The sequence below is a fragment of the Streptomyces sp. NPDC090088 genome, assembly GCF_044747345.1.
Lineage (GTDB): Bacteria > Actinomycetota > Actinomycetes > Streptomycetales > Streptomycetaceae > Streptomyces.
On the sequence record NZ_JBIVDZ010000016.1, the window covers coordinates 54338 to 109447 of the forward strand.

The window sequence follows — 55110 nt, forward strand, 5'->3', positions numbered from 1 at the left end:
GCCGCGGCGATCTCGTCCACGACCTTCTGCGCGGGACCGGTGTCCGAGCCGTCCCCCTCCATGGAGCCGCCCAGGTCGTTGACGACGACCTTCGCTCCGCGCGCCGCCAGGAGACGGGCATGGGCCCGGCCGATGCCACGACCCGCGCCGGTGACCACGGCGACGCGTCCTTCGAAGCTCAACTTGCTCATGCCTGACTCCTGTTGTGCGGCGGTTGCGTGCGGGATACGGAACGCCGGTCCCGTCCGGGCGGGCCGGAACCGGCGGTTGGTGCGAGGCCTTGCGGGCGCTCCGGCTACCAGGTGACCGGCAGCTCGCTGATGCCGAAGGCGAGCGCGTCGGACGGCCGGAAGACGAGGTCGTCCCGGTCGACGGCGAGGCGCAGGGTCGGGACGCGCCGGTACAACGTGCCGTAGACGACCTGGAGTTCGATCCGGGCGAGCTGCTGGCCGAGGCACTGGTGGATGCCCCAGCCGAAGGCGTGGTGGTGGCGCGAGTCCCGGGTGAGGTCGAGCTTCTCCGGGTCGGGGAACGCCTGCGGGTCCCAGTTGCCGGCGGGCAGCGGGACGACGATGCCGTCCCCGGCGCTGATCTCGGCGCCCTCGAACGCGAAGTCCTCGGCGGCGATCCGGCGCTGCCCGAACTGGGCGACGGTCAGATAGCGCAGGATCTCCTCGACGGCGGGCGCCGCGTCCTTGGTGTCCTCGATCTCGCGCAGCCTGGCCAGCTGTTCGGGGTTGTCCATGAGGAGGGCCGTGCCCACCGTGATCATGGTCGCACTGGTCTCGTGACCGGCGATCAGCAGGATCATGGAGAGCAGGGTCGCCTCGGGGAGCGTGAGGTCGCCGTCCTTGATGCGCGCGGCGAAGTCCGAGAGCACGTCCTCGCCGGGCTCCGCCATCTTCTTCTGGAGGAGCGCCGCCAGGTAGCCGCCCAGCGCCTCGTTGGCGTGGTTCTGCTCCTCGGTGGTCTTGTCGCTGCGGGTGGCGAAGGAGGCGTGCTCGTGGAAGAACTCGTGGTCGGAGTACGGCACTCCGAGCAGCGCGCAGATCATCAGCGAGGGGAGCGGGAGCGCGATCGCGTGGACCAGGTCGACCGGCTTGGGGCCGGCCAGCATCTTGTCGATGAGGTCGTCGGTGATCCGCTGGATCTCCGGGCGCAGCGCCTCCATCCGGGGGCGGGTGAAGGGCCGGGTCATCATGCGGCGGATCCGGGTGTGGTCGGCGCCGTCCGCGTTGAAGATGGTGAGCGGGTGCAGGTGCGCGGTCTCCGCCATGGCCCGGTTCGGGTAGGGGAACCCGGCCTGCTTGTCGTCCGAGCTGACCCGGGGGTCGGACAGGATGGCGCGCTGTGCGGCGTGGCCCGTGACGAGCCAGGGAGTGCTGCCGTCCCAGATCCGGCCCCGGCTCACCGGGCCCGTCTCGTTCAGGGCGCGCAGCCCGGGCGGCGGGGCGAAGGGGCACTTCGCGTCCCGGTCGTCCTGGTAGTGGTAGACCTGCTCGTCGGGGGCGGTTCGGGCCTCTGCCTCGGCCATGGGTTCTCCTACGGTGATGGGGTGGGGGGAAGGAGCGAGCCCGGGAGGGGCTATTCCTCGATGCGGATGGCGAGCGCCGGGCAGACCGCGGCCGCGTTGCGGACCTCGTCGGCCAGTTCCGCCGGCGGGTTCTCGTTGAGAACGACGACGATGCCGTCGTCCTCGCGCTGGTCGAACACGTCCATGGCGGCGGCCACGCACTGTCCGGCCGCGACGCACTTCTCCTCGTCGACGACAACCTTCATGGGATCTCTCCAGCTCGTTCAGGGGGTGGGGGTGGGGGTACGGAAGGCGTCGACGATCTCCTGTCGGCGCATCCGGGCCTGCTTGGGCATGTTCCAGCCGAGGACGCCGGTGACGACGCCGTCCAGCCGGTAGCGGGCGACGAAGCGACGGGCCGTCAGATCGCCCTCGACGACGTCGACTTCGGCCTCGGGCGGCAGGAAGCCGTGCACCTGGAGCTTGGCGTCGAACTGATCCGTCCAGAAGTACGGGACCGGCGCGTAGGGCCGGTCGTCGCCGAGGATCGCCGCGGCCACCGCCATGGCCTGTTCGGTGGCGTTCGTACGGTTCTCCAGGCGGACCGGGCGGCCGAGCCACTCGTGGTGCCAGCGGGCGACGTCCCCGACCGCGTAGATTCCGTCCGCGGCCCGGCAGGTGGCGTCGCAGAGCACGCCGTTGTCCAGCCGCAGTCCGCTGTCCGCGAGCCAGTCCGTGGCCGGGACGGCGCCGATCGCGACGACCACCACGTCGGCCGGCAGCGTCTCGCCGCTGCCGAGCCGGACGCCCGCCACCCGGCCCGCGCCGTCGTCGGTGAGCCCGGTGACGCCGTTGCCCAGGCGCAGCCGGACACCGCGTTCGGTGTGCAGTTCGGCGAGGACGCCGGAGACCAGGGGGCCCACCTGCAGGGCCATGGGCGCGTCGAGGGGGCCGGTCAGGGTGACGTCCAGGCCGAGCTTGCGTCCGGTGGCCGCGATCTCGGAGCCGAGGACGCCTTCGCCGACGACCACGAGCCGCCGGCCGGCCAGCAGGTCCTTGCGCAGGGCCAGGGCGTCGTCGAGGGTGCGCAGCACGTGCACCCCGGCGAGCGCGTCCTGGCCGGGCAGCCGCCGTGCCCGCACGCCGGTGGCGATCACGACCGCGTCGGCCGTCAGCTCCCGGCCGGACTCGGTGCGCACGGTGCGGGTCGCCGGGTCCAGCGCGACGGCCGGGTCACCGAGCACGAACTCGGCGTCCAGCGCCGACAGGACGTCCTCGGTGCGCAGGGCCGCCCGATCGGGTTCCCACTCCCCGGCGAGCACCTGCTTGGACAGCGGGGGCCGGTCGTACGGTACGTGCGGCTCGTCGCCGAGCACCGTGAGGGCGCCCGTGTACCCCTTGCGCCGCAGCGCCTCCGCGGTGGTCAGTCCGGACGCGGAGGCGCCCACCACCAGCACGCGGTCGGGGGCCGTCATGCGAGCACCTCGCCGGCCGTGTTCCCCCTGGTGATGTGGTCGATCGTCATGCGTGACTCCGTTTGGGTCCGTGGTGCGGTGTCCGTCTCTGAAAAATAGACCGACCGGTCGGCAGAATCAATTCGATCCGCATAAAGGTGCATATAAAGGTCCGCATGGAGGTCCGCATACGGACGCGGCCCGGCCTCCGGTCGGGCCTCGCGCGAAGGGCGGCGCCCGTCCCGCGAGGCCCGGCGAACACGGCGAGCGTGCCGGTCGTACGGCCGGCGGGGCTCAGACGAGGTAGCGCCCGCCGTTGGCGCTGAGGCTCTGGCCGGTCACGTAACCGGCCTCCTCGGAGGCGAGGTAGGCCACCGCGTGGGCGATGTCCTCGGGCTGCCCGGCCCGCTTCATGGGCATGGTGGCCGCCGCCGCCTCGACGTCGACCGGCCCCTCGCGCACCAGCGGGGTGTCGATGAAGCCCGGCGGCACGTGGTTGACGGTGATGCCCTTGTCGGCGTACTCGATCGCGAGGGCCCGGGTGAGGCCGATGACGCCGCCCTTGGAGGCCGCGTAGTGGGCCATCGCGGGGGCGCCGGTCTGCGCGGACGAGGACGAGATGTTGACGATCCGGCCCCAGCCGGCCGCCAGCATGTCCGGCACCAGTTCCTTGGTGACCAGGAACGGCCCCTTGAGGTTGATGCCGATCATGCGGTCCCAGGCGGCCTCGCTGATGCCGGTGAACGGCACATAGGCGGTGGTGCCGGCGTTGTTCACGAGGATCGTGACGGCGCCCAGTTCCTCACGGGTCCGGGCCGCCGCGGCGGCGACGGCCGTGGCGTCGGCGGCGTCACCGGCCACGGCGATCGCGGTGCCGCCCGCCTCCTGGATCTCGGCCACGGTCTTCTCCGCGCCTTCGGCGTTCAGGTCCCAGACGGCGACCGCCGCGCCGTGCGAGGCGAGGACGATCGCGATCGCCCGTCCGATTCCGCGGGCGCCGCCGGTGACGACCGCGACCTTTCCCTGCAGTGTCATGCGTGCTCCTTGTGTGCCTGATGCGTGCGGTGTGCCGGGTACGGGTGGTGCCGTACGGCGCCCGTCACTCGCCCAGCGCCTCGCGCGCCGCGGTGCGGGCGCCCACCGCGCGGGGGAAGCCCGCGTAGCCGGCGGAGTGGTAGATGACCTCGGCGATCTCGTCCTTGGTCAGTCCGTTGGTCAGCGCGACCCGGACATGTGTCTTCAGTTCGGTCTCGGCGCCCAGCGCGATCAGGAGGCCGAGCGTGACCAGGCTGCGGTCCCGGGGCGCGAGTCCCTCACGGCCCCAGATCGCACCCCAGACGCTGGTCAGGCCGATGTCGACCAGTTCCTCCCCGAGACGGCCGTCGCGGAGGTCGACCTCCCCCTCCGGGAAGACCCCGGGCAGGGCCGCGCGCATGGCCTTCCAGCCGGCGGCTCGCAGATCGGCGGTGGCCCCGGGCCCCGTTGCGGTGGGTTCCTGGACGTCCTCGGTCGTCATGTGCGACTCCTCTGCCACGACATTGTGCGGTTCGCCTGAGCGAAAGTTAATTCAAACGGTCGGTACAATCAATCCATCGCGCCGATCCGGCCGTCCGCACCGCGGACCGAGCCCGCCGTGCGGCGAGATCTCCGGGGGAACCCCAAAACCCGCGCCCCCGGACCATTGATCGGGCCCACCCCCTCCCCTACGCTCGGCCTGAATATTCGACCGACTGGTCGAAACATCATTCAAGGCGCACGCGGGAGCAGCGGCCCCTGTCACGTTGGAGGGCAGATGAGCGAATCGACGAAGGTGCCGGAGGCAGCGACCGGCGCCCAGGCGCAGGCACCGGAGCAGGGCGTGGTCGACGTACTCGTGATCGGTGCCGGTGTCACCGGCATCTACCAGCTCTACCGGGCCCGCGAGGCCGGTTTCTCGGCACACCTGATCGAGGCCGGCACCGGTGTGGGCGGCACCTGGTACTGGAACCGCTACCCTCAGGCCCGCTTCGACTCCGAGAGCTACACCTACGGCTACCTGTTCTCCAAGGAGCTGTGGGAGGAGTGGGAGTGGTCGGAGCACTTCGCCGGCCAGCCGGAGATCGAGCGGTACTTCAACCACGTGGTCGACCGGTTCGACCTGCGCCGCCACATCTCCTTCGGCACCAAGGTGACCTCGGCCGTCTGGGACGAGCCCTCGGGCACCTGGACCGTCCGGACGGAGGACGGCACGGAGCGCCGGGCGCGGTTCGTGGTGGCGGCGACCGGCATCCTCTCGGTGCCGTTCGTCCCGGAGATCCCCGGCCGCGCGGACTTCCGCGGTGAGCAGCACCACACCGGCCGGTGGCCGAAGGAGCCGGTGGACTTCGCCGGCAAGCGGGTGGCCCAGATCGGCACCGGCTCCAGCGGGGTCCAGATCGTCCCGGCGATCGCCGACGAGGTGGCCTCCGTCACGGTGTACCAGAAGGTCGCCGACTGGCTCACGCCGCTGAACAACCGGCCGATCACGGCCGAGGAGCAGGCGGACCTGAAGGCGAACTTCGAGTCCATCCGCGACACGCTGAACACCTCGGTGAGCGGGTTCCTGCACCAGATCACCATGCGCTCGGGCCTGGAGGACACCCCGGAGCAGCGGCAGGAGTTCTACGAGCAGAAGTGGAACAGCCCCGGCTTCACCAAGCTCTCCGAGCACTACTACGACATGACCACGAACCCCACGGTCAACGAGGAGTTCTGCGACTTCATCGCCGCCAAGATCCGCTCCATCGTCAAGGACCCCGCGACGGCGGAGAAGCTGATCCCCAAGGGGCACGGCTACGGCGGCCGGCGGCCCCCGTTCGGCACCGGGTACTACGAGGCGTACAACAAGCCGAACGTCCATCTCGTCGACATCAACGAGACGCCGATCATCCGGATCACGGAGAGCGGCATCGAGACCGCGGAGGGCGTGCACGAGGTCGACATCATCATCTGGGCCACCGGCTACGACTTCGGCACCGGCGCCCTGAACCGGCTGGGCGTGCGGGGCCGTGACGGGCTCGCGCTCAAGGACTACTGGGGGGACGGTCCGTCGACGTACCTGGGCGTCGCGACCGCCGGCTTCCCGAACTTCTTCTTCCCCGGCGGACCGCACGGCGCGCTCGGCAACAACCCGCGCTACTCCGGCGACCAGGTCGACTACGTGATGGACGTGCTCGCGCACGCCCGCGACCACGGCCACGACGTCGTCGCGGTCACCGCGGCCGCGGAGGAGGAGTGGACGAACCTGGTCAACGACAGCGAGGGCCAGTCCTCCTTCCTCAAGAGCAGCTACTTCTACGGGGCGAACATCCCCGGCAAGGCGATCAAGCAGCTGCTGAACCCGACCGGCCGGTGGAAGCTCCAGGAGCTGATCAACGAGTCCGTGGAGAACGACTTCCCCGCGTTCTCCTTCGCCAAGGCGGAGAAGCGGGACTGAACACGGCGGCGCCCGTGCCGCCGGTCCCGTCACGGGGCGGGACCGGCGGCACGGGCGCTCGGCGGTGCCGGGGCGTCCGGCAGGGTCAGCTGAAGTTCGTGACCCGCTTGCGGAACTGCCACGCCCCGTCCACGAGGGCCACCGTGTCCTCGTAGCTCCCGACGAGCTGGACGGCCCAGCCCTGCTCGCCGCGGGCGAAGAACACCAGGTTGCTGGTGGCCGTCACCTCCTCGCCGGGGGGCGAGGTGAGGACGGTGTTGCCGACGAGGTGCAGCTGCGGAGCCTGCGGCTTGAAGGCGCCGTAGGCCGCACGGATCGCCGCACGGCCCTGGAAGGTGCCCTGGCCGGCGATCTCGGAGACGCCGTCCTCCGTGAACAGGTCGGCGACGGTGCCGGCGTCGCCCGCGTCGATGGCGTGCGCGTAGGCCGCGATGACGGACTGCACGCCGGCCAGGGCTTCTTCGGCGGAGATGGTCATGTGTCTTCTTCTCTCAGCAGGGGCGAAGGGTGGAAGCGGACGGAGGGCGGACTACGCCTGGAAGACGGTCACGCGGCGCTGGATCAGCCAGGCGCCGTCGACGTGCCGCAGGGTGTCCTCGTAATGGCCGACGACCTGCGGGGCCCAGCCCGACTCGCCCCGCTGGAAGAAGGCCACGTCGCTCGTGGCGGTCGCCTCGTCCGGCCCGGAGGCGGTGACGACGGTGTTGCCCACGAGGTGCAGCTGCGGCTGCGTGGGGGCCCAGCCCTTGAAGGCCGCGCGCAGGGCGTCGTGGCCCCGCACCGGGTCCATGCCGGGCAGCTCCAGGATCCCGTCGGGCGCGTACAGCGCGACGATGTCGTCGGTGCGGCCGGTGTCCTGGGCCTGGGTGTGCGCGCCGATCACGGCACGGACCCCGGCCGCGACCCACGCCGGTGTGGATTCGCTCATTGCCTCTCCAAGCGGTAGACGTTTCGACCAGTCAGTCTATTGATCGAAGCGAGCAATATGAAGCCTCAATTCCAAACCGTCCCACTAGTTGACCACTCGGTACATTAGAAATAGCATGCGGCCACGACCGTCGACGGGGACCGTCGTCTAAGGAGGCGTTTTATCGTGACGAAGCGTTGGAAGCAGCGGCCGCCGGGATCGACGTGGGGAGATTTCGGCGAGGACGACGAACTCGGGCGCATCAACCTGCTGACCGCCGAGAAGGTGCTCCAGGGTGTGCGCGAGGTGGAGCACGGGGTCACCTTCAGCCTGAGCCTGCCTCTGGACTATCCGGGCGGGACCGCCCTCAACCAGCGGCGTTACCCGCCGATCCTGAAGCCCACCGAGGACCTCGCGCACAACCAGGACGTCTTCTACAACGTGGTCGCGCGCGACCAGATCGACCCCTCGCTGATCGACGTCTGGTCCGACGACGTGGTGACCCTCTGGCTGCAGTACTCGACCCAGTGGGACTCCCTCGCCCACCAGGGCGCCGAGTTCGACGCCGACGGCGACGGCGAGGCCGAGCCGGTCTACTACAACGGCTTCCGCCCCGGCACCGACCTGGTGGGGCCTCAGGAGGACGCCAAGGGAGACGGCAGCGGAAGCGTCAGCTTCGCCCGCCACCTCGGCCTGGAGAAGATGGCCGAGCACGGCGTCCAGGGCCGGGGCGTGCTCATCGACATCGCCCACCACCTGGGCACGGGCTACCAGGCCGTCAGCTACCAGCAGCTCCAGGAGATCATGGCCGCGGACAACGTGACCGTGGAGCCCGGCGACATGGTGCTGCTGCACACCGGTTTCGCCACCCAGATCCTCGCCTGGGAGAAGAACCCGGACCCGGTGGCGATCCACCAGACCGCCGCGTACCTCGACGCGGACGACCCGGACATCCTCAAGTGGATCGCCGACTCGCAGATGTCGGCGCTGATCTCCGACAACTACGCGGTCGAGGGGGTGGGCGTCACCCAGGCCCAGGGCCGGCACACCCTGCTCCCCATCCACCACCTGTGCCTGTTCAAGCTGGGCGTCCCGCTCGGCGAGCTGTGGTACCTGCACGACCTGGCGGCGTGGCTGCGCGAGCACAACCGCAGCCGCTTCCTGCTCACCGCTCCCCCGCTGAACCTGCCCGGCACACAGGGCAGTCCGCTGACTCCGGTCGCGACCGTCTGATCCACGGTCACGGCCGGACCGCCGCCGGCCCTCCCTTGTCCTGCCGACGAAGTCGGGCCGGCGGCGGACACCACGAAGCACACACACCATGACGAAGGGGTGCCCCCCGGGACCGGATCCCGGGGGGGCACCCCTTCGTCATGCGTCGGGCGGCCCGTGGGTCACACCGCCGCGATCCGTCGCAGCGTGTCGGCGATGGTGTCGCGCGAGGGCAGCCAGAGCCGTTCCAGCGCGGGGGTGTAGGGGGCCGGCATCGGCGGCGGGGCGACCCGGGTGACGGGCGCGTCCAGGTGCCAGAAGCCCTCGTCGACGGCGAGCGCCGACAGTTCCGCGCCGATGCCGAAGTCCCGTACCGCCTCGTGGGCGATGACCAGCCGGTTGGTCTTGGCGAGGGAGGCGAGAACGGTCTCGCGGTCCAGCGGGGCGACCGTGCGCAGGTCGACCACCTCGACGCTCACCCCCTCGGCGGCGAGGACTTCCGCGGCCGCCAGGGAGTCCTGGACCATCCGCGACCAGGAGACCAGGGTGACGTCGGTGCCCTCCCTGACGACCTTTGCCCGGCCCAGCGGGACGAGGTGGTCGGCCGGCGGGCGGGGGCCCTTGAAGCCGTACTGGAGGCGGTTCTCCACGAAGACCACCGGGTTGGGGTCCTGGATGGCGGCCCGCAGCAGGCCGTAGGTGTCGGCGGGGTTGGAGGGCATCACCACGGTGAGGCCGGGGATGTGCGCGAGCAGGGCCTCCAGGGACTGGGAGTGCTGGCTGCCGGAGGAGCGGCCCGCGCCGAACTGGGTGCGCACGACCAGGGGCATGCTCGCCCGGCCGCCGGTCATGAAGCGCAGTTTGGCGGCCTGGTTGAGCAGCATGTCCAGGCAGACGCCGATGAAGTCCATGTACATGATCTCGACGACCGGCTTCATCCCGGCCATGGCCGCCCCCACCGCCGCGCCGAGGATCGCGCTCTCGCTGATCGGGGTGTCCCGGACCCGGCCCGGGAAGGCCTGGGCCAGGCCCCGGGTGAGGCCGAAGACGTTGCCGCCCGCGCCGACGTCGATGCCGGCGACGAACACGTCCGGATCGGCGGTGAGTTCGTGCTCCAGGGCGAGGCGCACGGCGTCCATGGTGCGGAAGACCTCCCCCGCGGCGGGGGCGGGCTCGGGTACGGCCGTACGCGGGGCGGAGACGAAGTCGTACAGCGTCTCGGGGGCCGGCTCGGGCAGGCTGCGGGCCCACTCCACGGCCGCCTCGATCTCCTTGTCGATCTCCTCGTCGACGGCGTCCACGAGGGCCGTCGCCACCCCGGCCGCCGCCAGGTGCCGGCGCGCGATGATCAGCGGGTCGCGTTCCTTGGCGGCCGCGACCTCCTCGGCCGGGCGGTAGCGCTCCGGGTCGCCCTCGTAGTGGCCGTGCCAGCGGTAGGTCTCGGCCTCCACCAGGACCGGTCCGCCGCCCGTCCGCAGCCGTGCCACCACGTCCGTCATGAGCGTCTTCACCGCGAGGACGTCGTTGCCGTCGACGTGCTCGTAGCCGATGCCGTACCCGTCGGCGCGGGCGGCGAGTGTGGCGCGGTGCTGTTCGGCGGCGGGCGAGAACTCGGAGTAGTGGTTGTTCTCGCAGAGGAAGACGACCGGCAGGTCCCATACGGCGGCCAGGTTGACGGCCTCGTGGAACATGCCCTGGGCGACCGCGCCGTCCCCGAAGAACGCCACCACCACGTCGCCCCGGCCGCGCAGCTTGGCGGCCGTGGCGACGCCCCCGGCGATCGGCAGTCCGGCGGCGACGATGCCGTTGGCGCCGTAGATGCCGATGCCGGGGTCGGCGATGTGCATCGAGCCGCCGCGGCCCCGGTTGGTGCCGGCGTCCTTGCCCATCAGCTCGGCCATCATCGGGGCGGCGTCCAGGCCCTTGGCCAGGACGTGGCCGTGGCCGCGGTGGGTGGAGGTGATGCCGTCGCGCTCGGTGAGCGGCCAGCACGCGCCGACCGCGCTCGCCTCCTGCCCGATGGACAGATGCAGGAAGCCGGGTATCTCCGTCGCCTTGTACAGATCGGACGCCCGTTCCTCGAAGCGCCGGATGCGCCGCATACGGCGGTACATTTCCAGGAGGTCGTCCGCTGGGGCGGAGCCGGTGTGCTGCGGTACCTGCGTCATGCGCGTCCTCGCAATGCTCACAGAGACGGCCGGGCCGTCTGTATTCCATGTTTTAATGTACCGTTTGGTCTAGCAAACTGGAACGACGCCCTGGAGTCCGCTTCCCCCGGATGTGCCGAAGGCTGTTCGACGCGGGCCCGGGAGCCTGTTTCAATCGACACGTCGTCACATCACGCGGGGAGAGGAATCCATGCCACGTCCGCCGGGCCATGGACCGGGTTTCGAGGTCAGACGCCAGAAGATCATCGACATCGCGGCCTCGCTGTTCGCACAGCAGGGGTACGCGGCGACCTCCATCAACGACCTGGGTCGCGCGGTCGGGCTCGCCAAGGGAGCGCTGTACTACTACATCGGCTCCAAGGAGAACCTGCTGGTCGAGATCCAGTCCCGGGTGATGGGGCCGCTGCTCGCCCGCGCCCGCCAGATCGCGGACCTGGACGAGGAGCCCCTGCTGCGGCTGCGGCTCCTCTCGGAGTCGCTGCTGACGATCATCTTCCGGCGGCTCGACCACATCTGGGTCTACGAACACGACTACCGCAGCCTGAGCGGCGACGAGCTCAAGACCCTGCTGGGCCAGCGCTCCGACTTCGAGGAGCTGATCTCCGGGCTGCTCTCGGAGGCCATGGCCCAGGGCGTCTTCCGGCAGACCTCGCCGCGCCTGGCCACCCTGCAGTTCCTGAACCTGCACAACCACACCTACCAGTGGGTGCGGCCGGAGGGGCAGTGGGACGCGCCGTTCCTGTCCCGGGAGTACTGCGCGACCCTGTTCCGCGGGTTCGGCGCGCCGGACCACGCCCTGCCGAGGGTCGAGGAGCAGGCGGAGGCGTTCAAGCGCGAGCGCCCCGGGCTTCCGCTCGACCCGGAGGCCGAGTGGGAGCAGGTGCCCGCCGCCGGCTGACGGACGACGGTCCCGCGGTGTACGTCCGCACACCGCGGGAACCCGCTCACGCCTCGCTGACCAGCGCCCTGGCGATGACATTGCGCTGGATCTCGTTGGTGCCCTCGCCGATCTCCAGGATCTTGGCGTCGGCGTAGAAGCGGGAGATCTCCGACTCCCGGACATAGCCGTAGCCGCCGTGGATCTGGACGGCCTGGGAGGCGGCCCGGTTGGCGACCTCGGAGGCGTACAGCTTGGCCATGGCGGACGCGGTGCTGTGCGGGCGCCCCTGGTCGGCGAGCCAGGCGGCCCGGTAGACCAGGCAGCGGGCGGCCTCCAGTTCGGTGCCCATGTCGGCGATCTTGTGCCCGACGGCCTGGAAGTCCGACAGCGGACGGCCGAACTGGTGGCGTTCGGTGGCGTGCTTGACCGCCAGACCGAGCGCCGCCTTCGCCAGGGACAGCCCGAGCGCGGCGACGCTGATCCGGCCCTTGTCGAGGACGGAGAGGAACTGGCGCAGACCGCCGCCCTCCTCGCCGATCAGGTGGTCGTCGGGGACGAAACAGCCGTCGAAGACCAGTTCCCGGGTGTCCATGGCGTGCCAGCCGAGCTTCTTCAGCTTGTGGCCGACGGTGTAGCCGGGAGTGCCGGTCGGGACGTAGAAGGTCGCGTAGCGCTTGCGTCCCCCCTCCTCCCGGCCGGTGACGGCGAGGATGGTGACGCCCTGGCTGATGTCGGTACCGGCGTTGGTGATGAACATCTTGGTGCCGTTGATCACCCAGCCGCCGTCCACCCGGCGGGCGGTGGTGGCGATGCCCGCCGCGTCGGAACCGGCCTCCGGCTCGGTCAGGCCGAAGGCGCCGATGGCCTCACCGGCCGCCAGCGGGGCCAGCCAGCGGTGCTTCTGCTCCTCGGTGCCGTAGGCGAGCAACGGCAGCGTGGCGATGGTCGAGTGGGCGTTCCAGGAGGAGGCCACCGACTGGTCGGCGGCGCCGAGTTCCTCCATCACGGCGACGTAGGTGACCATGTCGGAGCCGGCGCCGCCGTACTCCTCGGGCACCAGCATGCCCATCAGGCCGAGTTCACCGAGCTTGGTGAAGACCTGGGTCGGGAACTCCTCGTTCTCCGACCACTGGGCCGCGTGCGGAGTGATCTCCTTGGCCGCGAACTCACGGACCATCTCCTTGAGGGCGAGAGTCTCCTCGGGCAGGTCGAAATCCATGTCGGTCATCCCTTCGGGGTCAGCAGAACCTTGAGGTGGCGGGCCCGGTCTGCGGCCAGGTCCGCGAAGACCCCGGCTCCCGCGGAGAGCGGGAAACGTCCGGTGACCAGCGCCGAGGCGTCCAGGCGCCCGGTGCTCATCAGGTCGATCACGCGGGGAATGTCGAAGTTGTAGCCGAGCGTGCCGAGCACGGAACGCTCGTAGAAGACGAGCTGCCCCATGTCGAACTCGACGCTGCCGTGGCCGACTCCGGCGAGCACGACCCGGCCGCCGCGCCGGACGGTGGCGACGGCCTGGGCGGCGAGCCGGGGCACGCCGGTCGCGTCGATGACGGCGTCCGGGCCGATCCGGCCGGTGCGCAGGAACACCTCGCGTCGCACATCGGTCTCCGCCGGGTCGAAGGCCTCGGTGACGCCGAGGCCGAGCAGCATCTCGCGGCGCTCCTTGAGGGGTTCGCTCACGTAGAGGCCGGCCGCGCCGGCGATCCGGGCCGCGAGGACGACCGCGACGCCGATCGGTCCGCCGCCGACGACCAGGACGTTGTCGCCGGGCCGCACACCGGCACGTGTCACCGCGTGCAGGCCGACGGCCAGCGGTTCGGCGACCGCCGCCATCTCGTCGGTGACGTTGTCGGGCAGCCGGGTCAGGCCCGCGATCGGCACGGTGACGCGGTCGGCGAAGCCGCCCGGTGAGGCGAGGCCGACGGAGCCGCTGCTGGGGCAGATGTGGTACTCGCCGCGCGCGCACCAGAAGCAGACGCCGCAGCGCCAGACGGGGTCGGCGGTGACGCGGTCGCCGACCGCGATGCCGGGCACGGCGGTGCCGAGGGCGACGACGGTGCCGCTCAGTTCGTGGCCGAGGGCGAGGGGCGGCTCGGCACCGGTGAGGGGGTGCGGGCCGGTGCGGATCATGTGCGGGCCTTCGAGGAACTCGTGCAGGTCGGTGCCGCAGACTCCGCACCAGGAGACCTCCACGACCGCCTCGTGCGGGGCGGGGTCGGGAGGGTCGGGGACCTCTTCGAGGCGGAGGTCCTGTGCGCCGTGCCAGCGCAGTGCCTTCATGGGGGCACCCCTTTCGTGTCGTCGTGCGTCGTCGTTCGGCTGCGGTGCCGTCGTGGCTGGTCGCGCAGTTCCTCCCCCAGCCTTCGGCCGGGGGGACCCCCAGCCCCCCTTCGGGGGCGCTACAGCGCGGCTCTGTCGTCTGGTCCCGCATTCCCTCTGGGGCGCTCCTGTGCCGTGTCTCCGAAGCGGGCGCGGCCCGGGCCGCGCTCAAGGAAGGACTGGATGCCGGTGTCGGCGTCGGTGGTGCCGAACACGCCGGTGAACAAGGCGCGTTCGAGGGCGAGGCCGGTTGCCAGGCCCGTGTCGGCGCCGTGGTCGACCGCCTCCTTGATCGCCTCCAGGGCCGCGGCCGGGCCCTCGGCGAGGCGGTGGGCGTAGGCGAGGGCGGTGTCGAGGACGCGGGCGGGTGGGACCACCTCGTCGACGAGGCCGAGGCGCAGGGCCTCGTCGGCGCCCACGCGGCGGCCGGTCATCAGGAGGTTCTTCGCGCGGGAGGGGCCGATGAGGCGGGTGAGGCGCTGGGTGCCGCCGGAGCCCGGCATGATGCCGAGCTGCACCTCGGGCTGGCCGAGGAGCGCGTCGTCGGCCGCCACCCGGTAGTCGGCGGCGAGGGCCAGCTCCAGGCCGCCGCCGAGGGCGTAGCCGGTGAGGGCGGCGACGACCGGCATCGGCAGGCGTGCGACCTCGTCGAAGGTCCGCTGCAGGGCGCGGTTCCAGCCCCGGACCTCCTCGGGACCCATCGCGGCCAGTGCCTTCACGTCCGCGCCGGCCGCGAACAGCCGCTCTCCGCCGTAGAGCACCACGGCCCGTACGCCGGGGGTGTCGGCGAGTTCGCGGACGCAGGCGGAGAGCTCCGCCCGCTGGGCGGAGTCGAAGGCGTTCATCGGCGGGTTGTCCAGGCGGACCGTGACGACCGGCCCGTCGAGGTCGAAGCGGATGCGTGGCACGGGCACCTCCTCGTCGGCTTCTTCGGCACATTCAGGCGGCTTCGGCAGCGGCAGGCGCGGGAGCGCTTGTCGAGGCCTTCATGCCGTCGTAAAGTGCGGAAACAAGTTTTATAGACCAAGGGGTACACTAAATCTTCGGTGCGGGCAACCGACCGGTCGGGATCCGGGTTGCCCTAGAGCCGGGGCGGCCGCGGTCGTCGTCGAACACCACACAGTGAGAGTGAGCCGTGCACAATTTCGCGAGCATCCTCGACTACCACCTGGCCCAGCGGCCCGACGCCGTGGCGGTCGCGCAGGAGGACCAGGAACTGACGGTTCGTCTGCTGCACGAACGCGTCAACCAGTTGGCCGCCGGGCTGACCGAACTGGGCATCGGGCGCGGCGACGTCGTCGCCCTCCTCCTCTACAACCGGCCGGAGTTCCTGGAGCTGGTCTACGCGGCGAGCCGGATCGGCGCCGTGTTCCTGCCGCTCAACTACCGTCTCTCCGAGGAGGAGTGGCAGTACATCCTGGGTCACTCGCAGGCCAGGGCCGTCATCGCCGAGCCGGAGTTCGCCCCGGCGATGGAGCGCAGCGCCGGCTGCCTGACCGATCTGGAGCACCGGATCCTGGTCGGCTCCGCGCCGACCGCGTCCTGGATCGACTACGAGGCGCTGCTCGCCGCCCACCGGGGCGCCCGGGTGGAGCCGGTGGACGTCGGGCCGGAGGACCTGCAACGCCTGATGTACACCTCCGGCACCACCTCACGTCCCAAGGGCGTGCGCATCACGTACGGGAACCTGGCGGCGAAGAACCTCGCGCACATCGTCCACTTCGGGCTCACCGCGGCCGACACCACGCTGGTGTGCGGTCCGCTCTACCACGTCGGCGGTCTCGACATGCCGGGCCTCGCGACCCTCTACGCGGGCGGCGGCGTGGTGCTCCAGCGCAGGTTCGACCCGGTCGGTACGCTGCACGCGATCCAGAAGCACCGCGTCACCAACCTGTGGCTGGCGCCCGCCATGGTCAACGCGGTGCTGGAGGTCCCCGACCGCGACACCTACGACACCGCCTCGGTCCGCTTCATCCTCGGCGGCGGCGAGAAGACCCCGGAGCCCGTGCTGCGGCGCATCATGACCGCGTTCCCCAACGCCTGGTACGCCGACGCCTACGGCCTGACCGAGACCGTCTCCGGCGACACCTTCCTCGACCGCGAGCACGCCCTGACCAAACTGGGTTCGGTCGGCCGTCCCGTGCCGCACACCCGGGTCAGGATCGTCGACGACGAGGACAAGGAGGTGCCCGCGGGCGAGCTCGGCGAGATCACCCTGCGCGGGCCGAAGGTCTTCGCCGGGTACTGGCGCGACGAGAAGGCCACGGCCGCCGCGCTCAGGGACGGCTGGTTCCACACCGGCGACATCGGCCACCTCGACGAGGACGGCTTCCTCTACATCGACGACCGCAAGAAGGACATGATCGTCTCCGGCGGCGAGAACATCGCCACCCCCGAGGTGGAACGCGTCCTGTACGAGCACCCCGCCGTGCTGGAGGCGGCCGTGGTCGGGCTGACCCATCCCCGCTGGGGCGAGGTCCCGCGCGCCTTCGTGGTGCTGCGGCCGGGCACGCAGGCCGGCGCCGAGGAGCTCCGGGAGTTCTGCCGGACCCGGCTGGCCAAGTTCAAGGTGCCCGCCCGCGTCGACTTCGTCGACGAACTGCCCCGCACCCCCTCGGGCAAGGTCCTCAAGCGGACCCTGCGCGACATCCCCACGGAGGGCTGAGCCATGGCCGACGTCAACACCGAACTGCGCCTGGACGGCAGGACGGCGTGGGTGACCGGGGCGGGGAAGGGGCTGGGCCGGGCGATCGCGGTCGCCCTCTCCCAGGCCGGCGCCACCGTCGCCGTGACCGCCCGCACCGCCCCGGACCTCGACCAGCTCGCGGCCGAACTCGCGGGCCACGGCGGCAAGACACTGGTCGTCCCCGGATCGATCGCCGACTCGGCCGCCGTGCGGGAGATGGCCGAGCGCATCACCGACGCGACGGGCCGGCTGGACGCGCTCGTCAACTGCGCCGGGATCAGCCCGCACTTCACCCGCAGCGAGCGGGTCACCGACCAGGACTGGCAGCAGGTCCTGGACGTCAACCTCCAGGGCACGTTCTACTGCTGCCGGGAAGCGGGCAAGGCGATGCTGGCCCAGCGTTCGGGGTCGATCGTCAACGTCTCGTCGGTGCACGCCAGTACCGGCTTCGAGCGGATCGCCGCGTACGCCGCGAGCAAGGGCGGCGTCGAGGCGCTGACCCGGGCGCTCGCCGTGGAATGGGCCGATCGCGGGGTACGGGTCAACTCCCTCGCCCCGGGCTACTTCCACACCGACCTCAGCTCCGGGCTGCTGGACAGCCGCTGGGGCGAGCGGATCACGGCCGGCACCCCGCTGGGCCGCGTCGGCAGCGCCGACGAACTGGGCGGGGCCGCGGTGTTCCTCGCCTCCGACGCCTCCCGCTTCGTCACGGGTACGACCCTCACGGTGGACGGCGGCTGGACGGCCTGGTGACCCGCCGCCCTCCTTTCCGCCTCCCGCGGCCGTCGGCTCGGGGGGCCGGAAGGGGGACGCCCCCGGGGCCGGGCCGTCAGGGACGGCCCGTTCCCTCTATCCCACCAGCACGTCCTGGCGGTCCGGCAGCGGGGTGTCGGCGAGGTCCTCGGAGACGGCCCGGACCACGTTGACCACCAGCGGGGCCACCCGTTCGAGCGCGGTGCTGTCGTCACCGACCACCGATATCGCCGCGACCGGGCCCTCGGGCCCGCGCAGCGCGAGGCCGACGCATCCGATGTGGGGGAAGCATTCCCCCCGTTCGATCGCCAGGCCGTTGCGGCGCCGGACCAGGCCGAGTTCGCGGTGCAGCTGGTCGAGGCGGCCGATGCTCTGCGGGGTGCGGGGCTCCATCACCTGTGCGCAGCGGGCCTCGACCTCCTCCGCGGGCAGCCAGGCGAGCAGGGCCTTGCCCAGCCCGGTGCAGTGCGCGACCGCCCGGCCGCCGACCTTCGAGGGGATGTCGAAGGCGGCCCGGCCGCCGACCTTGTCCAGGTAGTAGATCTCCGGTCCGTCGAGCACGGCCAGGTGGACGACCATCCTGGTCCGCACCGCCAGGTCCAGCAGGTGGGGCGCGGCCGCGGCACGCAGCGCGCTGTGGTCGACCTCCCGGCCGCCGAGGCCCAGGGCGCGGCTCCCCAGTGCGTATCCGGCCGCGGTGTGGCGCAGCCAGTCCAGGCGGACCAGCTGGTCGAGTATGCGGTGTGTCGTCGAGCGCGGCAGCTGGGTCCGACGGGATATCGCTTCGAGCGTCAGCCGGGTCTGCGGCCGTTCGAAGAGATCCATGATCAGCGTCACGCGCTCCATCATCGACGGAGGCAGCGCGGGGCCGTCGGCCTCGGTGGTACGCGCGCTCAGGCGAAGGGCAGACGTCATCGTCGGTGCCTCTCTGCTCAAACTGAAATCAATTCTAGTTCGGCGCCGACGACAAAGTACCAACGGCTTCGACCGCAGAGATAGAGGCGTGCACCGATTTATTAGAGCGGTTGGTCTATTCTTCCCGCCACGTAAAAACGTACCGCTCCCGGAGGCCGTCCGGGAGCGGTACGAGCGGTCGGTGGGTCAGGCGCGGCTGGTGAGGTCCAGGGCGATGTCCACGATCATGTCCTCCTGGCCGCCGACGAGTCCCCGGCGGCCGACCTCCTCCAGGATGGTGCGGGCGTCCAGGCCGTATCGCTCCGCCGCGGTCTCGGCGTGCCGCAGGAAGCTGGAGTAGGCGCCGGCGTAGCCGAGGGTGAGGGTCTCCCGGTCGACACGGACCGGGCGGTCCTGCAGGGGTCGTACGAGATCCTCGGCGGCGTCCTGGAGGGCGTGCAGGTCGCAGTCGTGTTTCCAGCCGAGGAGGTTGGCGACGGCGACGAACGGCTCGATCGGGCAGTTGCCCGCGCCCGCGCCCTGTCCGGCGAGGGACGCGTCGACGCGGGTCACGCCCTCCTCCACGGCGACCACGGAGTTGGCGACCGAGAGGGAGAGGTTCTCGTGCGCGTGGATGCCGATCTGGGTCTCCGGGGCGAGTACGTCACGGTAGGCGCGGATGCGGTCGCGGACGCCGTCCATGGTGAGCCGGCCGCCGGAGTCGGTGACGTAGACGCAGTGCGCGCCGTAGGACTCCATCAGCTTCGCCTGTTCGGCCAGCTTCTCGGCCGGGGCCATGTGGGCCATCATCAGGAACCCGGAGACGTCCATGCCGAGTTCGCGGGCGGTGGCGATGTGCTGGGCGGCGACGTCGGCCTCGGTGCAGTGGGTGGCGATGCGGATGGAGCGGATCCCCAGGGCGTAGGCGCGCTTGAGTTCGGCGATGGTGCCGATGCCCGGCAGCAGCAAGGAGGTGAGGACCGCGCGGTCGACGGCGTCGGCGGCGGCCTCGATCCACTCCCAGTCGGTGTTGCTGCCGGGCCCGTAGTTGAGGCTGCCGCCGGCCAGTCCGTCGCCGTGCGCGACCTCGATGGCGTCCACGCCCGCCCGGTCCAGCGCGGCGGAGATCTTCGCGACGAACTCCGGGGTGATGCGGTGCCGGATGGCGTGCATGCCGTCCCGGAGGGTGACGTCCTGCACGTAGAGCCTGCGGGTCACTGGGCCACCTCGGAGGTCGGACGGAGGGCGACGCGCTCGGCGACCCGCAGGGCGGCCGAGGTCATGATGTCGAGATTGCCGGCGTAGGCGGGCAGGTAGTGGGCGGCGCCCTCGACTTCGAGGAAGACGGAGACCTTGGTGGTCGCCTCTCGGGCGTCGCCGGTGAAGAGGGTGTGCACCGGGTCGTCGGCGGCGACCGGGGTGAACTGGACCTGCTGCTTGAGCCGGTAGCCGGGCACGTACTCGGCGACCGCGGCCACCATCTCCGCCACCGAGGCACGGACCGCGTCGTGGTCGGCGTCGCCGATCAGGCAGTACACCGTGTCCCGCATGATCAGCGGCGGTTCGGCCGGGTTGAGCACGATGATCGCCTTGCCGCGGCGGGCGCCGCCCACCTTCTCGATCGCCCCGGCGGTGGTCTCGGTGAACTCGTCGATGTTGGCGCGGGTGCCGGGGCCGGCCGACCGGGAGGCGATCGAGGCGACGATCTCCGCGTAGGGCACGGGGGTGACGCGGCTGACGGCGTGCACGATCGGGATGGTGGCCTGGCCGCCGCAGGTGACCATGTTGAGGTTTTCCGCATCGCCCGCGAGGTGCTCGTCCAGGTTGACCGTCGGCACCACGTACGGCCCGAGGGCCGCCGGGGTGAGGTCCACCAGGCGCTTGCCGTAGGGGGCGAGCTTCCTGGCGTTCTCGATGTGGGCCTTGGCCGACGTGGCGTCGAAGACGATCCCGATGTCGTCGAAGCCGTCCATCCGGATCAGGCCGTCCACACCCTCGTGCGTGACGGGCACCTTCAGGCGGGCGGCGCGGGCGAGGCCGTCCGACTCCGGGTCGATGCCCACCAGGGCGGCCATCTCCAGGGTGTCGGACAGGCGCAGTATCTTGATCATCAGATCGGTGCCGATGTTGCCGGAGCCGATTACGGCCACCTTGGTCTTCGTCATCCGTGTTCCTTGGCTTCGGGGGCGTCGAGGGCTGCGGGGTCTTCGGGAGGCTTCGGGGTCTTCCTAAGGCGTGAAGGCCGCGGTCACCGAGCCCAGGCCCGACAGTTCGGCCCGTACGGTCGTGCCCGGCGGGGTGGGGACGAGCGGGCCGAGGGCGCCGGAGAGCACGACCTGCCCGGCGCGCAGCGGGTCGCCGAACTCGCGGGCGGTGCGCGCCAGCCACAGCAGCGCGGCGAGCGGATCGCCCAGGCAGGCGGTGCCGTCGCCCTCGGAGGCGAGCTTCCCGTCGGCGTACAGCCGCATGGTCACCTCCCGCGGCTCGAACTCGTCCAGGCCGACCGCCTGTCGCCCGAGCACGAACAGGCCGCTGGAGGCGTTGTCGGCAACGGTGTCCGTGATCTGGATGTCCCAGCCGGCCACCCGGCTGTCCACGATCTCCAGTGCGGCCACCGCGTGCCCGACCGCCGAGCGGACCCGCGCCAGGTCGAGGTCGTCGGTGTCCAGGTCGGCGGCGAGCACGAACGCGATCTCCGCCTCGGCCCTGGGCTGGAGCAGCCGGCCGCTGGGGACGGCCGGCAGGGCGGTGACGTCCATGTCGTCCAGCAGCACGCCGAAGTCGGGCCGGTCGACGCCCACCTGGCGCTGCACCGACGGGGAGGTCAGCCCGATCTTGCGGCCGACCACGCGTGCTCCGGCGGCGATCCGGTCGCCGACCAGGCGCCGCTGGACGGCGTAGGCGAGGCCGATGTCGGCCGGGCCGAGCAGATCCCGTACCGGCGCGCAGGGGCTGTGGTCGCGCGCCGCCCGGGCGAGGCGCGCTGCCGCCTCGGCCACGGCTGTCTCACGGTCCGCGACCGCCGTCGGTTCCCACACGTCTGTCATCGCCGTCCTCACCTCGTTCCGGCCTTCAGCCTCCGCCGACGTCCGGGGGAGCCGCCGGGGACTTTCCGCTCACCGGGACTGGCGGACGGCCCACCGGGACCGGTGCCGCCGTCCGGTAGGACCAGGCCGGCTCCGGGGCCGACGGGACGAGGCGGGCGGCCGGCGGGCAGGGGTCTCGCTGAGCGAGATGGCGCGGGAATGACCTTGCGCTGTCTCATTACCGTCGTCCGCGGGGCTGCCGGGCGGCGATGGCGGCATGCCCCGGCCCGCGGGGGCCGTGGGACGCCCCGGCCGGCCGGTCGCCGTCGCGGGCCCGTCGTCCTGGCCGCTGTCCGGGAGCGCGGGTTCCCGGTTCCGTCCCGGCCGCCCCGCACAGCGCGGTCCCTCTCCCCCCACCCACAGGTTCGGCACCCATCAGGAGGTTCGGATGAGCATCAACGAAGATGCCTACGACGTGATCGTCGTAGGGTCGGGCGGAGGTCTGGTCGGGGCGTACGTGGCGGCCTCGCGCGGCCTGCGCACCCTGGTCGTCGAGAAGTCCGCCCTGGTGGGCGGCACGATGGCGTACTCCGGCGCCGGGCTGTGGTTCCCGGGTTCCGCGCCCCTCACGCGCGCCGGGCTCGGCGACGACGTCGAGGCGGCCCGCACGTACCTGCGGAAGGTGATCGGCGACCCCTCCCGCGAGGCGCTCCAGGACGCCTACCTGGAGGCCGGGGTGAAGCTGATCGACGAGCTGGAGCGGAGCGCCTGGTTCCCGCCGTTCATCCACGGGCCGGTCCCGGACTACTTCGTGACCGCCGAGGGTGCCTCGCCCACCGGGCACACGGTCTTCCCGATGCCGCTGGAGATCGCCGAGCTCAAGGAGAACGCGCAGATCCTGCGCCGTTCGCTGCCCACCGAGCGGTGGGACTTCGAGGAGGGCCCGCTGGTCTCCGGCGGCCGGGCGCTGGCCGGCCGGGCGCTCGGCGCGTTCCTGGAGACCGGCAACGGCACGGTCAGGCTGAACACCCGGCTGGAGAGCCTGATCGTCGAGGACGGCCGGGTCGTCGGCATCGAGGCGACCAGCGAGGGCGAGCCGGTCCGGTTCCGGGCCACGCGCGGTGTGATCCTGGTGGCCGGCGGCTTCGACCACGACCGCGAGCTGCGCGAGAAGCACCAGGCGCCGCTGACCGGCGACTGGTCCAACGGCGTGCCGACCAACACGGGCGACGCCCTGCGGGCCGGCCTCGCCGTGGGCGCGGACGTCGACCTGCTCGACGAGGCCTGGTTCGTGGCCGGCCTCATCCAGCCGGACGGCCGGCCCGTCTTCCACACCGGCACCCGGGGCGGCATCTGGGTCAACGCGGCGGGCGAGCGCTTCGTCAACGAGACCCGGCCCTACGACCAGGTCGGGCACGAGATCATGCGCCTGCACCACTCCTCGGACGTGAGCCACATACCGGCCCACTGGATCTTCGACCAGCGCCAGCTGGACCGTGACAGCTTCGGCGGCCCGCCCGACGAGCCGCTGCGCCCGGAGTGGCTGGAGTCGGGCGCGCTGCGCAAGGCCGACACCCTGGAGGATCTGGCGCGGCTCATCGGCGTCCCGTTCGACAACCTGCGGCGGACCGTCGACGAGTTCAACGGCTACGCGCGCACCGGCGTCGACGAGAGCTTCCACCGCGGCGAGTCGGTGTGGGACCAGATGTTCCACCACATCGTGCCGTTCGCGGCCGACCCGCGGCAGAACTTCCCGGCGAAGCCGGAGACCGAGTTCCCGAACCCGCTGCTGACGCCGATCGCCGAGGCCCCGTTCTACGTGGCGACGATCGTGCCCTCCGACATCGGCACCAAGGGCGGTCTGCGGACGGACCGGGAGGCCCGCGTGCTGCGGCCGGACGGGCGGCCGATCCCCGGCCTGTACGCGAGCGGCAACACCGCGGCCGCGATGTCCGGGCGGGTCTACCCGGGTGCCGGAACCCCGATCGGGTCCAGCATCGCCTTCGCCTACCGCGCCGTCCTGGACATCGTCGGGACGGACGGCTGACCCCGAGGACGTGACGGTGCCCGGGACACTTTCGGTGTCCCGGGCGTCTTCGGATGCTCAGCCGGTGACGATCAGCCGTGCGGCCAGGCGCAGGTCGGCGGCTCCCTGCTCGGGGGAGATCTCCTCGGTCAGGACCGCGACGAACAGTCCCCACCAGCCGTAGACCAGCAGCCGCGTCCTGCTGCGGCAGGTGGCCGCGTCCGCGCCGCCGCGCCGCGCGAGCAGCCGTAGCAGCCGTTGCCCCAGCGCCCGTTCGACGATGTCGATCCGGGCCGGGACGCCGGTGGCGTACTCGGTGAACGAGGACACCGCCACCGCCGAGGCCAGCAGGCGGCTGCCCAGCAGCTTCCCGGTGAGCGCGACCAGGATGTCGGCGACCTCGGTCGCGGGGTCCGTCGGCCGGGCGGTCACCGGTTCGCGGTCGCGGTCGCGGTCGCGGTCGCCGAGGAACTGCTCGATGTGCCATTCGAGGACCGACAGGAACAGATAGGGCTTGGACGGGAAGTAGCGGTACAGCGTGGCGATCGCGACGCCGGCCTCCTTGGCCACGTCGTGCATCTGGACGCTCGCCAGCCCCTCGCGGGCGCCGAGTTCGGAGGCGGCGCGCAGGATCCCGACCTGCCGTGCCGCCTGCCGGGTCGACATCGGCGCGGCGGCGGGCCGTGCGTCCACGGGTCTCGCCACGTCCGCGTCCTCCCTGTCGTCGAGTGCTCGCGCCGAGGGCACTCAGCCGGCCTCCGGGCGGGTCAGGAAGGCCAGCACCGCGCTCTCCCAGGCCTCCTTCTGCTCGATCATCGCCCAGTGCCCGCAGTCGGGGAGCACGTGCAGTTCGGCCTTGGGGATGGTGCGCATCGGCAGCAGCGCGCTCTCCAGCGGAGTGACCCGGTCGTCGCGGCCCCAGGTCAGCAGGGTGGGCGCGGTCACCTTGTGGAGCATGGCCCAGATCGGCTGGTCGGACTGCGACTGCGCGGCCTGCATCGCGGCCATCGCCTGGCGGCCGTAGATCCGCCGGGACGCCTCCAGGGTCTCCGGTTCGGTGGCGCTCGCCCAGCGCTCCTCGATCAGCTCTTCGGTGAGCAGGGCCGGGTCGTGGACCATGGACCGCAGCCACTGGACGAGGTTGTCGCGGGTGGGGTTCTCGGCGAACTCCACCAGCAGGTTGAGCCCTTCGCTGGGGCCCGGGGAGAGCAGGTTGCGGCCCACCCCGCCGATGGTCACGACCCGGCGGAACAGATCCTTGTGGGCCACCGCGAGCCCCACCGCGACGAACCCGCCCATGGAGTTGCCGATGACGTCGACACGGTCGAGGCCGAGGCCCTCCAGGAAGCGCAGGACGGCCTTGGGGGCGGCCGCCATCGGGTTCTCGGGGGTCGGATCGCTCACGCCGAAGCCGGGGAACTCCAGGGCCAGGCAGCGGAAGTGGCGGGCGAACAGGGGCAGGTTGCCCCGGTAGTTGCGCCAGCCGGTCACACCGGGGCCGGAGCCGTGCAGCATCAGCAGGGGCGGCCCGTCGCCGGCCTCGTGGTAGCGCAGGACGCCGTCGTCGGTGGTCAGTTCGCGCAGGGTGTCCTCGTAGCTGAGTGTCATGACGGCCACCGTGGCACCGGCGCGGTCGCCGTCGCCGTACCCCTCCCGATCAGTGGGACGGTCCCGGCGGCGGGGCCGTGGGGCCTCCTACCGTCGCGGGTGTACCGAACACCGGGGGCCCGACGGGCCGCCCCGGACCTGACCAAATGTGAGGGGAGGGCCTGATGGGTGTTCACTCACTCGGGTACCTGCGTCTGGAGTCCAACGACCTCGACAAGTGGAAGGCCTTCGGCGCCGACTTCCTCGGTCTGATGCCGGCCGGGGATGCCGACTCCGAGTCGCTGTCCTTCCGGATGGACGACCATCCGGCCCGGATCGTGGTCTCTCCCGGCGCCCAGCCCGGGATGACCGCGCTCGGCCTGGAGGTCCTCGACGAGCGGGAGCTGGCCAGGCTGGTCGCGGACGTCGAGAAGGCCGGCATCAAGGTGACCGCCGGCACCGAGGCCGAGGCGGCCGAACGCAGGGTCACCGGCTTCGTCAAGTTCAACGACCCGGGCGGCAACCCGGTCGAGCTGTTCTACGGCACGGTCCTCGACCACGTGCCGGTGCAGACCCCGCTGGTGTCGAAGTTCGTCACCGGCGACATGGGCTTCGGCCACGCGATCGTCTCCGCGGAGGACGCGCGGACCACGTTCGACTTCTACGTCGGCGTCCTCGGCTTCATCGAGCGGAACACCATGCGCTCGCCGGGCGGCACCACCTGGTTCATGGGCTGCAACGCGCGCCACCACACGCTCGGCGTGACGCCGATGCCGGGCCCGGGCCGGCTGCTGCACTTCATGGTGGAGGCGGCGACCCTGGACGACGTCGGCCGTGCCCTGGACCGGGCCGGCAAGTACGAGGTGCCGATGATGCACTCGCTCGGCAAGCACACCAACGACCACATGGTGTCGTTCTACGTCTGGTCCCCGGAGAACTACGCCGTCGAGTTCGGCTGGAACGGCCTCAAGGTGCCCGAGCCCGTCCCGGTGTACGAGATCACGGACGGCGCGTTCTGGGGTCACCACTTCACGCCGCCGCCGCAGCCGGCCGGCTGAGCGGGCGGGTACGGGGGGGGAGCCCCACGGTCCTCGGACCGTGGGGCTCCGTCGTGTCGGCGCCGTGCCGTCGCCGTGTCGGCGCCACCGTGTCAGCCGACGGTGATGGCCCGTTCCGGGCAGGCCGTCTCCCCGTCGCGGGCGTCCTGTTCCAGGCCCTCCGGGACGTCCGCGTCGAGCGGCAGCGCATAGCCGTCGTCGTCGAGGCGGAAGAGCCGCGGTGCCGCGGCCGCGCACCGGGCGTGGCCCGAGCACGACGCCGAGTCGATGGTGACCTTCATGCAACCCACTCCGTTCTACGGCTTGTTGGTCGAACCCGCGTCGACGGTGAACTGCAGCCCGGTGACGTGCCTCGCCTCGTCGGAGGCGAGGAAGAGGACCGCGTGGGAGACGTCCCGGGGCTCGACGTACGGCGCCAGGGGGTTCATCGCGGCGAGCGCGAACAGCGGCTCGCGGGCGGCGAGTTCCTCGATCGGCACGCCGACGGTGATGCCGGTGTCGCTGACCCCGGTGGGGTGGACGGTGTTCACCCGGATGCGGTGCGGGGCGAGTTCGTTGGACAGGGCCTTCATCAGGCCCACCACGCCGTGCTTGCTCGCCACGTAGTGGGCGTACGGCACATGGCCGCGGATGCCGGCCGCCGAGCTGGTGATCACGATCGAGCCGCCCTCCCCCTGCTCGATCATCCAGGGGACCGCGGCGCGCACCGTGTTCCAGGGGCCCTTGAGGTTGACGTCGACGGTGACGTCCCACGCCTCCTCGGACAGCTCCCAGGCGGCCCCTATGCTCATCACCCCGGCGTTGGCGACGACGGTGTCGAGCCGCCCGAACTCCTCGCGCGTCGCCTCGACCGCGGCCCGCATCTCGGCGATCGAGCGGACGTCGGCCTGGACCGCGAGGCACCGCCGGCCGGTCTCCCTGACCAGCTTGACGGTCTCCTCCAGCTCGTCCCTCGTCGCCAGGGCGTAGGGCAGTTCCGCGCTGATGTCGTGGCAGACGTCGGTGACGACGACGTCCGCGCCCTCCTCGGCCAGCCGCACGGCGTGCGAACGGCCCTGCCCGCGCGCCCCTCCGGTGATGAGCGCGACCTTGCCCTCCATGCGCCCCATGGCCACCTCAGTTCCCCTTCGGCTGGTCGATCAGGTCCTCGGCGGCCTCGCGCAGGGCGCGCAGCCGGGTCCGGAGGAGCTCGCGTTCGGCCTCGTCGGACGGGCCCAGTGCGGTGAGGCGGGCGTCCGTCTGCGCGATCTCGGCGAGGAGCCGGCCGTGGGCCTCCTCGCGGGTGAGCAGGTCCAGGTCGGTCCAGTCGGACCGCTCGGACTCGGGGAGCCGGCTCATGCGGGGAGGTTGTAGAGGCGGCGGGTGTTGAGCTCCACGATCTTGTGCACCTCTTCGTCGGGTACGTCGGCGAGGACCTCGGCCGCGTAGGCGCGGGACCTGGGCCAGTAGGAGTCGGAGTGCGGGTAGTCGCACTCCCAGGTGATCTTGTCGATGCCGACGTGGTGGCGTACCTCGACGCCGAACCGGTCGTCGATGAAGCAGCCGTGGAAGTGCCGGTGGAACAGCTCCGAGGGCCGCACGCTCTGGTTGACGTTCTGGTAGAAGCGGTGCCGCTCCCAGGTGCCGTCGGCGCGCTCCAGGAGGTAGGGGATCCAGCCGATGCCGCCCTCGGACAGGCCGATCTTCAGCTTGGGGTGCTTGTGCAGCACCGAGGAGAAGAGCAGGTCGGCGGTGGCGAACATGGCGTTGCAGCCGAACAGGGTGATGGTCACCGCGAAGGGGGCCTCCTCGGCGGTCTTCGGGGGCTTGCCCGAGGTGCCGAAGTGCAGGCAGACGGGCAGGTCGGTCTCCTCGGCCGCCGAGAACATGGGGTCCCAGTAGTCGGTGTGGAAGGAGGGCAGACCGCGCGGGGCGGGGTTCTCCGGGAAGGAGATCGCCTTCGCGCCCTTGGCCGCGGTGCGGTGGATCTCGGCGACGCAGGCGTCGACGTCCCACATCGGCATGATGACCAGCGGGATGAGCCGGCCCGGCGCGGTGGCGCACCACTCGTCGAGGACGAAGTCGTTCCACGCCTGCACGCAGAGCAGGGCGAGGTCGCGGTCCTGGCCGTCCAGGAAGACATGGCCGGAGAACCCCGGGAAGGACGGGAAGCACAGGGCGCCCCAGACGCCGTCCAGGTCCATGTCGCGGATCCGGGCCTTGGGGTCGTAGCAGCCCGGGATCATCTCGTCGTAGCGGGTGGGTTCGAGGCCGAATTCCTCGGGCTGCTTGCCGGCGACGGCGTTGAGGCCGATGTAGGGGTAGATCCGGTTCTCGTAGACCCAGACCTCGGCGGGGGCCTGGCCTTCGCCGCGCGGCTGCTCCACGATGCGCGGCCCGGCCTCCCGGTACCGGGCCGGCAGCCGGTCGGACCACAGGTGTGGGGGTTCGATCAGGTGGTCGTCGGTCGACAGCAACTTCATCCATGGCTGCAACGGCATCGTGTGCTCCCTCGGTCTCGGGGACTCTCTAGCACCGGGCACATTGTGTGCACTGAACATGTCCCACTGGACGGGAATGATCGACCAACTCCCGCTTGAATCGGAGACGATCAGGGATCGCCCGGCTTCCCGCGCCACTATTCAGGCTACTCTTTTATTCGACGGAAGGAGACCCCCATGGGTCGAGTGCAGGACAAGGTCGTCTTCATCACCGGGGCCGCGCGCGGTCAGGGCCGGGCCCATGCGGTCCGGCTCGCCGCGGAGGGCGCCGACATCGTCGCCGTGGACCTGTGCGCGGACATCGCGACCAACGCCTACCCGCTGGCCACCGAGGCTGATCTGGACGAGACGGTGCGGGAGGTGGAGAAGCTCGGCCGGCGGATCGTCGCCCGCAAGGCGGACGTCCGGGATCCGGCCGCGCTGAAGGCGGCGGTCGCCGAGGGGGTGGCCGAGCTGGGGCGGCTCGACGCCGTGGTCGCCCAGGCCGGGATCGCCCCGCTGGGGCCGCGGCAGACCGCGCAGGCCTTCCTGGACGCCGTCACCGTCGACTTCAACGGGGTGGTGCACGCCGTCGAGGCGGCGCTGCCCCATCTGCCCGACGGCGCCTCGATCGTCGCGACCGGGTCCATCGCGGCGCTGACCCCGGCGACCGTCGACAACCCGGCCAACGGGCCCGGCGGGCTGGGCTACTCCTTCGCCAAGCGCCAGGTGGCCGCGTTCGTGCACGACCTGGCGACGGTGCTGCTGGCCCGCCGGATCCGGGTCAACGCGGTGCACCCCACGAACGTCAACACCGACATGCTCAACAGCGACCTCATGTACCGGTCGTTCCGGCCCGACCTGGAGAACCCGACCCGCGAGGACGCGCTGTCCTCCTTCCCCGCGACGACGGGTTTCGGCATCCCCTACGTCGAGGCGGAGAACGTCTCCGACATGGTGCTGTTCCTGGTCTCCGAGGAGTCGCAGTACGTCACCGGCATGCAGATGCGGGTGGACGCCGGCGGCTATGTCAGGCGGCGCCCGCAGCTGCCGGCGTTCTGAGGGTCACGCCGTCAGGTCGATGACCACCTTGCCCGTGGTGCGCCGCTGTGCCACGTCGGTCAGGGCCGAGGCCACCTCGGCGAGGGGGTGGACCCGGGAGACGAGCGGGCGCATGCCCTCCCGGACCAGCCCGGCCAGCGCCCGGTCCCCCGCGGCCACCGCGTCCGGGGCGTACCGGCGCAGCATCCGGATCTCGAAGCCCCGTACGACCGCGTCCTTGAGCAGCACCAGGTTGAGCGGGATCCGCGGGATCTTCCCGTCGGCGTAGCCGACGGTGACGAACCGGCCGCCCCGGCGCAGCGCGCGCAGGGCGGCCTCCGCGTGGTCGCCGCCCACCGGGTCGACGACCAGGTGGGCGCCCTCGCCGCCGGTCAGTTCGCGGATCCGGGTCTTCAGGTCCTCGCGGACGTAGTCGACGCCGCCCTCGGCGCCCAGCTTTCTGGCGACGGTGAGCCGCTCCTGGCTGGAGGCGGCCGCCACGACGCGCAGGCCGAGCCGGGTGGCGACGTCGACGGCCGCGGAGCCGACCCCGCCCGCGGCCCCCAGCACCACCGCCCACTCCCCCGCCGCGCCCTGCCCGACGGTGGTCAGGGCGTGGTACGCGGTCGCGTAGGTGACGTGGAACGCGGCGGCGTGGACCATGTCGAGGCCCTCGGGGACGGGCCGCAGCCCGGCCGCCGGCACCACGACCTGCTCGGCGAAGGCGCCCGTGAGCACCGCCCCGGCCACCGGCGTGCCCACCGCCGGACCGGACACCCCCGGGCCGAGCGCGGCGACGACCCCGGCGAACTCGCTGCCCGGGGTGAACGGCAGCGGCGCGGGCACCTGGTAGCGGTTCGCCACCAGCAGCACGTCCGGGTAGTTGACCGCCGCCGCGTGCACCCGGACCAGGACCTCCCCGGGCCCGGGTGCCGGGTCGTCCAGGTCGACGACGGTCAGGCCGTCCGGCGGTCCGTAGTCCGTACAGCGGGCGGCTCTCATCGTGTTCTCCCGGTGGCCGGCATCGCCGGGTCCCGGGGCAGTCCCAGGACCTGTTCGGCGATGGTGTTGCGCTGGATCTCGGCGGTGCCCGCGCCGATCGTGGAGGCCCGGGTGCGCAGGAAGCCCCACACCCAGCGGCCGCGCTGCACCGCGTGCGGGTCACGGCGGCCCAGGATGCCGTACGGGCCCAGCAACTCCAGGGCGAACTCGTGCAGTTCCTGCTCGAAGGTCACGATGAACAATCGTGAGGTCGAGGAGGCCGGGCCCGGCTCGCCCTGCGCCATGATGTCGGCGATGGTCCGCATCCCGGTGAGCCGCATGACCGTCACCCGGATCTCGAAGTCGGCGAGCCGGTCGCGGACCAACGGGTCGGCGGTGGCGCCGCGTTCGTGTGCCAGCTCGATCAGCTCGTCGAGGACGCGCCGGTACCGGGCCGCCTGGTTCATCGCCCCGGCGGCCCGTTCGTGGCCGAGGCTGGTGCGGACCAGGGGCCAGCCGCCGTTCTCCGCGCCGACCCGGTTCGCGACCGGGACCCGGACGTCGTCGAAGAAGATCTCGCAGAAGTGCGCGTCGCCGGTGAGGTCCCGCAGCGGGCGTACGGTCACGCCGGGGGCGTGGGCGTCGATCAGGAGGTAACTGATCCCGTCCTGGCGGGAGTCGGGCGGTCCGGTGCGGACGAGGGTGAACAGGATGTCGGCGATGTCGGCCGAACTGTTCCACACCTTCTGGCCGTTGACGACGTACACGGCGGCCGGGTCGTCGGGGCCGCCGCCCTCGCGGCGGGCCGTGGTGCGCAGCGCGGGGAGGTCCGAGCCCGCCTCCGGTTCGGAGTACCCCTGCGCCCACACCGAGTCGCCGCGCAGCATGGGGCGCAGGAAGCGGTCCTTCTGCTCGGGTGTGGCGTACCTGATGAGGGTGGGCGCGGCGATACCGAGTCCGGTGCCCAGGGGGCCGGGGACCCGGGCGCGCGCGTACTCCTCCTGGTAGACGACCTGACGGGTGAAGGGCAGGTCCATGCCGCCGTACGCGCGCGGCCAGCTCGGGCCGGCGTATCCGCCGTCGTACAGGGTGGCCAGCCACTTCTTCTGCCAGGCGAGGCGTTCGGCGGGGTCCTTGGGGCGGCGGCCGGGGTGGTGCTCCGCCAGGAAGGCGCGCAGGCGGGTGCGGAACTCCTCCTCGGTGTCCGGGGCGGTCATCGCGGGGCCATGCGGATCGCGCCGTCGAGGCGGACGGTCTGGCCGTTGAGGTAGGGGTTCTCCAGCATCTCGACGGCCAGGCGGGCGAAGTCGTCGGGGTCGCCCAGGCGCTTGGGGTGCGGGACGGAGGCGGCGAGGCCGTCGCGGATGTCCTCGCGGAGGCGGCCGAGCATGGGGGTGTCCATGATGCCGGGGGCGATGGTGTTCACCCGGATCCCCCAGCTGGCCAGGTCACGGGCGGCGACCAGGGTCATGCCGTGCACGCCGGCCTTGGCGGCGGTGTAGGAGGTCTGGCCGATCTGGCCGTCGAACGCGGCCACGGAAGCGGTCAGCACGACGGCCCCGCGGTCGCCGTCCACCGCCTCGTTGCCGGAGAGGCGGGCGGCGGCCAGCCGCAGCACGTTGTAGGTGCCGACCAGGTTGACGCGTATCACCTCGGCGAAGGTGGCGAGTTCGCCGGGGGTGCGCTCGCGGTCGATGATCCGGGTGCGGTCGCCGCCGCGCCCCGCGCAGTGCACGACGAAACGCAGCGGGCCGAGTTCCTGCGCGGCGTCCAGGGCGGCGTTGACCGCGTCCTCGTCGGTGACGTCGGCGCGGACGAAGCGGGCGGCCTCGCCGAGTTCGGCGAGGGCCTTGGCGCCCTGTTCCTCGGAGATGTCGGCCAGCACGACCTTGCCGCCCCGCCCCGTGATCCGGCGCGCGGTGGCGAGGCCCAGGCCGGAGGCACCGCCGGTGACCAGTGCCGTGGATCCGTCGATGTTCACGTGAGTCTCCTCTACAGGCCCAGGGACTTGCTGATGATGGTCTTCAGGACCTCGCTGGTGCCGCCGTAGATGCGGGTCACCCGGGCGTCGGCGTACAGCCGGGCGATCGGGGATTCGAGGATGTAGCCGTAGCCGCCGTGCAGTTGCAGGCAGCGGTCGACCACCCGGCCCTGGGTCTCGGTGCAGAACAGCTTGGTCTTCGCCGCGTCGGCCGGGCTCAGCTCACCGGCGACGAGCGCGGTGATCGCGGCGTCCAGCAGGGTCTGGGCGGCCTCCGCCTCGGTGGCCATGGCGGCGAGTTCGAACTTGGTGTTCTGGAAGGAGGACAGCGCCTTGCCGAATATCTCGCGGTCGCGGACGTAGCCGACGGTCAGGTCGATCGCGGCGCGGGTCTGGGCGACGGCGCCGACCGCGATGGCCAGGCGTTCCTGGGCGAGGTTGCGGCCGAGGTGGGCGAAGGCGGCGCCCTCCTCGCCGAGCAGGTTGGCGGCGGGGACCCGGACGGCGTCGAAGGCCAGCTCCACCGTGTCCTGGACGGTGAGGCCGATCTTCTCCAGCTTGCGGCCCACGGTGAAGCCGGGCATGCCCTTCTCCACGACGAGCAGGGACAGTCCGGCCCGCCGGTCGGCCGGGTCGGCGCCGGTGCGGGCCACGACGATCACCAGGTCGGCGTGGTGGCCGCCGGTGATGAAGGTCTTGGCGCCGTCGAGCACCCAGTGGTCGCCGTCGCGGACCGCCCGCGTCGCGATGCCGGCCAGGTCGGAGCCCGTGCCCGGTTCGCTCATCGCGATCGCGGTGTACAGGTCGCCCGAGGCGAGGCCCGGCAGCCAGCGGGTGCGCTGCCCGGCGTCGGCGAGACCCGTGAAGTACGGGACGACGACGTCGAGATGGGTGCGCAGGCCGCCGAGGGTGACGCCCGCGCGGGCGCACTCCTCCTGGATGACGACGTTGAAGCGGTAGTCGTCCTGGCCCCCGCCGCCGTACTCCTCGGGGACCGCCGTGCCGAGGATGCCCAGCTTGCCCATCGAGGTGAAGAGGTCCCGGGGGACGAGACCGGCGCGCCGCCAGTCCTCGTACACCGGCAGCACCTCGCGGGCGATGAAGTCCCGGACCAGCAGACGGAAGTCCTGGTGGTCCTGTGCGAACAGGGTCCGGCGCATCGGATCTCCTTCGACTCTCGACCCTATTCAGTATACGCAATTAGAGCACACGGATGCAGCAGAAGGCCCCGTACAGCGATAAAGCCGTACGGGGCCCGGGAATCAGTGGAACTAAATCAGTGCCACCAGGGGATGAGGGCGTCCAGGTGGCGGCGCATCCGGTGCCGGGCCACCCCGGCGTCGCCCTGCACGATGGCGTCGAGGATGCGCTGGTGGACGTGCTGGACCTCCTCGGCCGCCGTGTCGCCGGGCAGCGGCCGGTCGTGCCCGGAGGCGTGCCGGCGGAACAGCTCGGTGATGATGGCGAGGAACAGCGACAGCACGGGGTTGTCGGCCAGGGCCGCCAGTTCGGAGTGGAACAGGTCGGCCTTGCGGGGGTCGTCGGCCGGGCCCTCGGTGGGCCGGCGCACGGCCCTGCCCAGGCGCTCGGCGATCTCCCGGTCGCCTGCGGCGTGCCGGGCGGTCACCCTGGCGACGATGCCGAGTTCGACGGCGTTGCGGACGATCCGCAGGTCGTCGGCGGTGACGCCCTGGTATTCGAGGAAGAGGGCCATCGTGTCGATGCTGGCCTGCGGTTCGGGTTCGGTGACGACCAGGCCGCCGCCGGGGCCGCGCCGCATCCGGGCGACCGAGTGGTACTCCAGGAGCCGTACGGCCTCCCGCAGGACGGCCCGGCTGATCTCGTAGCGGGCCAGCAGGTCGGCCTCCGAGCCGAGGACCATGCCGATCTGCCAGCCGCGCGCGGCGATGTCGTCGTGGATCCGGGAGGCCACCACCTCGGCCAGCTTGGCGCGCGGGCCCTCGACCAGCTCGGGCTCGACCACGTTCCCCGAGATCCGCGCGCCCCGGCGCACCCGGTGCTTCTCGATCCAGGCGGCCACCGACTCCAGATGGGCCGTCAGCTCGGTCTGCGCGCGGGCCCCGTCGTCGGCGACGACGGCGTCCACGACGGCCCGGTGCTCGCGGTGCGAGGTCTCCTTCGCCGCGTGCATCTCCGCCTTGGAGATACGGCGCGAGGTGTGGGCGTAGCGGGCGGTGAGCCGGGTGAGGACGTCGATGAACAGGTGCAGCACCGGATTGCCCGACAACTGGCCGAGCACCGGGTGCAGGGGGTCCTGCGAGTGCACCGACGGGTCGTCCCAGTGGTCGCGTTCGGAGTCGAGGGTGGCGCGGAGCTTCGCGATGCCCTCCTCGGTGACGCGGTCGGCGGCGAGGCCGGCGGCGATGGGTTCGAGCAGCTGGCGGGCCTGGAGCAGGTCGGTGACGCTGGTGCCGACGTATTCGAGGTAGATGACCATGGCCCGGGTCGCGGGTCCCGCGTCGGGGGCGCAGACGATCAGGCCGCCGCCGGGGCCGCGCCGCATCCGGGCGACCTGGTGGTGCTCGACCAGGCGCACCGCCTCGCGCAGCACCGCCCGGCTGACTCCGAGCCGTTCCCGCAGGTCCACCTCGGAGCCCAGCGACTCGCCGACGGGCCAGCCCCGGCGGATCACGGTCGCCTCGATGCGCCGGGCGGTCTGCGCGGCGAGCTTGCCGACCGGGATGTCGGTCTCGCCGTCGGCGGGCTCGCGGTCGACGGCAGTCGCCATGGGCCAACTCCTCTGCGGAAACATTGCGGATCCCCAGTCTATTCAGCACCGGGTCCAGGAGCCTCCGACCAGCCCTACGACGGGCGAGATCGGGTCACTGATTTCGGTACAGCCCCTTGGCAGACGAGCCTGAGCCATGGTTAGAGTACCCTCATTTCGAGATCGCTTGCATGAGGACCGAGGAGCCGGCGGCGATGCGACTGGAACCCACACCCGAACTGGACGCCTTCCGCCGCAAGGTGCGCGCCTTCGTGGCGGAGCACGCGCCGGGCGTCAAGGCGCACTCCGGAGTACGGGCACCCGAGCCGGAACTGATGCCGGCGATCCGGGCCTGGACCGCGCGGTTGTACGAGGCGGGGCTGCTCGGCATCGACTGGCCCGTCGAGTACGGCGGCCGGCCCGACGCGCACCCCCTGGAGCCGTCCGTCGTCGCCGAGGAGATCGCCCGCGCCCGCACCTGGGCCCCGGTCGGCGCGGCCTCGCTGGCCTCGGCGGCGGTCATCGAGTTCGGCAGCGACGCCCAGCGGGCGTATTTCCTGCCCCGGATCCGCTCCTGCGCCGACGTCTGGTGCCAGTTGTTCAGCGAGCCCGAGGCGGGCAGCGACCTGGCCGCGCTGCGCACCCGGGCGCGCCGCGAGGGCGAGGGCGGGGACGCGGTGTTCGTCGTCGACGGCCAGAAGGTGTGGACGACCAACGGCCAGCACGCGGACCTGGGTTACCTGCTCGCGCGCACCGACGCCGACGCGCCGAAGCACCGGGGCATCACGGCCTTCGCGCTGGACATGCGCAGCCCCGGGGTCGAGGTGCGGCCGCTGCGCGAGATCACCGGCACCACCGACTTCAACGAGGTCTTCCTGGACGGCGTGCGGATCCCGGCGGCGAACGTGATCGGCCGCATCGACGACGGCTGGCGGGTGGCGATGAGCAGCCTCGCCCGGGAGCGGTCCGGGGTGGCGGCGCGGGGTGTCGAACTGTTCGCCGTGCTGGACGACCTGGTGCGGCTCGCCGAGGAGGCGCCGGCCGGCGGCCCGGCCGCGCTCGACGACTCCGCCGCCCGGCAGCGGATCGGCGAACTCGCCGCGCGGGTGCAGGTGAACGCCGCGCTGATCGCCCTCGCGCAGTCGCGGATGCTGCACGGCACGGAGCGGCCCGTGGACGCCCTGCTGGGCAAGGTCTTCTTCAGCGAGCTCAACCACGACCTGGCCGACTTCGGACTGGGCCTGCAGGGCACCGACGGCCTGCTCACCGAGGGCGACCCGGAGGCGGTCGCCGCGGGCTGGTGGCAGGACGCCCACCTGTACTCACGGGCGTACACGATCGCGGGCGGCGCGAACGAGGTACTGCGGACGCAGATCGCCGAGCGAGGCCTCGGGATGCCCCGGGAACCCCGCTGACCTGGCCTGATGTACGACGGAAGAGCCTCGGACCCCTTGAATAGACCGCGCGGTCGATACAGGTCACCACCTCGGCCGAATACGCGTCCACAATATTGATTGTACCGCTCGGTCCACGTATGGTGCCCTCAATTGTGCCGCCGAGAGAACGAGGGAACCATGAGCGAGAGCATCGCCGGGACCGATGCCGCCACGGAGCTGCCGGAGTTTCCGACGCCCCGATCGAGCCAGTGCCCGTTCGCGCCCCCTCCGGGCCTGCTCGCGCTGCACGAGACGGACAAGGACGTCCAGCGCGTCCGCACCTGGGACGGCACCACGCCGTGGCTCGTCACCTCGCACGCCGCGCAGCGCGAGCTGATGACCGACCCGCGGCTCAGCGCGAACATCGGTGCCCCCGGCTACCCGCACACGACCGAGGCCATGAAGGCGCACGCGGCGGAGATCCAGCCGTCCATCAACAACACCGACGGAGCCGAGCACACCCGCTGGCGCCGGATGCTGACCAATTCGTTCACCCGGCACCGGATGGAGAAGCTCCGCCCGGAGATCCAGCAGATCACCGACGACCTCATCGACCGGATGCTGGCCGGACCCAACCCGGTCGACCTCAACGAGGCGCTGTCCCTGCCGCTGCCCTCGCTCATGATCTGCGCGCTCCTCGGAGTCCCGTACGAGGACCACGACTTCTTCCAGGAGCACGCCGGGGTCACCAACGCCCGCTTCAAGACCCCCGAGGAGGCGGCCCGGTCGATCGTGGAGGTGCGCCGGTACATCGCCGGGCTCATCGAGGCCAAGATGGACAACCCCGGTGAGGACGTCCTCTCCGACCTCGGCGCGCGGATCAAGGAGGGGGTGCTCTCCATGGAGGAGGCCGCCCCGCTCGGGCACATCCTGCTCGTCGCCGGCCACGACACCAGCGCCAACATGATCACCCTGGGCACCGCGCTGCTGCTGCAGCACCCCGACCAGCTCGCGGCGCTGCGGGCGAACGAGGACGACCCGAAGTACGTGACCAAGGCCGTCGAGGAGCTCCTGCGCTACCTGACGATCCCGCACCTGCTGGCCCGGCGGGCGGTGCTGGACGACATCGAGATCGGCGGGGAGACCATCCGCGCCGGCGAGGGCGTCATCGCCTCGCTGCCGGCGGCCAACTGGGACCCGCAGGCCTTCCCCGAGCCCGACCGGCTCGACCTGACCCGCACCGCGGCGCACCACCACGCCTTCGGCTGGGGTCCGCACCAGTGCGTCGGCCAGCAGCTGGCCCGTATCGAACTGCACGTCGTCTTCAGCACGCTGTTCCGCCGTATCCCGACCCTGCGGCTCGCGGTCGACGTCTCGGAGCTGAAGTTCAAGGAGGACTCCCAGGCGTACGGCATCTACGAGCTGCCCGTCACCTGGTGACCGGCGCCCCGGGAGAGGAGACATCCACATGGCTACGATGAAATCCGTCCGGACCGGCACGGAGAAGGACACGGTCGAGGTCGTGGAGTCCGAGCGTCCGGTGCCGGGCCCCAGGGACGTGGTGGTCAGGATCCGCGCCTGCGGGATCTGCGGCACCGACACCTTCTTCGTCCACGCGGGCGGCACCCCGTACAACGCCGACGGCTCGGTGGAGCCGCTGCTGCTCGGGCACGAACCGGCAGGCGAGATCGCGGAGCTGGGCGCCGAGGTCACCGGGCTGAAGGTCGGCGACCGGGTGGTGGTCAACCCGCAGGGCGTGCCCTCGGGGATCATCGGCTGCGGCGGCGCGCACGGCGGGATGAGCGAGTACCTGCTGCTGGAGGAGGCGGAGATCGGCCGGACCCTCGCCGTCTTCCCGGACACCGTGCCCTTCGCCGTCGCCTCGCTCAACGAGCCGATGGCGGTCGCCCGGCACTGCGTCAACCGGTCCGGGGCCGGGCCCGACGACAAGGTCGTGGTCTTCGGGGCCGGGCCCATCGGGCTGGGCGTCACCATCTGGCTGAAGCTGCGCGGGGTCCGGCACGTGGTCGTCGCCGACGTCATCCCCGAGCGGCTGGAGACCGCGCTGGCCGTCGGTGCCGACGCGGTGATCGACTCCGGCACCGAGGACGTCACCGCCCGGCTGACCGCACTGCACGGGGAGGCGGCCAACGCCCTCGGGCAGCCTCGCGCCGGGACCGACGTCTACATCGACGCCGCCGGTGTCGCCGCCGTCTTCAACGCCACCGTCGACGCGGCCAAGTGGGGCGCCAAGCTGGTGATGGTCGCCGTGCAGAAGCCCTCCGACGCGATCGACCTCGGCGGGATGCTGCGCAGCGAACTCACCCTGATCGCCTCGCAGGGCTATCCGACCGAGATCTTCGAGGTGACGGCGGAACTCGCCGAGCACCAGGAGCGGTTCGCCCGGCTGATCAGTCACCGGGTGCCGTTCGCCGAGGTGGACCGGGCCTTCGAGCTGGCGCTGACTCCCGGCGCCGCCGAGAAGGTCGTCGTCACCTACGACGACGAGGCCTGAGCGGGTACTGCTGCGGACGGCGGGGTCCTACTCCGCCGTCCGCAGCAGCATCGCTCCGGACGGCACTCCCCCGCCCGCCGTGACCACCGCGACGCGGGCGCCCTCGACCTGGCGGCCCGGGGCGTCCCCGCGCAGTTGCAGCATGGCCTCGCGGACGAAGCCGTAGCCGTGCAGGCGGCCGGCGGAGAGCTGGCCGCCGTGCGGGTTGAGCGGGAGCCGCCCGTCGAGGGCGATGGTCTTGCCGTCGCCGATGAAGCCGGTCGCCTCGCCGGGACCGCAGAAGCCGAGGCCCTCCATCCAGGACAGGGCGTTGAAGGTGAACCCGTCGTAGAGCAGGGCCACGTCGACGTCCGCGGGGGTGAGGTCGGTGCGGGTCCAGACGTGCGCGGCGGGGCCGCGGGACTGTGGCAGATGGGTCAGGGTGTCCTGGTCCCAGCTGAGCCGTTCTAGGACCGCCGTGCCGACGGACTCGACCAGCACCGGAGGCCGGGGGCGGTCGTACGCCGTCTCGATCGCGGAGACGACGACGGCCACCGCTCCGTCGCACGGCACGTCGCAGTCGTAGAGCCCGAACGGGGTCGTGATCATCCGGGCGTCGAAGTAGTCGTCGAGGGTCATCGGATCGCGGTGCAGGGCCTCCGGGTTACGGCCGGCGTTGGTCCGCGCGGTGACCGCGATCGCGCCGAGTGCCTCGCGGCCGACGCCGTAGCGGTGCAGGTAGTGGGAGGCGTGGCAGCCGATCCACTGCGCGGCCGACATCGCCCCGAAGGGGGCCCGGAACTCGAACATGCCGGTGGCCGGGCCGCCGCCGGACTGCCAGCGCCCGGCCCGCACCAGGGCGCTGTGGGAGGACTCCCACACCGTGCGGAAGCAGAGCACGTGCCGGCAGAGGCCGGCCGCGACCGCGAGCATGCCGGCGGTGATCGAGCCGATCTGGCCGGGCACTTCACGGGCGCCGTTGACCCAGGTGGGGCGCAGTTGGAGGGCTTCGGTGAGGGCGGTGACACCGCCCTCGCTCATGCCGTCGGGGCCGGGCCCCGGGTAGGTGGAGAGCCCGTCGATCTCGTCGAGGTCGAGTCCCGCGTCCGCGACCGCGGCCAGGCAGGCGTCGACGGTCAGGGAGAGCGGATCGACCATCAGGCGGCGGCCCACACGCGACTGGCCGACACCGGTCAGGGCGACCCGGTCCTCGTACTTCCGCGGGGAGGCCATGGGACGGGCCCGTACCTCGCGGGGCCGCGGCAGCGGCCCGGGGCCCTCGGCCCCCGGGTCCGGTTCGAACAGCGGGAGATGCACGTCGTCGTGGTGCTCGAAGCGGACGCGGACCCGCAGGCCGACCCGCACCTCGTCAGGGTCGCAGCCCACGATGTTGGTGGTCAGGCGGGCCCGGTCGTCCTCGGCGAGGGCGACCACCGCGACGACGTACGGCGGCGGGAAGTCGGGCAGCCAGGTCTGGTGGTTGACGCTGAAGCCGACCACGACCGCCCGGCCGGAGACCGGGGCGAGGGCCACCGAGCGGCCGCGGCAGGACGGGCACACCGGCAGCGGCGGGTGGAAGTACCGGTCGCAGTCGGCGCAGTGCGGGATCCGGAGCACGCCGTCGGCGCCGGAGGCCCAGAACTCGGCGCTGGCGAGCGTGGGTTGGGGCAGCGGGCGGGTCGTCACAGCAGCTCGACGATGGTCGCGTTGGCCGTGCCGCCGCCCTCGCACATGGTCTGGAGGCCGTAGCGGAGGTTCTCGCGGCGCATCCGGGCCAGCAGCCGGGTCATCAGGATGGCGCCGGAGCCGCCGAGCGGATGGCCGACGGCGATCGCCCCGCCGAGCGGGTTGAGCCGCTCCGGGTCGGCGCCGGTCTCGGCGAGCCACGCCAACGGCACCGGTGCGAAGGCCTCGTTGACCTCGTAGGCGCCGATGTCGTCCAGGGAGAGCCCGGAGCGGCGCAGCACCTTCTCGGTGGCGGGGACCGGGCCGAGGAGCATCGTGATCGGGTCGGCGCCGCTGACCGCTCCGCTGTGGTAGCGGGCGATCGGGGTCAGGCCGAGGTCGCGGGCCCGCTCCGGGGTGGTGACGAGGAGGGCGGCGGCCCCGTCGGAGATCTGGGAGGAGTTGCCGGCGTGGATCACACCGTCCTCCTGGAACGACGGCTTGAGCCGGGCCAGTGTCCCGGGCGAGGTGCCCCGCCGCAGCCCTTCGTCCGTACCGAACTTGGTTCCCTCGACGTCGATCGGCACGAGGTGGTCGTCGAAGACGCCCGCGTCGATCGCCGCGGCGGCCTTCGCGTGCGACTCGGAGGCGAACGCGTCGAGACGGGCCCGGCTGAACCCGTACCGTTCGGCGATCAGTTCGGCGCCCAGGCCCTGGCTGAACTCGGCACCTCCGTAACGGGCGATGGCGGCGGGACCGTACGGCTGCCCGGTCGTGCGGTGCGAGCCGAGCGGCACCCTGCTCATGGTCTCGACGCCGCCCGCGACCACCAGGTCGTACTGGCCGGCCATGACGGCGTGCGCGGCCTGGTCGACGGCCTGCTGGCTGGATCCGCAGGCCCGGTTGACCGTGACGGCCGGGACGTGCTCGGGCCAGCCCGCGGCGAGCACCGCGAACCGGCCGACGTTGCTGGACTGGTCGCCGATCTGGGTGACACAGCCCCAGACCACGTCGTCCACGGTGCCGGGGTCGATGCCGGTGCGCCGCACCAGCGCCTTGAGCACCTCGGCCGACAGGTCCGCCGCGTGCACCGGTGCCAGCGAGCCGTTGCGCTTGCCGATCGGGGTGCGTACGGCGTCGACGATGACGGCGTCTCGCATGACAACTCCTAGGTCTGGTCGTCGGGGCATCGGGTTCCCGGGTCAGCCGGGGAACGCCACGCCCCAGTCGCGGAACACGGCGCGGGTGTCGGCGCCGACGGCCGGTGCCGTCGGGCCGGGGCGGGCGGGGGTCGCCGAGAAACGGGGGGCCGCGGCGGGCTGGAGCACGCCGTCGCGGGTGAACAGGCTTGTGCGGGCGGCCAGTTGAGGGTGATCCGCCGCCTCGGTCAGGCTCAGCACGGGCGCCACGCAGGCGTCGGTGCCCTCGAACAGCGCCGCCCACTCGTCCCGGGTGCGCTCCGCGAAGCGCTTCGCCAGGAGCTTCCGCAGCTCGGGCCAAACCGTGCGGTCGTGCTGCCGGTCCGGGTCCACACCGAGGTCGAGCATCTCCACGAGACTTCGGTAGAACTTGGGTTCCAGCGCGCCGACGGCGACATGGCGGCCGTCCTTCGTCCCGTACACGGCGTAGAAGGGCCAGCCGCCGTCGAACCGGTTGACGCCCCGCTCGTCGCGCCACTCGTCGCGGGCGAGTTTGGCGAAGGTGCTGGCGAGCAGGTGGGCGGTGCCGTCGACGATGGCCGCGTCGACGACCTGGCCGGCGCCGGTGCGGCCGACGGCGTGCAGGGCGGCCAGTACCCCGATCACGAGGTAGCAGCCGCCGCCCCCGAAGTCGCCGACGAGGTTCAGCGGGATCCGCGGCGGGCCGCCCGCCTCACCGATGGCGCCGAGCGCGCCGGTCAGCGCGATGTAGGTGATGTCGTGTCCGGCCGCGGCGGCCAGCGGCCCGTCCTGGCCCCAGCCGGTCATCCGGCCGTAGACCAGGCGGGGGTTGCGGGCCAGGCAGGCGTGCGGTCCGATGCCCAGCCGCTCCGTGACACCGGGCCGGAACCCCTCGATCAGCACGTCCGCGCGCTCGACGAGGCCCAGCAGCGCGTCGATCGCGGCCGGTTGCTTCAGGTCCAGTACGACCGACCGCTTGCCCCGGTCCAGCACGGCCGCCGGTCCGCCCGCGTCCGCGTCCCCCTCCCGCCCGGGCCGGTCCACCCGCACGACCTCCGCCCCCAGATCCGCGAGAAACATCCCGGCGAACGGCCCCGGCCCGATACCGCCGAGCTCCACAACCCGACACCCGGCAAGCGGCCCGAAAACGCCGGCCGCCCTTGCGGCACGGTCGGCATCCCCGGCACGGCCGGCATCCCCGCCAGGGTCGGCATCCCCGAAACGGTCGGCGCCCTCGGCACGGCTGTCGTCCCCGGCACGGCTGGTGCGCTTGCTCCGGCCGACGTCATCGTGCCGGCTGGCGTCCCCCTCCCGGCCGACGTCCTCGTCCCGGCCAGCGTCCTCCTCCCGGCCAGCGTCCTCCTCCCAGCCGGCGTCCTCGTCCCGGCCAGCGTCCTCCTCCCGGCCGACGTCCTCCTCCCGGCCAGCGGTCCAGGCCCCGCCGGTGATCCCAGCCCCGCCGGTGGCCCCGGCCCCGCCGGTGATCCCCGCCCCGGGCGTCATCCTCAGCGGCCCTTCCAGGTCGGGTGGCGTTTCTCCGCGAAGGCGGCGGCGCCTTCCCTGGCGTCCTCGGACTGGAAGACCGGCTCGGCGATGTCGAACTGCTTGCCCCAGGCCTCGTCGAGGGTCCAGTCGGCGGTGGAGCGGGCGATCTGTTTCGTGGCCGCGACCGCGAGCGGGCCGTTCGCGGCGATGGTGGCCGCGAGTTCGAGGGCGCCCTCCAGTGCGCCGCCCTCGTCGGTGAGCCGGTTGACGAGGCCGTACGAGGCGGCGCGTTCGGCGTCGATCGGCCGGCCAGTCAGCAGCAGTTCGAGGGCGATCGCGTACGGGATGCGGCGCGGCAGATGGAGCGCGGCGCCCGCGCGGGCGACCAGCGCGCGGGTCACCTCGGGCACGCCGAGCCGGGCGGTGCGGGCGGCGACGACGAGGTCGCAGGCCAGCAGCAGTTCGAAGCCGCCCGCCAGGGCCCAGCCCTCGACGGCGGCGATCAGCGGCTTGCGCGGCGGCGTCATGCTGATCCCGCACAGGCCGCGGCCCTCGATCGCGGGGGTCTCGCCGCGCAGCCATGCCTTGAGGTCCATGCCCGCCGAGAACGTGCCGCCCGCGCCGGTGAGCACGCCGACCCGCAGCTCGTCCGACTCGTCCAGTTCGTCGACCGCGGCCGCCACCCCCTCGGCCACCGCGGCGTCCAACGCGTTCTTCACCGCCGGGCGGTTGACCGTGATGAGCTGCACCGCGCCGCGGCGCTCCACCAGTACCTCGTCGGACACGCCTACCTCCTTGAATGGTCGCCGGTCACGGCGAATCGGGTCAGTTCATGGGCGACCATGCCGTCGAGGTCCGCCGCGGGCGGCGCGGGGAGTTCGACGGCCCGGTCTCGGGTGGGCAGCAGGACGACGGCCGTGCCCGGCGTGGTGACCTCGCCCCGCTGGTTCTCGCAGCGCACCTCGACGTCGACCTCGGCGCGCCCGTCCGCGAGGCGTTTGGCTACGACCGTGCCGCGCACCCAGGTGGTGTCGCCGAGGTAGTTGAACCTGCGGTGCTCACACCGGAGTTTCCACAGCCAGCCGTCGTCGCCGATCCAGTCGGTGAGCAGATGGCACAGCCAGGTCTCGCGCATGCCGCCGTAGTCGTAGGGGGCCGGCAGGCCCAGTTCCCGGGCCCGCTCCGGTTCCCAGTGCAGGCGCTGCACGGTGTCGGGGACGTTCAGCGGGTTCGGCGGGTAGAGGCCGGGCGCCTTGCGCCGGACCCGCGCGGCGATCCCGAACGCGCCGGGCGGGGTGAGCTGCATGCCCCAGCCCAGGTGCCACACCACCACGTCGGTGGTGGTCAGCGGCCCCTTCACCCGGGGCTGGAGCTCCTCGCCGATCTCGACGTCCTCCCAGTACCGGGGCTCGGCGCCACGCCGGGTCTCGGCCGCGTAGGCGGCGTCGATCTCCGCCAACTCGGCTGGACCGTAGGGCTGTTGGACGAGCTGTTCCGTTGCCCGCTGCTTCGAGGTGTGCCGTTCGGCGTTGATCCAGGTGCCCCGGCGCAGCGCGTGCAGCTCGCCGCGTCCGTTGGCGTAGAGGTAGTCGTTGACGACGTGGGCGGTACGGCCGCCGAAGCGGCTGGGCTTGAGGGTCACGCCCACCTGGGTCTGCAGCACCCGGCAGCGGTCGCCCCGGCGCAGCGGACGCCACCACTCGAACTCCATCACCGCCTGGTAGGAGCCGAGCCCGGCGAAGGGGTCGCCCCTGAGCAGCGCCCTGGTCTCGGCGTCGGGCGGCGGAGCGGCGTCCTCGCCCATCGTGTACAGGAAGGTGGGCGGTGCGATCAGGTCACCCCAGCGGGTGCCGGCCGCGTACCCGGGATCGCAGTACAGGGGGTTGTCGTCGCCGTAGCCGTAGGCGAAGTGGCGGGCGCCGTCCCAGGTCACCTCGTGGTTGTGCGGCGGGTTGCGCTGCGGCTGGGGGATGCCGAGGCGGCGCCGGGAGCGCTCGACCGCCTCGTCGGTCAGGACGCCGAACCGCTCCTCGGTGTCGGTCATCGCCGTTCCTCCTTCAGTCCCAGCCGGTCCCTGACCAGTCCCAGCAGCTCCACCCGGCTGACCTTGCCCGAGGGGGTCCGGGGCAGTGCGCCGAGGACGACGATGTGCGCGGGCACCTCGTAGGGGGTGAGCCGGCCGCGGCACAGGGCGGCGAGTTCGGCGGGGTCCGGGGCGGGCCGGTCCGGCTCGGTCTCGACCGCCGCGACCGGTACCTCGCCGAGCCGCGCGTCCGGCAGTCCGGCCACGGCCGCCTCCCGTACGGCCGGGTGCGACTCCAGGACGCGGGCGACCGTCTCCGGCTGCACCTTGAAACCGCCGCGGATGATCGCGTCGTCGGCGCGCCCCTCGATCCAGACGAATCGGTCGGCGTCGATCCGGGCGAGGTCGCTGGTGCGCACCCACACCCGGCCGCCGTGGGTGCTCTGCTCGGTCCTGACCTCCAGGCGGCCCGTCCGCCCGACGGGCAGCTCGGTGCCGTCCTCACCGGTCACCCGGAGTGCGACGCCGTCGAAGGCGCGCCCGGCGCTGCCCGCCTTCCGCCGCCACCAGCGTTCGTGCAGCGGCAGCGTCCAGCCGGCCACCGCCCCGGCGAACTCGGTCGCCCCGTAGGTCATCAGGACGGGCACGCCGTACGTACGGTGGAACGCGTCGGCCAGTTCGGCCGGGCAGGGCGCGGTGCCGGAGGTGACGACCTGGAGGCTCGCCAGCCGCTCCTTGGGCACCCCGGCGTCGAGCACGGCGCGGATCGCGGCCGGGACCAGGCTCGCCGCCCGCAGCCGGTGCCGTTCCACCGCGGCGGCCCAGGGTTCGACGGCGAACTTGGGCATCAGCAGCATGCGGCGGCCGGTCGCGAGGCAGGCGAGCGCCCGCCACAGGCCGCCGATGTGCACGAGCGGGCTGGACACGAGCGAGGCCGACGCCGACAGCAGGCGCTCCGGCTTGGGGGTCTGGCCGCCGGAGACCAGCGCGTGGTCGAGCTGGGCGATGCGCAGGTGGATCCGTTTCGGTGGGCCGGTGGTGCCGGAGGTGAGCATCTCCACGGCGACGTCGGGGTTGGCCGGGGCGTCGGCGGGGGCGCTGCCGCCGACGGGCCGCACGGTGCCGTCCGGGCCGAGTTCGAGCGCCGCGCCGTGGGCGGTCACCGCGGCCGACACGCCCGCGCGGGCCAGCGGTTCGGCACCGGCGACCACGACGGGCGGCGCACAGCGCTCGACGTCGGCCGCGAGCCGCTCGGCCGGCTGCAGCGGGCTCAGCATCACCAGGCAGCGTCCGGAGGCGATCACCGCGGCGACCACGGCGACGTGCTCGGGGCGGTTCTCCAGGACGACGCCGACCCGGCCGCCGGGCGGCAGGCCCGCCTCGTCGAGGAGCGCCGTGACGGCCCCCGCGGTCGCGCGGACCTGTCCCCAGGTCCACCACTCGCCGTCGTACTCGATCGCCTGGGCGTCGGCGGCGGCTTCGCCGAGCAGCCGGGACAGACGGTCACGGATTCCCACGTGATCGGCCTTTCGTCGCCTCGGGCGCGGAGATCCCGACCAGCCCGGCCAGCCGCCGGCGGTGCGCCGCCGGGCTGCCGAGAAGCTGCTCGGAGGACTTCGCGCGTTTCAGATGGAGGTGGGCGTCGTGCTCCCACGTGTAGCCGATGCCGCCGTGGATCTGGATGTTCTCCTTGGCCGCGTGGGTGTGGGCGTCCGCGCAGCAGACGGCGGCGACCGCGGCGGCCGTCGACAGCGGCGACCCGCTCTGCTCACCCGACCGCGGCGGGTCCGCCGCCGCCACGGACAGCGCATGGTAGACCGCCGACCGGGCCGCCTCGACCTTCACCAGCGTGTCGGCGCACTTGTGCTTGACCGCCTGGAAGGAGCCGATGGGCCGCCCGAACTGCACCCGGACCTTGGCGTACGCCACGGCCGCGTCCAGGCACGCCTGGGCTCCGCCGGCCTGTTCGGCGGCCAGCGCCACCAGCGCGAGGTCGGTCACCCGGCGCAGATACGCGGTGGCGGCCGGGCCCGCCGGGCCGACCGGCAGTGCCGGGGCGCCGTCGAGGTCGATCCGGGCCAGGCGCCGGGTCGGGTCGAGCGTCTCCAGCCGGGTGCGGGTCACTCCGGGCGCCGTGCCCTCCACGGCGAACAGCCGGGGTCCGCCGGCCGCGCGGGCCACGACCAGGACGAGGTCGGCGCTGTGGCCGTCGACGACGAACATCTTCGTGCCGGTCACCCGGTGGCCGGCGCCGTCGCTGTCGCTGTCGGGCACGGCCTCGGCCCGCACGTCCTCGACGTGCCACGATCCGCTCTCCTCGGCGAGCGCCAGCGTGCCGGTCAGCGACCCGTCGGCGACGGCGGGCAGCCAGCGTGCCCTGGCCGTCTCGTCGCCGCTGACGGCGAGGGCCTGGCCGGCCAGGGCCACGGTCGCGAAGTACGGGGAGGGCAGCAGGGCCCGGCCCAGTTCCTCCAGGACCAGGCCCAGTTCGACGGGGCCGCCGCCGAAGCCGCCGTACTCCTCGGGCAACGCCAGTCCGAGCAGGCCGAGTTCGCCCGCCATCCGCCGCCAGAGCAGCGGATCGTGTCCGTCCGCGGACTCCATCGAACGGCGCACGGCCTCGCTGGGTGCCTTGTCCGCGAGGAAGCGGCGCAGGGTGGCGCGGAGTTGCTCGTGCTCCTCGGTGAAGGCCGCTGTCATGTCCTTCCCGTCCCCGTCCCCGTCCCCGTCCCCGGCCGCCGCCGTGGCGGTCGCGTCGGCCGTCACCGGGGTGTCTTCGACCGCAGATAGGCGGCGAGGTCGGGGATCCGGGTGCGGTCCACGATCTCGACGCGGATGCCGGAGGGGGCCAGGTGGTAGGCGAAGACCGACGGTTCGCCGTCGACCAGCGCGCAGGCCTCCCGGGCGAAGCCCGCGTCGGCCAGCCGTTTCGACGTGGCCGTCAGGTCGTCGCAGAAGTAGCCGAGGTGGTGGGTGGCGGTCTGTGCGGCCGCCGTCCACGGGGTGCCGGGGATCTCCTGGACGAGTTCGATGTGCGGGGCGTCCAGGGAGTAGGTGTAGCGGAGGTTCAGCACCCGGTCGCCGTCCGCCAGCCGCACCGGCAGCTCGGCGGACATGGTCTCGGTCCACCGGTACCCGGCGACCTCGCTCATCCGGGCCTTCCAGGCCTCCACGTCGTCGACGACGATCCCGGTGTGGTAGAGGTCCGCCGCTCGCAAAGGGTGTGTCATGGCCGGTGCCTCACCACTCCAGCCGGAGCGACTTGATGCCGTACATGTTGCCGTGCTGCCACAGCTCCTGGCCGGCGGTGACCCGGTAGTCGGGGATGCGCCGGTGCCACTCCTCGACCGCCACGTTCAGCTCCAGGCGGGCCAGGTGCGAGCCGAGGCAGCGGTGCGGTCCCGAGCCGAACGCGATGTGGTTGGTGGCCGTGCGGTGCAGGTCCACCTCCAGCGGGTTCTCGTACCGTCCGGGGTCGCGGTTGGTGACGGCGAGCGGGAGCATCACCATCTCGCCCGCGCGGACCGGGCAGCCGCCGACCTCGACGTCCCGGGTCGCCTTGCGGGCCGGGACGACGAACGAGTAGACGCGCAGGATCTCCTCGACCGCGGTCGGGATCAGCGAGGGGTCGGCGAGGACCTCGGCGCGCTGCTCCGGGTGCGTGGCGAAGTGGTACAGCGCCCAGCCGATCGAGATGGGCACGGTGTCGAAGCCGGCCTGGAACATCAGGACGCAGAAGGCGTGCATGTCCCGGTCGTCGATGGGCTCGCCGTCGATCTCCCAGGCCATGGCGTGCGAGAGCAGGTCGTCCAGGGGGGTCCTGCGGCGCAGGGCGATCTGCTCGTCGAAGTACGCCGACACCTCCCGCATGGCGGTCAGCTGCCGGGCGCCCTCCGGGTCCTCGGCGTGCGAGAGGTGCAGCAGCTCGCGGGTCCAGGCGAGGAAGGTGGGCAGGTCCTCCTCCGGCAGGCCCATCAGACGCATGAAGATCAGGGTCGGGAAGCGGCGTGCGAACTCGTCGAGCACGTCGGCGCCGTCGAGTTCCCGGAGCCTGTCGATCAGTTCCGCGGCGGTCCGGCGGACCTCAGGTTCGCGGGCGGCGACCGCGCCCGGGGAGAAGTAGCGGCCGAGCAGGCGCCGCCACACGCTGTGGGCGGGCGGGTCCAGCATCTCGGGTATCCACAGGAACTTCGGGTCCGGTTCGAGTGCCGTCACCGACTTGTTGGAGAAGGTCCGCCAGTCCTGGAGTGCCTGCTGCACGGCCGGGCCGTCCGTGACGACCCAGAAGCCGCGCGCGACGGTGCTGCGGAACCCGCCGTGGGTGCCGGCCATCTCGTCCCAGCGCTCCTGGTGGCTGAGGACGGGGCCGCCGAGCCGGTTGTCGAAGTGGTAGGCGGGCAGGCCCTCGTACGTTCCCTCGGACTCGTCGAGCGTCGTCCCCATCACGGCTCCTTTCGTCGTACGTCCGTCACGTCGCCGCGCCGTCGATCTTGAGCGCGATGAGCTCGTCGTCGCCGAGGCCGAGCGAGCGCAGGACCTCGTCGGTGTGTTCCGCGAACTGCGGTGCCCGGGTGAGGACGGCCGGGGTCTCGTCGAACTGGACGGGGCTGGCGACCAGTTCACGGTCGACGCCGTCGGCGTCCACCACGGGCGCGATGAGACCGTTGGCCCGCAGGGCGGGATCCTGGCCCACCTCCCAGGAGTTCTGCACGGCCGACCACTGCCCCTCGCCCCGGGAGAGGATCTCCACCCACTGCGCGTAGGGCCGGGAGGCGATCAGACCGGCGACGATCCCGGCGGCCTCGGCCGCGTTCGCCATCAGCTTCTCGGTGCTGTCGAACCGTTCGTCGGTGCCGAGCTCCTCGCGGCCGGCCAGTTTGCAGAACTCGGCCCAGTAGCGGCCCGGTTGCAGCATGGACAGTTCGATCCAGCGGCCGTCGGCGGTGGGATAGGCGCCGATGAGCGGGTTGGTGGCCGAGCCGTAGCGGGGCTGGGTCTTCACCGGGAGCGGGCCGCCGGTCAGCAGCGCGAGGTTGACGGTGAACTGGGTCGCCCAGGCGCCCACCCCGATCAGGGACACGTCCACGACGGAGGGTTCGCCGGTGGTGGCCCGGGAGTAGAGGGCGGCGGCGATGCCGCCGGCGATGGTCATGCCGCCCATCGAGTCGCCGTAGGCACCGGCCGGCATCCGGGTCATGCGGTCGGCGCCGGGCGGGGTGACACCGGCGGCGCTGCCCCCGCGCGCCCAGAAGGCCGTGCTGTCGTAGCCGCCCTTGCCGGCCTCCTCGCCGCGGGTGCCGAAGCCGCTTCCCCGGACGTAGATGATGTCGGGGTTGACCGCCCGGACGTCCTCCAGCTCGATCCGCAGCCTCTTGCGCGCGTCGGGCAGGAAGTTGGTGAGGAACACGTCGCTGGAGCGGATCAGTTCCTCGAGCACGGGCCGCGCCGCGGGCTTCTCCAGGGCGAGGCCGACGCTGCGCTTGCCCCGGTTGGGCCCCTCCATGATCGGGAAGAAGGACGACCCCTCGCTGGCCGCCTCGTAACCGAGCACCCGCACCAGCCCGCGCTGGGCGTCGCCGTGTTCGGCGTGCTCGATCTTGATCACGTCAGCACCCCAGTCGGCCAGCACGGCACCCGCCGCCGGGACGAAGGTGAACTGCGCGACTTCGAGCACCCGCACGCCCTCCATCGGCCTCTGCATCCGACCAGACCTCCCGATCCTCGCTATTGCGCATACCCAATCAGCCTCTCGCCGCTTCGAGTATGGACCGAGGGCGCCAAAAAGTATACTGTTTTCGGCATGCTGGATTTCACGATCGAACCTGACTTCCAGGCCAAGCTCGACTGGGCGGCCGCCTTCGTCCGCGAGGAGGTCGAGCCCCTCGACCTCCTGTTCCCGCACGGCGGCGACCCGTACGACACCGGCAACGAGAAGGCCCGCGCGATCCTCAGGCCGTTGCAGGAACAGGTCCGGGAGCAGGGCCTGTGGGCCTGCCACCTCGGCCCCGAACTGGGCGGCCCCGGCTACGGCCAGGTGAGGCTCGCCCTGCTCAACGAGATACTCGGCCGCTCCTACTGGGCACCGACGGTCTTCGGCACCGCCGCTCCCGACACCGGGAACGCCGAGATCCTCGCGATGTTCGGCACCGAGCGGCAGAAGGCCGACTATCTGCAGCCGCTGCTGGACGGCGAGATCGTCTCCACCTTCTCGATGACCGAGCCGCAGGCGGGCGCCGACCCCAAGGAGTTCACGTGCCGCGCCTGGCGGGACGATGGGGGCACCTCCCGGTCGAGCGGAGCCGAGAGTGCGGGAGAGTGGGTGATCGACGGGGAGAAGTGGTTCTCCTCCAACGCCCGGTACGCGGCCTTCCTCATCGTCATGGCCGTCACCGACCCGGACGCGCCCCCGCACCGGCGCATGTCGATGTTCATCGTGCCGTCCGGGACGCCCGGCATCGAGATCAAGCGCAACGTCGGCACCATGGACGAGCGGGAGAACCTCGACGAGGGCATCCACGCCTACATCCGCTACCACCAGGTCCGCGTGCCGCTCGACGCCATGCTCGGCGGCCCCGGCGAGGGCTTCGCGGTCGCCCAGGCCCGGCTCGGCGGCGGTCGGGTGCACCACGCGATGCGGACCGTGGGCAAGTGCACACGCGCCTTCGACATGATGTGCGAGCGGGCGCTGTCCCGTCGTACCCAGGGCACCCTGCTGGCCGACAAGCAGGCGGTGCAGCAGTTCATCGCGGACTCCTGGGTGGAGCTGCAGCAGTTCCGGCTGCTGGTGCTGCACACCGCCTGGATCATCGACACCCAGCCGCACGGTGCCGCCCGCACCCAGATCGCGATGTGCAAGGTGCAGACGGCGAAGGTGCTGCACGACATCGTCCAGCGGGCGGTGCACCTGCACGGCTCGCTCGGCACCACGGGCGAACTCCCGCTCGCCAAGTGGTGGATGGCCGCCCCGAACCTGGCCCTGGCCGACGGCCCGACCGAGGTGCACCGCACCACGATCGCCAAGCAGGTCCTCAGGAACCACCGGCCGGCCGAGGGGCTGTTCCCCAGCGAGCACATCCCGCCGAAGCTGGAGGCGGCGCGCAAGCGCTACGCCCACATCATCGAGGACGACGGGCTCAGCGGCCGGGTGGACGCGTGACCGGCGAACGCGACGCGGGCGGCCGCGACGCCAAGTCCATCGCCCCGGCGGACCTGTTCGACCTGTCCGGGAAGGTCGCGCTCGTCACCGGCGGCAGCCGGGGGCTGGGCCGGGAGATGGTGCGGGCCTTCGCGACCGCGGGCGCGGACGTGGTGATCGCGAGCCGCAAGCCCGAGGCCTGCGAGACGGTCGCGGAGGAGGTCCGCGCCCTCGGCCGGCGCGCGCTGCCGGTCGCCGCGCACGTCGGCCACTGGGACGACCTCGGCCGCCTCGCGGACCTCGCGTACGAGGAGTTCGGTCACGTCGACGTCCTCGTCAACAACGCCGGGATGTCCCCGCTGGCCCCCTCCTCGGCGGGGACCGGCGAGGAACTCTTCGACAAGGTGATCGGCGTCAACTTCAAGGGCCCGTTCCGGCTCGCCTCGCTGATCGGAGAGCGGATGGCCGAGGGCGACGGCGGCTCGATCATCAACATCTCGTCCTCCGGGGCGCTCTTCCCCCAGCCGCGGTTCGGCCCCTACGCCGGTGCCAAGGCCGCGCTCAACGCCCTGACGACCGTCTTCGCCCTGGAGTACGGCCCCACGGTGCGCGTCAACACGATCTCGGCGGGGCCGTTCCTGACGGACATCTCCAAGGCGTGGACCGAGGAGAAGCGACAGACCGCGCGCAGCGCGGCGGGCAGGCCGGGGCGGCCGGAGGAGATCATCAGCACGGCGCTGTACCTGGCGAGCGACGCGTCGAGTTACACGACGGGGTCACTGATCCGGGTGGACGGCGGCCTGTACTGAACAGTGCGGGTGGGTGGGGGTTGCTCGCGCAGTTCCCCGCGCTCCCAAAAGAAGGGGCATTGCAGTGCGCCCCTTCAGGGGCGCGGGGAACTGCGCGACCGGCCCCCACCCACCCGCAGCCGACCGACTACCGAAGCAGCCCGGTCGCCTCCGCCAACAGCACGGGCAACGCAGGACCCATCCGCCGATGCATGTCGGTCACCCGCCCCGCCTTCCGCCCCCGTTTGATCAGCAGCGCCGTCGCCGCCGCCTCCTTGTACTTCGTCAGCGCCTCGAACCAGGCCATGTCACGCAGCGGCTCACCGCGCGCCTCCTGGTACGCGTCGAGGAGTTCGGCCTTCCCCGGCATCCCCGTCGGCTCGTCGGAGACGGACGCCGGGTGGTGGGCCTCGTCCGTGAAGAAGGTCAGCCAGGTGATGTCGACCCGGGGGTCGCCGAGCGACCAGATCTCCCAGTCGATGACCGCGTTCACCCGGTCGGCGTCGCACAAGGTGTTGCCGAGCCGGTAGTCCCCGTGGGTGAACACCGGCATCATCGCGGCGGGCACGGTCGCCCGCAGCCGTGCCTCGACGGCCTCGCAGCCGGCCCGCAGATCCTCGGGGACGGTGGTGAACGCACGCGCCCAGCGGTCGATCTCGGCGCCGGGGGTGACGACGGGCTCCACCGCCAGGGCCGTCCGCTTGGGATCCGCGCGGTGCAGGCGGGCCAGCATCCGGGCCGCGTCGAGCGCACGGGCCCGTACCTGCGCGGCCGGCACGGTACCGCGCGGCACGAGCACCGGCTCCACGCACTGTCCGGGCACCAACTCCATCGCCACGAAGGGCTGTTGGGCCGTCGGGGCGCCCTTGTCGGTGAACAGCACCTTCGGCACGCGGACGCCGGGCACCCCGGACAGCACCTGCATGAGCCGCGCCTGGCGCAGGACGTCCCGGTTGCGGACCGGTTCCAGGCCGGGCGGGGCCACCTTGAGGACGACGCGCTCGTGGCCGGCGGGGGCACCCGCCAGCGTGGCCACGTAGGTGAGGCTCGACGTGCCGCCGGCCAGCGGCTCGACCGACTCCACCGTGGCCTCGGGCGCCCAGCCGCGCAGGGCGACGGCCGTGCGCCGCGCGAGTTCGGCGGTCAGGTCCGGGCTGTCGGCGAGGACGCTCATGCGCCGGCCCCCGTCCGGTTCCCGGCGGTCAGCGCCTCGACGATGTCGCGCCGGATCAGCTTGCCGGTGGGGGTGCGGGGCAGTTCGGGCCAGCGCGTGATGCGTTCCGGGGTCTTGGAGCCGCGCAGCGTGGCGCGCACCTGGGCCCGCAGGGTCTCCGGGTCGACGCTCACCCCGTCGCGCAGGACGACCACCGCCTCGATGCGCTGGCCCCACTCCTCGTCGGGCAGGCCGACGACGACCGCGTCGAGCACGTCCGGGTGGCCGAGCAGGACGTCCTCGATCTCGGCGGGCGCGATGTTCTCGGCGCCGCGGATGATCGTGTCGTCGGCCCGGCCCTCGATGTGGAGGTAGCCGTCGTGGTCGAGGCGGCCCCGGTCGCGGGTGTGGAAGAACCCTCGCTCGTCTACGGCGGAGCCGCCTCCCGCGTACTCCCCCGAGACCTGCTCGCCGCGCACCCAGATCTGCCCGCTCTCGCCGGGGGCCGCCACCGCGCCGGACGGGTCGCGGACCTCCAGTTCGACGCCCGGCACCGGCAGTCCGGCCGAGCCCAGCCGGGCCCGTACCGCGGGGTCGTCGCTGGCGACGGCCGTACGGTGCTCCCGCGGGCCCAGGACGGTGATGGTGGAGGAGGTCTCGGTGAGCCCGTAGGCGTTCACGAAGTCCACGTGCGGCCAGGCCCG

Annotated in this window: 51 protein-coding genes and 1 pseudogene (2 of these 52 only partly in view); 13 read left to right on the forward strand and 39 right to left on the reverse strand. The window is 72.2% G+C overall.

Annotated elements, in window-relative coordinates:
• From ACIPSJ_RS50325 to ACIPSJ_RS50350, 6 genes are all read right to left on the reverse strand, one after another.
• On the reverse strand, positions 1 to 191 hold the beginning of the coding sequence (locus ACIPSJ_RS50325) for an SDR family NAD(P)-dependent oxidoreductase (RefSeq protein ID WP_359223761.1). It extends 754 nt beyond the left edge of the window; 191 of the gene's 945 nt are visible here — the first part of the coding sequence; it begins with the start codon at positions 189 to 191; the stop codon falls past the left edge of the window.
• Positions 192 to 295: 104 nt separating this feature from the next.
• A complete protein-coding gene (locus ACIPSJ_RS50330) occupies positions 296 to 1534 on the reverse strand; it encodes a cytochrome P450 (protein ID WP_401356878.1) in 1239 nt (412 codons plus the stop codon).
• A gap of 50 nt (positions 1535 to 1584) precedes the next feature.
• Positions 1585 to 1779, reverse strand: a complete 195-nt coding sequence (locus ACIPSJ_RS50335; RefSeq protein WP_266423071.1) for a ferredoxin — start codon at positions 1777 to 1779, stop codon at positions 1585 to 1587.
• 18 nt (positions 1780 to 1797) lie between these two features.
• On the reverse strand, positions 1798 to 2988 hold the full coding sequence (locus tag ACIPSJ_RS50340; protein WP_359223757.1) for an FAD-dependent oxidoreductase: 1191 nt from the start codon (positions 2986 to 2988) through the stop codon (positions 1798 to 1800).
• Positions 2989 to 3261: 273 nt separating this feature from the next.
• Complete coding sequence (locus ACIPSJ_RS50345; RefSeq protein ID WP_355727718.1) at positions 3262 to 4002, reverse strand: SDR family NAD(P)-dependent oxidoreductase; 741 nt, start codon at positions 4000 to 4002, stop codon at positions 3262 to 3264.
• Between the two features lie 64 nt (positions 4003 to 4066).
• Complete coding sequence (locus tag ACIPSJ_RS50350) at positions 4067 to 4483, reverse strand: carboxymuconolactone decarboxylase family protein (protein WP_359223754.1); 417 nt, start codon at positions 4481 to 4483, stop codon at positions 4067 to 4069.
• 276 nt (positions 4484 to 4759) lie between these two features.
• Between ACIPSJ_RS50350 and ACIPSJ_RS50355 the strand changes: the two genes are divergently transcribed.
• The gene (locus tag ACIPSJ_RS50355; RefSeq protein ID WP_401356882.1) at positions 4760 to 6421 is read left to right on the forward strand and encodes a flavin-containing monooxygenase; all 1662 of its coding nucleotides are present in this window, start codon (positions 4760 to 4762) and stop codon (positions 6419 to 6421) included.
• 85 nt (positions 6422 to 6506) lie between these two features.
• Here the strand turns inward: ACIPSJ_RS50355 and ACIPSJ_RS50360 are convergent, their stop codons facing one another.
• Positions 6507 to 6899, reverse strand: a complete 393-nt coding sequence (locus tag ACIPSJ_RS50360) for a nuclear transport factor 2 family protein (protein WP_401356884.1) — start codon at positions 6897 to 6899, stop codon at positions 6507 to 6509.
• A 51-nt stretch (positions 6900 to 6950) separates the two neighbouring features.
• Complete coding sequence (locus tag ACIPSJ_RS50365) at positions 6951 to 7349, reverse strand: nuclear transport factor 2 family protein (RefSeq protein ID WP_401356886.1); 399 nt, start codon at positions 7347 to 7349, stop codon at positions 6951 to 6953.
• Between the two features lie 165 nt (positions 7350 to 7514).
• Here ACIPSJ_RS50365 and ACIPSJ_RS50370 point away from each other — a divergent pair, with 165 nt between their 5' ends.
• Positions 7515 to 8561, forward strand: a complete 1047-nt coding sequence (locus ACIPSJ_RS50370; RefSeq protein ID WP_355723639.1) for a cyclase family protein — start codon at positions 7515 to 7517, stop codon at positions 8559 to 8561.
• A 161-nt stretch (positions 8562 to 8722) separates the two neighbouring features.
• Here the strand turns inward: ACIPSJ_RS50370 and ACIPSJ_RS50375 are convergent, their stop codons facing one another.
• Complete coding sequence (locus ACIPSJ_RS50375) at positions 8723 to 10708, reverse strand: pyruvate dehydrogenase complex E1 component subunit beta (protein WP_401356889.1); 1986 nt, start codon at positions 10706 to 10708, stop codon at positions 8723 to 8725.
• A gap of 190 nt (positions 10709 to 10898) precedes the next feature.
• Here ACIPSJ_RS50375 and ACIPSJ_RS50380 point away from each other — a divergent pair, with 190 nt between their 5' ends.
• Complete coding sequence (locus ACIPSJ_RS50380) at positions 10899 to 11606, forward strand: TetR/AcrR family transcriptional regulator (RefSeq protein WP_359221771.1); 708 nt, start codon at positions 10899 to 10901, stop codon at positions 11604 to 11606.
• Between the two features lie 46 nt (positions 11607 to 11652).
• Here the strand turns inward: ACIPSJ_RS50380 and ACIPSJ_RS50385 are convergent, their stop codons facing one another.
• The 3 genes from ACIPSJ_RS50385 to ACIPSJ_RS50395 form a co-directional block, all read right to left on the reverse strand.
• A complete protein-coding gene (locus ACIPSJ_RS50385; protein ID WP_401356892.1) occupies positions 11653 to 12816 on the reverse strand; it encodes an acyl-CoA dehydrogenase family protein in 1164 nt (387 codons plus the stop codon).
• Positions 12813 to 13868, reverse strand: coding sequence for a 2,3-butanediol dehydrogenase (locus tag ACIPSJ_RS50390; protein WP_401356894.1), 1056 nt, complete (start codon positions 13866 to 13868; stop codon positions 12813 to 12815). Before ACIPSJ_RS50390 ends, ACIPSJ_RS50385 begins: the two co-directional genes overlap by 4 nt.
• Before the next feature lie 119 nt (positions 13869 to 13987).
• Positions 13988 to 14815 carry an enoyl-CoA hydratase/isomerase family protein gene (locus ACIPSJ_RS50395; RefSeq protein ID WP_401356896.1) on the reverse strand — a complete coding sequence of 276 codons (828 nt, stop codon included), beginning with the start codon at positions 14813 to 14815 and terminating at the stop codon, positions 13988 to 13990.
• A 227-nt stretch (positions 14816 to 15042) separates the two neighbouring features.
• On the opposite strand from ACIPSJ_RS50395, the gene ACIPSJ_RS50400 reads away from it, so the two are divergent.
• Both ACIPSJ_RS50400 and ACIPSJ_RS50405 read left to right on the forward strand, forming a co-directional pair.
• Complete coding sequence (locus tag ACIPSJ_RS50400) at positions 15043 to 16572, forward strand: long-chain fatty acid--CoA ligase (protein ID WP_393658528.1); 1530 nt, start codon at positions 15043 to 15045, stop codon at positions 16570 to 16572.
• Positions 16573 to 16575: 3 nt separating this feature from the next.
• Entirely contained in the window at positions 16576 to 17346 is a 771-nt protein-coding gene (locus ACIPSJ_RS50405; protein WP_359221777.1) for a 3-oxoacyl-ACP reductase family protein, read from the forward strand.
• Positions 17347 to 17442: 96 nt separating this feature from the next.
• On the opposite strand, the gene ACIPSJ_RS50410 is transcribed toward ACIPSJ_RS50405, so the two are convergent.
• From ACIPSJ_RS50410 to ACIPSJ_RS50425, 4 genes are all read right to left on the reverse strand, one after another.
• Positions 17443 to 18261, reverse strand: coding sequence for an IclR family transcriptional regulator (locus ACIPSJ_RS50410; protein WP_359221778.1), 819 nt, complete (start codon positions 18259 to 18261; stop codon positions 17443 to 17445).
• A gap of 186 nt (positions 18262 to 18447) precedes the next feature.
• Positions 18448 to 19458, reverse strand: coding sequence for a 4-hydroxy-2-oxovalerate aldolase (gene dmpG / locus ACIPSJ_RS50415; protein ID WP_359221780.1), 1011 nt, complete (start codon positions 19456 to 19458; stop codon positions 18448 to 18450).
• On the reverse strand, positions 19455 to 20405 hold the full coding sequence (locus ACIPSJ_RS50420) for an acetaldehyde dehydrogenase (acetylating) (RefSeq protein ID WP_359221782.1): 951 nt from the start codon (positions 20403 to 20405) through the stop codon (positions 19455 to 19457). Before ACIPSJ_RS50420 ends, dmpG begins: the two co-directional genes overlap by 4 nt.
• Positions 20406 to 20468: 63 nt before the next feature.
• Entirely contained in the window at positions 20469 to 21287 is an 819-nt protein-coding gene (locus tag ACIPSJ_RS50425) for a 2-keto-4-pentenoate hydratase (RefSeq protein ID WP_401356902.1), read from the reverse strand.
• Between the two features lie 427 nt (positions 21288 to 21714).
• Between ACIPSJ_RS50425 and ACIPSJ_RS50430 the strand changes: the two genes are divergently transcribed.
• The gene (locus ACIPSJ_RS50430) at positions 21715 to 23313 is read left to right on the forward strand and encodes an FAD-binding protein (protein WP_359221784.1); all 1599 of its coding nucleotides are present in this window, start codon (positions 21715 to 21717) and stop codon (positions 23311 to 23313) included.
• 57 nt (positions 23314 to 23370) lie between these two features.
• On the opposite strand, the gene ACIPSJ_RS50435 is transcribed toward ACIPSJ_RS50430, so the two are convergent.
• Together ACIPSJ_RS50435 and ACIPSJ_RS50440 are read right to left on the reverse strand one after the other, a co-directional pair.
• A complete protein-coding gene (locus ACIPSJ_RS50435) occupies positions 23371 to 23997 on the reverse strand; it encodes a TetR/AcrR family transcriptional regulator (protein WP_401356904.1) in 627 nt (208 codons plus the stop codon).
• 42 nt (positions 23998 to 24039) lie between these two features.
• On the reverse strand, positions 24040 to 24900 hold the full coding sequence (locus ACIPSJ_RS50440) for an alpha/beta fold hydrolase (protein ID WP_355723603.1): 861 nt from the start codon (positions 24898 to 24900) through the stop codon (positions 24040 to 24042).
• A gap of 164 nt (positions 24901 to 25064) precedes the next feature.
• Here ACIPSJ_RS50440 and ACIPSJ_RS50445 point away from each other — a divergent pair, with 164 nt between their 5' ends.
• Complete coding sequence (locus tag ACIPSJ_RS50445) at positions 25065 to 25937, forward strand: VOC family protein (RefSeq protein ID WP_359221787.1); 873 nt, start codon at positions 25065 to 25067, stop codon at positions 25935 to 25937.
• Between the two features lie 92 nt (positions 25938 to 26029).
• Here ACIPSJ_RS50445 and ACIPSJ_RS50450 read toward each other — a convergent pair whose 3' ends face one another.
• From ACIPSJ_RS50450 to ACIPSJ_RS50465, 4 genes are read right to left on the reverse strand one after another with little or no spacing between them, the layout of a single operon-like run.
• Positions 26030 to 26218: a ferredoxin gene (locus ACIPSJ_RS50450; protein ID WP_359221789.1), complete on the reverse strand. Its 189-nt coding sequence runs from the start codon at positions 26216 to 26218 to the stop codon at positions 26030 to 26032.
• Between the two features lie 15 nt (positions 26219 to 26233).
• On the reverse strand, positions 26234 to 27046 hold the full coding sequence (locus ACIPSJ_RS50455) for a mycofactocin-coupled SDR family oxidoreductase (protein ID WP_401356907.1): 813 nt from the start codon (positions 27044 to 27046) through the stop codon (positions 26234 to 26236).
• Positions 27047 to 27053: 7 nt separating this feature from the next.
• Complete coding sequence (locus ACIPSJ_RS50460; protein WP_359221793.1) at positions 27054 to 27275, reverse strand: hypothetical protein; 222 nt, start codon at positions 27273 to 27275, stop codon at positions 27054 to 27056.
• The gene (locus ACIPSJ_RS50465; protein ID WP_359221794.1) at positions 27272 to 28417 is read right to left on the reverse strand and encodes an amidohydrolase family protein; all 1146 of its coding nucleotides are present in this window, start codon (positions 28415 to 28417) and stop codon (positions 27272 to 27274) included. The genes ACIPSJ_RS50460 and ACIPSJ_RS50465 overlap by 4 nt, the downstream gene beginning before the upstream one ends.
• Before the next feature lie 177 nt (positions 28418 to 28594).
• Between ACIPSJ_RS50465 and ACIPSJ_RS50470 the strand changes: the two genes are divergently transcribed.
• Entirely contained in the window at positions 28595 to 29458 is an 864-nt protein-coding gene (locus ACIPSJ_RS50470; RefSeq protein WP_401356911.1) for a mycofactocin-coupled SDR family oxidoreductase, read from the forward strand.
• 3 nt (positions 29459 to 29461) lie between these two features.
• On the opposite strand, the gene ACIPSJ_RS50475 is transcribed toward ACIPSJ_RS50470, so the two are convergent.
• The 5 genes from ACIPSJ_RS50475 to ACIPSJ_RS50495 all read right to left on the reverse strand — a co-directional run bounded on the left by ACIPSJ_RS50475 (position 29462) and on the right by ACIPSJ_RS50495 (position 35148).
• Positions 29462 to 30439, reverse strand: coding sequence for an NADPH:quinone oxidoreductase family protein (locus ACIPSJ_RS50475; protein WP_401356914.1), 978 nt, complete (start codon positions 30437 to 30439; stop codon positions 29462 to 29464).
• Positions 30436 to 31635: an acyl-CoA dehydrogenase family protein gene (locus ACIPSJ_RS50480; protein WP_401356916.1), complete on the reverse strand. Its 1200-nt coding sequence runs from the start codon at positions 31633 to 31635 to the stop codon at positions 30436 to 30438. The genes ACIPSJ_RS50475 and ACIPSJ_RS50480 overlap by 4 nt, the downstream gene beginning before the upstream one ends.
• A complete protein-coding gene (locus ACIPSJ_RS50485) occupies positions 31632 to 32399 on the reverse strand; it encodes an SDR family NAD(P)-dependent oxidoreductase (protein WP_359221800.1) in 768 nt (255 codons plus the stop codon). Before ACIPSJ_RS50485 ends, ACIPSJ_RS50480 begins: the two co-directional genes overlap by 4 nt.
• Positions 32400 to 32410: 11 nt before the next feature.
• On the reverse strand, positions 32411 to 33559 hold the full coding sequence (locus ACIPSJ_RS50490) for an acyl-CoA dehydrogenase family protein (protein WP_401356918.1): 1149 nt from the start codon (positions 33557 to 33559) through the stop codon (positions 32411 to 32413).
• Between the two features lie 116 nt (positions 33560 to 33675).
• Entirely contained in the window at positions 33676 to 35148 is a 1473-nt protein-coding gene (locus ACIPSJ_RS50495; protein WP_359221802.1) for an FCD domain-containing protein, read from the reverse strand.
• A gap of 194 nt (positions 35149 to 35342) precedes the next feature.
• Here ACIPSJ_RS50495 and ACIPSJ_RS50500 point away from each other — a divergent pair, with 194 nt between their 5' ends.
• The 3 genes from ACIPSJ_RS50500 to ACIPSJ_RS50510 all read left to right on the forward strand — a co-directional run bounded on the left by ACIPSJ_RS50500 (position 35343) and on the right by ACIPSJ_RS50510 (position 39018).
• Positions 35343 to 36542: an acyl-CoA dehydrogenase family protein gene (locus ACIPSJ_RS50500; protein ID WP_401356920.1), complete on the forward strand. Its 1200-nt coding sequence runs from the start codon at positions 35343 to 35345 to the stop codon at positions 36540 to 36542.
• A gap of 159 nt (positions 36543 to 36701) precedes the next feature.
• The gene (locus ACIPSJ_RS50505) at positions 36702 to 37943 is read left to right on the forward strand and encodes a cytochrome P450 (RefSeq protein ID WP_401356922.1); all 1242 of its coding nucleotides are present in this window, start codon (positions 36702 to 36704) and stop codon (positions 37941 to 37943) included.
• Positions 37944 to 37971: 28 nt separating this feature from the next.
• On the forward strand, positions 37972 to 39018 hold the full coding sequence (locus ACIPSJ_RS50510) for an alcohol dehydrogenase catalytic domain-containing protein (RefSeq protein WP_359221805.1): 1047 nt from the start codon (positions 37972 to 37974) through the stop codon (positions 39016 to 39018).
• A 27-nt stretch (positions 39019 to 39045) separates the two neighbouring features.
• Here ACIPSJ_RS50510 and ACIPSJ_RS50515 read toward each other — a convergent pair whose 3' ends face one another.
• The 10 genes and pseudogenes from ACIPSJ_RS50515 to ACIPSJ_RS50560 form a co-directional block, all read right to left on the reverse strand.
• Entirely contained in the window at positions 39046 to 40683 is a 1638-nt protein-coding gene (locus ACIPSJ_RS50515) for a thiolase C-terminal domain-containing protein (protein ID WP_401356925.1), read from the reverse strand.
• Complete coding sequence (locus ACIPSJ_RS50520; RefSeq protein ID WP_359221808.1) at positions 40680 to 41822, reverse strand: thiolase family protein; 1143 nt, start codon at positions 41820 to 41822, stop codon at positions 40680 to 40682. The genes ACIPSJ_RS50515 and ACIPSJ_RS50520 overlap by 4 nt, the downstream gene beginning before the upstream one ends.
• 42 nt (positions 41823 to 41864) lie before the next feature.
• Positions 41865 to 42965 (reverse strand): annotated as a pseudogene (locus ACIPSJ_RS50525) (CaiB/BaiF CoA transferase family protein); the annotation flags it as partial.
• A 362-nt stretch (positions 42966 to 43327) separates the two neighbouring features.
• Positions 43328 to 44092, reverse strand: a complete 765-nt coding sequence (locus ACIPSJ_RS50530; protein WP_401356928.1) for a crotonase/enoyl-CoA hydratase family protein — start codon at positions 44090 to 44092, stop codon at positions 43328 to 43330.
• Positions 44093 to 44094: 2 nt separating this feature from the next.
• On the reverse strand, positions 44095 to 45351 hold the full coding sequence (locus ACIPSJ_RS50535) for a MaoC family dehydratase N-terminal domain-containing protein (protein ID WP_401356931.1): 1257 nt from the start codon (positions 45349 to 45351) through the stop codon (positions 44095 to 44097).
• The gene (locus tag ACIPSJ_RS50540) at positions 45348 to 46847 is read right to left on the reverse strand and encodes a class I adenylate-forming enzyme family protein (RefSeq protein WP_401356934.1); all 1500 of its coding nucleotides are present in this window, start codon (positions 46845 to 46847) and stop codon (positions 45348 to 45350) included. Before ACIPSJ_RS50540 ends, ACIPSJ_RS50535 begins: the two co-directional genes overlap by 4 nt.
• Positions 46834 to 48030 carry an acyl-CoA dehydrogenase family protein gene (locus tag ACIPSJ_RS50545; RefSeq protein WP_401356986.1) on the reverse strand — a complete coding sequence of 399 codons (1197 nt, stop codon included), beginning with the start codon at positions 48028 to 48030 and terminating at the stop codon, positions 46834 to 46836. Before ACIPSJ_RS50545 ends, ACIPSJ_RS50540 begins: the two co-directional genes overlap by 14 nt.
• A gap of 62 nt (positions 48031 to 48092) precedes the next feature.
• Positions 48093 to 48560: a VOC family protein gene (locus tag ACIPSJ_RS50550; RefSeq protein WP_401356936.1), complete on the reverse strand. Its 468-nt coding sequence runs from the start codon at positions 48558 to 48560 to the stop codon at positions 48093 to 48095.
• A gap of 10 nt (positions 48561 to 48570) precedes the next feature.
• Positions 48571 to 49773 carry a cytochrome P450 gene (locus tag ACIPSJ_RS50555; RefSeq protein ID WP_359221813.1) on the reverse strand — a complete coding sequence of 401 codons (1203 nt, stop codon included), beginning with the start codon at positions 49771 to 49773 and terminating at the stop codon, positions 48571 to 48573.
• Positions 49774 to 49798: 25 nt separating this feature from the next.
• The gene (locus tag ACIPSJ_RS50560; RefSeq protein WP_401356939.1) at positions 49799 to 51031 is read right to left on the reverse strand and encodes a CaiB/BaiF CoA transferase family protein; all 1233 of its coding nucleotides are present in this window, start codon (positions 51029 to 51031) and stop codon (positions 49799 to 49801) included.
• A 99-nt stretch (positions 51032 to 51130) separates the two neighbouring features.
• Here ACIPSJ_RS50560 and ACIPSJ_RS50565 point away from each other — a divergent pair, with 99 nt between their 5' ends.
• Together ACIPSJ_RS50565 and ACIPSJ_RS50570 are read left to right on the forward strand one after the other, a co-directional pair.
• Complete coding sequence (locus ACIPSJ_RS50565) at positions 51131 to 52486, forward strand: acyl-CoA dehydrogenase family protein (RefSeq protein WP_359221816.1); 1356 nt, start codon at positions 51131 to 51133, stop codon at positions 52484 to 52486.
• Positions 52483 to 53274 carry an SDR family NAD(P)-dependent oxidoreductase gene (locus tag ACIPSJ_RS50570; protein ID WP_401356942.1) on the forward strand — a complete coding sequence of 264 codons (792 nt, stop codon included), beginning with the start codon at positions 52483 to 52485 and terminating at the stop codon, positions 53272 to 53274. Before ACIPSJ_RS50565 ends, ACIPSJ_RS50570 begins: the two co-directional genes overlap by 4 nt.
• Before the next feature lie 127 nt (positions 53275 to 53401).
• Here ACIPSJ_RS50570 and ACIPSJ_RS50575 read toward each other — a convergent pair whose 3' ends face one another.
• Positions 53402 to 54427, reverse strand: a complete 1026-nt coding sequence (locus tag ACIPSJ_RS50575) for a phosphotransferase family protein (protein ID WP_401356944.1) — start codon at positions 54425 to 54427, stop codon at positions 53402 to 53404.
• Positions 54424 to 55110, reverse strand: the 3' portion of a protein-coding gene (locus tag ACIPSJ_RS50580) for a fatty acid--CoA ligase family protein (protein WP_359221820.1). Its footprint extends 834 nt past the window's final position; the window shows 687 of its 1521 coding nt (coding positions 835–1521); the start codon falls outside the window, past its right edge — the gene reads right to left on this strand; it ends in the stop codon at positions 54424 to 54426. Before ACIPSJ_RS50580 ends, ACIPSJ_RS50575 begins: the two co-directional genes overlap by 4 nt.

Coding starts and splice junctions, on each gene's coding strand:
- ACIPSJ_RS50410 (WP_359221778.1), bottom strand. CDS start 18,261: ATGACGTCTGCCCTTCGCCTGAGCGCGCGTACCACCGAGGCCGACGGC.
- ACIPSJ_RS50375 (WP_401356889.1), bottom strand. CDS start 10,708: ATGACGCAGGTACCGCAGCACACCGGCTCCGCCCCAGCGGACGACCTC.
- ACIPSJ_RS50550 (WP_401356936.1), bottom strand. CDS start 48,560: ATGACACACCCTTTGCGAGCGGCGGACCTCTACCACACCGGGATCGTC.
- ACIPSJ_RS50480 (WP_401356916.1), bottom strand. CDS start 31,635: ATGACCGCCCCGGACACCGAGGAGGAGTTCCGCACCCGCCTGCGCGCC.
- ACIPSJ_RS50505 (WP_401356922.1), top strand. CDS start 36,702: ATGAGCGAGAGCATCGCCGGGACCGATGCCGCCACGGAGCTGCCGGAG.
- ACIPSJ_RS50440 (WP_355723603.1), bottom strand. CDS start 24,900: ATGACACTCAGCTACGAGGACACCCTGCGCGAACTGACCACCGACGAC.
- ACIPSJ_RS50390 (WP_401356894.1), bottom strand. CDS start 13,868: ATGAAGGCACTGCGCTGGCACGGCGCACAGGACCTCCGCCTCGAAGAG.
- ACIPSJ_RS50535 (WP_401356931.1), bottom strand. CDS start 45,351: ATGACCGACACCGAGGAGCGGTTCGGCGTCCTGACCGACGAGGCGGTC.
- ACIPSJ_RS50545 (WP_401356986.1), bottom strand. CDS start 48,030: ATGACAGCGGCCTTCACCGAGGAGCACGAGCAACTCCGCGCCACCCTG.
- ACIPSJ_RS50425 (WP_401356902.1), bottom strand. CDS start 21,287: ATGACAGACGTGTGGGAACCGACGGCGGTCGCGGACCGTGAGACAGCC.
- ACIPSJ_RS50385 (WP_401356892.1), bottom strand. CDS start 12,816: ATGACCGACATGGATTTCGACCTGCCCGAGGAGACTCTCGCCCTCAAG.
- ACIPSJ_RS50340 (WP_359223757.1), bottom strand. CDS start 2,988: ATGACGGCCCCCGACCGCGTGCTGGTGGTGGGCGCCTCCGCGTCCGGA.
- ACIPSJ_RS50565 (WP_359221816.1), top strand. CDS start 51,131: ATGCTGGATTTCACGATCGAACCTGACTTCCAGGCCAAGCTCGACTGG.
- ACIPSJ_RS50470 (WP_401356911.1), top strand. CDS start 28,595: ATGGGTCGAGTGCAGGACAAGGTCGTCTTCATCACCGGGGCCGCGCGC.
- ACIPSJ_RS50575 (WP_401356944.1), bottom strand. CDS start 54,427: ATGAGCGTCCTCGCCGACAGCCCGGACCTGACCGCCGAACTCGCGCGG.
- ACIPSJ_RS50560 (WP_401356939.1), bottom strand. CDS start 51,031: ATGCAGAGGCCGATGGAGGGCGTGCGGGTGCTCGAAGTCGCGCAGTTC.
- ACIPSJ_RS50555 (WP_359221813.1), bottom strand. CDS start 49,773: ATGGGGACGACGCTCGACGAGTCCGAGGGAACGTACGAGGGCCTGCCC.
- ACIPSJ_RS50455 (WP_401356907.1), bottom strand. CDS start 27,046: ATGGGGCGCATGGAGGGCAAGGTCGCGCTCATCACCGGAGGGGCGCGC.
- ACIPSJ_RS50465 (WP_359221794.1), bottom strand. CDS start 28,417: ATGCCGTTGCAGCCATGGATGAAGTTGCTGTCGACCGACGACCACCTG.
- ACIPSJ_RS50405 (WP_359221777.1), top strand. CDS start 16,576: ATGGCCGACGTCAACACCGAACTGCGCCTGGACGGCAGGACGGCGTGG.
- ACIPSJ_RS50460 (WP_359221793.1), bottom strand. CDS start 27,275: ATGAGCCGGCTCCCCGAGTCCGAGCGGTCCGACTGGACCGACCTGGAC.
- ACIPSJ_RS50495 (WP_359221802.1), bottom strand. CDS start 35,148: ATGGCGACTGCCGTCGACCGCGAGCCCGCCGACGGCGAGACCGACATC.
- ACIPSJ_RS50475 (WP_401356914.1), bottom strand. CDS start 30,439: ATGAGAGCCGCCCGCTGTACGGACTACGGACCGCCGGACGGCCTGACC.
- ACIPSJ_RS50365 (WP_401356886.1), bottom strand. CDS start 7,349: ATGAGCGAATCCACACCGGCGTGGGTCGCGGCCGGGGTCCGTGCCGTG.
- ACIPSJ_RS50360 (WP_401356884.1), bottom strand. CDS start 6,899: ATGACCATCTCCGCCGAAGAAGCCCTGGCCGGCGTGCAGTCCGTCATC.
- ACIPSJ_RS50345 (WP_355727718.1), bottom strand. CDS start 4,002: ATGACACTGCAGGGAAAGGTCGCGGTCGTCACCGGCGGCGCCCGCGGA.
- ACIPSJ_RS50510 (WP_359221805.1), top strand. CDS start 37,972: ATGGCTACGATGAAATCCGTCCGGACCGGCACGGAGAAGGACACGGTC.
- ACIPSJ_RS50450 (WP_359221789.1), bottom strand. CDS start 26,218: ATGAAGGTCACCATCGACTCGGCGTCGTGCTCGGGCCACGCCCGGTGC.
- ACIPSJ_RS50420 (WP_359221782.1), bottom strand. CDS start 20,405: ATGACGAAGACCAAGGTGGCCGTAATCGGCTCCGGCAACATCGGCACC.
- ACIPSJ_RS50500 (WP_401356920.1), top strand. CDS start 35,343: ATGCGACTGGAACCCACACCCGAACTGGACGCCTTCCGCCGCAAGGTG.
- ACIPSJ_RS50355 (WP_401356882.1), top strand. CDS start 4,760: ATGAGCGAATCGACGAAGGTGCCGGAGGCAGCGACCGGCGCCCAGGCG.
- ACIPSJ_RS50380 (WP_359221771.1), top strand. CDS start 10,899: ATGCCACGTCCGCCGGGCCATGGACCGGGTTTCGAGGTCAGACGCCAG.
- ACIPSJ_RS50330 (WP_401356878.1), bottom strand. CDS start 1,534: ATGGCCGAGGCAGAGGCCCGAACCGCCCCCGACGAGCAGGTCTACCAC.
- ACIPSJ_RS50520 (WP_359221808.1), bottom strand. CDS start 41,822: ATGCGAGACGCCGTCATCGTCGACGCCGTACGCACCCCGATCGGCAAG.
- ACIPSJ_RS50350 (WP_359223754.1), bottom strand. CDS start 4,483: ATGACGACCGAGGACGTCCAGGAACCCACCGCAACGGGGCCCGGGGCC.
- ACIPSJ_RS50490 (WP_401356918.1), bottom strand. CDS start 33,559: ATGCGCCGGACCCTGTTCGCACAGGACCACCAGGACTTCCGTCTGCTG.
- ACIPSJ_RS50445 (WP_359221787.1), top strand. CDS start 25,065: ATGGGTGTTCACTCACTCGGGTACCTGCGTCTGGAGTCCAACGACCTC.
- ACIPSJ_RS50335 (WP_266423071.1), bottom strand. CDS start 1,779: ATGAAGGTTGTCGTCGACGAGGAGAAGTGCGTCGCGGCCGGACAGTGC.
- ACIPSJ_RS50430 (WP_359221784.1), top strand. CDS start 21,715: ATGAGCATCAACGAAGATGCCTACGACGTGATCGTCGTAGGGTCGGGC.